The sequence below is a fragment of the Amycolatopsis sp. NPDC050768 genome (assembly GCF_040654155.1).
Lineage (GTDB): Bacteria > Actinomycetota > Actinomycetes > Mycobacteriales > Pseudonocardiaceae > Amycolatopsis.
The window spans coordinates 110,825-168,495 of record NZ_JBFAHL010000018.1 but is presented as its reverse complement, the minus strand read 5'-3'; the positions used below and the strand labels follow the sequence as shown (position 1 = coordinate 168,495).

General features: G+C 70.2%; 47 protein-coding genes, 2 tRNA genes, 1 pseudogene and 1 riboswitch (2 of these 51 running past the window's edge). Of the genes and pseudogenes, 20 read left to right on the top strand and 30 right to left on the bottom strand.

The window, feature by feature from the left end; all coding sequences use genetic code 11:
* The 4 genes in view from AB0H62_RS39385 to AB0H62_RS39370 are tightly spaced (at most 31 nt apart) and all read right to left on the bottom strand, a layout consistent with a single transcriptional unit that may run on beyond the window.
* Positions 1-522, bottom strand: the 5' portion of a protein-coding gene (locus AB0H62_RS39385) for a uracil-DNA glycosylase (RefSeq protein ID WP_360591747.1). It extends 156 nt beyond the left edge of the window; 522 of the gene's 678 nt are visible here — the first part of the coding sequence; the start codon lies at positions 520-522; its stop codon lies beyond the left edge, outside the window.
* A 31-nt stretch (positions 523-553) separates the two neighbouring features.
* Entirely contained in the window at positions 554-1,084 is a 531-nt protein-coding gene (locus tag AB0H62_RS39380) for a gamma carbonic anhydrase family protein (RefSeq protein WP_220237650.1), read from the bottom strand.
* 16 nt (positions 1,085-1,100) lie between these two features.
* Positions 1,101-1,574, bottom strand: coding sequence for a GNAT family N-acetyltransferase (locus tag AB0H62_RS39375; RefSeq protein WP_360591745.1), 474 nt, complete (start codon positions 1,572-1,574; stop codon positions 1,101-1,103).
* Between the two features lie 10 nt (positions 1,575-1,584).
* Complete coding sequence (locus AB0H62_RS39370; protein ID WP_360591743.1) at positions 1,585-2,547, bottom strand: thiamine-phosphate kinase; 963 nt, start codon at positions 2,545-2,547, stop codon at positions 1,585-1,587.
* A 138-nt stretch (positions 2,548-2,685) separates the two neighbouring features.
* On the opposite strand from AB0H62_RS39370, the gene AB0H62_RS39365 reads away from it, so the two are divergent.
* Together AB0H62_RS39365 and AB0H62_RS39360 are read left to right on the top strand one after the other, a co-directional pair.
* Entirely contained in the window at positions 2,686-2,919 is a 234-nt protein-coding gene (locus AB0H62_RS39365; RefSeq protein WP_220237647.1) for an Lrp/AsnC ligand binding domain-containing protein, read from the top strand.
* 19 nt (positions 2,920-2,938) lie between these two features.
* On the top strand, positions 2,939-3,484 hold the full coding sequence (locus AB0H62_RS39360) for a DUF3515 domain-containing protein (protein ID WP_220237646.1): 546 nt from the start codon (positions 2,939-2,941) through the stop codon (positions 3,482-3,484).
* Here AB0H62_RS39360 and AB0H62_RS39355 read toward each other — a convergent pair.
* Positions 3,465-4,814, bottom strand: coding sequence for an MFS transporter (locus AB0H62_RS39355; RefSeq protein ID WP_220237645.1), 1,350 nt, complete (start codon positions 4,812-4,814; stop codon positions 3,465-3,467). The genes AB0H62_RS39360 and AB0H62_RS39355 overlap by 20 nt on opposite strands.
* Before the next feature lie 394 nt (positions 4,815-5,208).
* Here AB0H62_RS39355 and AB0H62_RS39350 point away from each other — a divergent pair, with 394 nt between their 5' ends.
* Complete coding sequence (locus AB0H62_RS39350) at positions 5,209-5,733, top strand: hypothetical protein (RefSeq protein ID WP_360591740.1); 525 nt, start codon at positions 5,209-5,211, stop codon at positions 5,731-5,733.
* A 46-nt stretch (positions 5,734-5,779) separates the two neighbouring features.
* Here AB0H62_RS39350 and AB0H62_RS39345 read toward each other — a convergent pair whose 3' ends face one another.
* Both AB0H62_RS39345 and AB0H62_RS39340 read right to left on the bottom strand, forming a co-directional pair.
* Positions 5,780-6,877 carry a D-alanine--D-alanine ligase family protein gene (locus AB0H62_RS39345; RefSeq protein WP_360591738.1) on the bottom strand — a complete coding sequence of 366 codons (1,098 nt, stop codon included), beginning with the start codon at positions 6,875-6,877 and terminating at the stop codon, positions 5,780-5,782.
* Positions 6,878-7,615: 738 nt separating this feature from the next.
* Positions 7,616-8,986 carry a PLP-dependent aminotransferase family protein gene (locus AB0H62_RS39340; RefSeq protein WP_360591736.1) on the bottom strand — a complete coding sequence of 457 codons (1,371 nt, stop codon included), beginning with the start codon at positions 8,984-8,986 and terminating at the stop codon, positions 7,616-7,618.
* A gap of 94 nt (positions 8,987-9,080) precedes the next feature.
* On the opposite strand from AB0H62_RS39340, the gene AB0H62_RS39335 reads away from it, so the two are divergent.
* A complete protein-coding gene (locus AB0H62_RS39335; protein WP_220237641.1) occupies positions 9,081-9,755 on the top strand; it encodes a pyridoxamine 5'-phosphate oxidase family protein in 675 nt (224 codons plus the stop codon).
* Here the strand turns inward: AB0H62_RS39335 and AB0H62_RS39330 are convergent.
* Together AB0H62_RS39330 and AB0H62_RS39325 are read right to left on the bottom strand one after the other, a co-directional pair.
* The gene (locus tag AB0H62_RS39330) at positions 9,727-11,178 is read right to left on the bottom strand and encodes a HAMP domain-containing sensor histidine kinase (RefSeq protein WP_360591734.1); all 1,452 of its coding nucleotides are present in this window, start codon (positions 11,176-11,178) and stop codon (positions 9,727-9,729) included. The genes AB0H62_RS39335 and AB0H62_RS39330 overlap by 29 nt on opposite strands.
* Positions 11,175-11,876 (bottom strand): response regulator transcription factor, encoded by a 702-nt coding sequence (locus tag AB0H62_RS39325; protein WP_360591732.1) that lies wholly within the window; start codon positions 11,874-11,876, stop codon positions 11,175-11,177. Before AB0H62_RS39325 ends, AB0H62_RS39330 begins: the two co-directional genes overlap by 4 nt.
* A 139-nt stretch (positions 11,877-12,015) precedes the next feature.
* Here AB0H62_RS39325 and AB0H62_RS39320 point away from each other — a divergent pair, with 139 nt between their 5' ends.
* The 7 genes from AB0H62_RS39320 (at position 12,016) to AB0H62_RS39290 (ending at position 18,446) form a co-directional block, all read left to right on the top strand.
* Positions 12,016-13,371, top strand: coding sequence for a ferredoxin reductase family protein (locus AB0H62_RS39320; RefSeq protein ID WP_360591730.1), 1,356 nt, complete (start codon positions 12,016-12,018; stop codon positions 13,369-13,371).
* A gap of 10 nt (positions 13,372-13,381) precedes the next feature.
* On the top strand, positions 13,382-13,792 hold the full coding sequence (locus AB0H62_RS39315) for an FMN-binding protein (RefSeq protein ID WP_360591728.1): 411 nt from the start codon (positions 13,382-13,384) through the stop codon (positions 13,790-13,792).
* A complete protein-coding gene (locus AB0H62_RS39310; protein ID WP_220237636.1) occupies positions 13,792-14,523 on the top strand; it encodes an FAD:protein FMN transferase in 732 nt (243 codons plus the stop codon). Before AB0H62_RS39315 ends, AB0H62_RS39310 begins: the two co-directional genes overlap by 1 nt.
* 77 nt (positions 14,524-14,600) lie before the next feature.
* Positions 14,601-16,166, top strand: coding sequence for a PQQ-binding-like beta-propeller repeat protein (locus tag AB0H62_RS39305; RefSeq protein WP_360591726.1), 1,566 nt, complete (start codon positions 14,601-14,603; stop codon positions 16,164-16,166).
* Positions 16,167-16,242: 76 nt separating this feature from the next.
* Positions 16,243-16,620: a VOC family protein gene (locus tag AB0H62_RS39300; RefSeq protein WP_220237634.1), complete on the top strand. Its 378-nt coding sequence runs from the start codon at positions 16,243-16,245 to the stop codon at positions 16,618-16,620.
* Entirely contained in the window at positions 16,617-17,438 is an 822-nt protein-coding gene (locus AB0H62_RS39295; RefSeq protein WP_220237633.1) for a class I SAM-dependent methyltransferase, read from the top strand. The genes AB0H62_RS39300 and AB0H62_RS39295 overlap by 4 nt, the downstream gene beginning before the upstream one ends.
* Before the next feature lie 9 nt (positions 17,439-17,447).
* Entirely contained in the window at positions 17,448-18,446 is a 999-nt protein-coding gene (locus AB0H62_RS39290) for an asparaginase (protein ID WP_220237632.1), read from the top strand.
* Between the two features lie 4 nt (positions 18,447-18,450).
* On the opposite strand, the gene AB0H62_RS39285 is transcribed toward AB0H62_RS39290, so the two are convergent.
* The 3 genes from AB0H62_RS39285 to AB0H62_RS39275 form a co-directional block, all read right to left on the bottom strand.
* On the bottom strand, positions 18,451-18,930 hold the full coding sequence (locus AB0H62_RS39285) for a cysteine dioxygenase family protein (protein ID WP_220237631.1): 480 nt from the start codon (positions 18,928-18,930) through the stop codon (positions 18,451-18,453).
* A gap of 188 nt (positions 18,931-19,118) precedes the next feature.
* Positions 19,119-20,144, bottom strand: a complete 1,026-nt coding sequence (locus tag AB0H62_RS39280) for an NAD(P)H-dependent glycerol-3-phosphate dehydrogenase (protein ID WP_360591722.1) — start codon at positions 20,142-20,144, stop codon at positions 19,119-19,121.
* Positions 20,144-20,848, bottom strand: coding sequence for a lysophospholipid acyltransferase family protein (locus AB0H62_RS39275; RefSeq protein ID WP_220237629.1), 705 nt, complete (start codon positions 20,846-20,848; stop codon positions 20,144-20,146). The genes AB0H62_RS39280 and AB0H62_RS39275 overlap by 1 nt, the downstream gene beginning before the upstream one ends.
* Positions 20,849-20,960: 112 nt before the next feature.
* On the opposite strand from AB0H62_RS39275, the gene cofC reads away from it, so the two are divergent.
* Genes cofC through AB0H62_RS39260 form a run of 3 tightly spaced genes read left to right on the top strand, consistent with a single transcriptional unit; the run spans position 20,961 to position 25,089 of the window.
* Complete coding sequence (gene cofC, locus AB0H62_RS39270) at positions 20,961-21,593, top strand: 2-phospho-L-lactate guanylyltransferase (protein ID WP_220237628.1); 633 nt, start codon at positions 20,961-20,963, stop codon at positions 21,591-21,593.
* Between the two features lie 56 nt (positions 21,594-21,649).
* Complete coding sequence (locus AB0H62_RS39265) at positions 21,650-24,139, top strand: RNA degradosome polyphosphate kinase (RefSeq protein ID WP_220237627.1); 2,490 nt, start codon at positions 21,650-21,652, stop codon at positions 24,137-24,139.
* Entirely contained in the window at positions 24,136-25,089 is a 954-nt protein-coding gene (locus AB0H62_RS39260) for an NUDIX hydrolase (RefSeq protein ID WP_360591719.1), read from the top strand. Before AB0H62_RS39265 ends, AB0H62_RS39260 begins: the two co-directional genes overlap by 4 nt.
* 2,534 nt (positions 25,090-27,623) lie before the next feature.
* Here the strand turns inward: AB0H62_RS39260 and AB0H62_RS39255 are convergent.
* The 3 genes from AB0H62_RS39255 to AB0H62_RS39245 all read right to left on the bottom strand — a co-directional run bounded on the left by AB0H62_RS39255 (position 27,624) and on the right by AB0H62_RS39245 (position 30,688).
* On the bottom strand, positions 27,624-28,301 hold the full coding sequence (locus AB0H62_RS39255) for an HU family DNA-binding protein (RefSeq protein ID WP_220237625.1): 678 nt from the start codon (positions 28,299-28,301) through the stop codon (positions 27,624-27,626).
* A gap of 901 nt (positions 28,302-29,202) precedes the next feature.
* Complete coding sequence (locus tag AB0H62_RS39250; RefSeq protein WP_220237624.1) at positions 29,203-29,733, bottom strand: hypothetical protein; 531 nt, start codon at positions 29,731-29,733, stop codon at positions 29,203-29,205.
* A 253-nt stretch (positions 29,734-29,986) separates the two neighbouring features.
* The gene (locus AB0H62_RS39245; RefSeq protein ID WP_220237623.1) at positions 29,987-30,688 is read right to left on the bottom strand and encodes an IclR family transcriptional regulator; all 702 of its coding nucleotides are present in this window, start codon (positions 30,686-30,688) and stop codon (positions 29,987-29,989) included.
* Between the two features lie 143 nt (positions 30,689-30,831).
* On the opposite strand from AB0H62_RS39245, the gene leuC reads away from it, so the two are divergent.
* From leuC to AB0H62_RS39230, 3 genes are all read left to right on the top strand, one after another.
* Positions 30,832-32,259, top strand: a complete 1,428-nt coding sequence (gene leuC, locus AB0H62_RS39240) for a 3-isopropylmalate dehydratase large subunit (protein ID WP_220237622.1) — start codon at positions 30,832-30,834, stop codon at positions 32,257-32,259.
* A 26-nt stretch (positions 32,260-32,285) separates the two neighbouring features.
* Positions 32,286-32,888, top strand: a complete 603-nt coding sequence (gene leuD / locus AB0H62_RS39235) for a 3-isopropylmalate dehydratase small subunit (protein ID WP_220237621.1) — start codon at positions 32,286-32,288, stop codon at positions 32,886-32,888.
* Positions 32,889-33,129: 241 nt separating this feature from the next.
* Complete coding sequence (locus tag AB0H62_RS39230) at positions 33,130-33,768, top strand: HU family DNA-binding protein (RefSeq protein ID WP_360591716.1); 639 nt, start codon at positions 33,130-33,132, stop codon at positions 33,766-33,768.
* A 2,676-nt stretch (positions 33,769-36,444) separates the two neighbouring features.
* Here AB0H62_RS39230 and AB0H62_RS39225 read toward each other — a convergent pair.
* The 3 genes from AB0H62_RS39225 to AB0H62_RS39215 form a co-directional block, all read right to left on the bottom strand.
* A tRNA-Glu gene (locus AB0H62_RS39225) sits at positions 36,445-36,517 on the bottom strand.
* Positions 36,518-36,618: 101 nt separating this feature from the next.
* A tRNA-Gln gene (locus tag AB0H62_RS39220) sits at positions 36,619-36,690 on the bottom strand.
* A 50-nt stretch (positions 36,691-36,740) separates the two neighbouring features.
* Positions 36,741-37,577, bottom strand: coding sequence for an HAD family hydrolase (locus AB0H62_RS39215; protein WP_220237619.1), 837 nt, complete (start codon positions 37,575-37,577; stop codon positions 36,741-36,743).
* Positions 37,578-37,921: 344 nt separating this feature from the next.
* Between AB0H62_RS39215 and AB0H62_RS39210 the strand changes: the two genes are divergently transcribed.
* A complete protein-coding gene (locus tag AB0H62_RS39210; RefSeq protein WP_220237618.1) occupies positions 37,922-39,163 on the top strand; it encodes an FAD-dependent oxidoreductase in 1,242 nt (413 codons plus the stop codon).
* Positions 39,164-40,494: 1,331 nt separating this feature from the next.
* Here the strand turns inward: AB0H62_RS39210 and AB0H62_RS39205 are convergent.
* The 8 genes and pseudogenes from AB0H62_RS39205 to serA form a co-directional block, all read right to left on the bottom strand.
* A complete protein-coding gene (locus tag AB0H62_RS39205; protein WP_220237617.1) occupies positions 40,495-41,268 on the bottom strand; it encodes a fumarylacetoacetate hydrolase family protein in 774 nt (257 codons plus the stop codon).
* 255 nt (positions 41,269-41,523) lie between these two features.
* Entirely contained in the window at positions 41,524-43,146 is a 1,623-nt protein-coding gene (gene cimA / locus AB0H62_RS39200; RefSeq protein WP_220237616.1) for a citramalate synthase, read from the bottom strand.
* A gap of 209 nt (positions 43,147-43,355) precedes the next feature.
* Complete coding sequence (locus tag AB0H62_RS39195; protein ID WP_255638798.1) at positions 43,356-43,631, bottom strand: ABC transporter substrate-binding protein; 276 nt, start codon at positions 43,629-43,631, stop codon at positions 43,356-43,358.
* Positions 43,632-43,734: 103 nt separating this feature from the next.
* A pseudogene (locus AB0H62_RS39190) lies at positions 43,735-43,875 on the bottom strand (iron transporter); the annotation flags it as partial.
* A 476-nt stretch (positions 43,876-44,351) separates the two neighbouring features.
* Positions 44,352-44,783, bottom strand: a complete 432-nt coding sequence (locus AB0H62_RS39185) for an ABC transporter ATP-binding protein (protein ID WP_360591710.1) — start codon at positions 44,781-44,783, stop codon at positions 44,352-44,354.
* 972 nt (positions 44,784-45,755) lie between these two features.
* Positions 45,756-45,838: riboswitch (cobalamin riboswitch) on the bottom strand.
* Between the two features lie 23 nt (positions 45,839-45,861).
* Positions 45,862-46,902 (bottom strand): 3-isopropylmalate dehydrogenase, encoded by a 1,041-nt coding sequence (locus AB0H62_RS39180; protein WP_220237615.1) that lies wholly within the window; start codon positions 46,900-46,902, stop codon positions 45,862-45,864.
* Positions 46,903-47,161: 259 nt separating this feature from the next.
* Positions 47,162-50,503: a S8 family serine peptidase gene (locus tag AB0H62_RS39175; protein WP_360591708.1), complete on the bottom strand. Its 3,342-nt coding sequence runs from the start codon at positions 50,501-50,503 to the stop codon at positions 47,162-47,164.
* 270 nt (positions 50,504-50,773) lie between these two features.
* Positions 50,774-52,372: a phosphoglycerate dehydrogenase gene (gene serA / locus AB0H62_RS39170; protein ID WP_220237613.1), complete on the bottom strand. Its 1,599-nt coding sequence runs from the start codon at positions 52,370-52,372 to the stop codon at positions 50,774-50,776.
* A gap of 988 nt (positions 52,373-53,360) precedes the next feature.
* Here serA and AB0H62_RS39165 point away from each other — a divergent pair.
* Positions 53,361-54,701: an ankyrin repeat domain-containing protein gene (locus tag AB0H62_RS39165; RefSeq protein WP_360591706.1), complete on the top strand. Its 1,341-nt coding sequence runs from the start codon at positions 53,361-53,363 to the stop codon at positions 54,699-54,701.
* A 79-nt stretch (positions 54,702-54,780) separates the two neighbouring features.
* Positions 54,781-55,674 carry a nuclear transport factor 2 family protein gene (locus tag AB0H62_RS39160; protein WP_220237611.1) on the top strand — a complete coding sequence of 298 codons (894 nt, stop codon included), beginning with the start codon at positions 54,781-54,783 and terminating at the stop codon, positions 55,672-55,674.
* Here the strand turns inward: AB0H62_RS39160 and AB0H62_RS39155 are convergent.
* The 4 genes from AB0H62_RS39155 to AB0H62_RS39140 all read right to left on the bottom strand — a co-directional run.
* Complete coding sequence (locus AB0H62_RS39155) at positions 55,671-55,946, bottom strand: DUF397 domain-containing protein (RefSeq protein ID WP_360591704.1); 276 nt, start codon at positions 55,944-55,946, stop codon at positions 55,671-55,673. The two genes, AB0H62_RS39160 and AB0H62_RS39155, sit on opposite strands and share 4 nt — an antisense overlap.
* Before the next feature lie 118 nt (positions 55,947-56,064).
* A complete protein-coding gene (gene ilvC, locus AB0H62_RS39150) occupies positions 56,065-57,078 on the bottom strand; it encodes a ketol-acid reductoisomerase (RefSeq protein WP_220237609.1) in 1,014 nt (337 codons plus the stop codon).
* A gap of 51 nt (positions 57,079-57,129) precedes the next feature.
* Positions 57,130-57,636, bottom strand: a complete 507-nt coding sequence (gene ilvN, locus AB0H62_RS39145; protein WP_220237608.1) for an acetolactate synthase small subunit — start codon at positions 57,634-57,636, stop codon at positions 57,130-57,132.
* Positions 57,633-57,671, bottom strand: the end of a protein-coding gene (locus tag AB0H62_RS39140; protein ID WP_220237607.1) for an acetolactate synthase large subunit. 1,866 nt of this gene lie beyond the right edge of the window; the window shows 39 of its 1,905 coding nt (coding positions 1,867-1,905); its start codon lies off the right edge, out of view; its stop codon occupies positions 57,633-57,635. The genes ilvN and AB0H62_RS39140 overlap by 4 nt, the downstream gene beginning before the upstream one ends.

The window sequence follows — 57,671 nt, the reverse complement described above, 5'->3', positions numbered from 1 at the left end:
GTTGCGGGCGTTGCGGCCCCAGAGGATCGCCACCATCGGCTCGTCGCGGGCCGCGAGCGCCTTGATCGCCTGCTCGGTCACCTGCTCCCAGCCCTTGCCCTGGTGGGAGTTCGACTTGCCGGGCTCCACCGTCAGCGCGCGGTTGAGCAGCAGGATGCCCTGGTCGGCCCACGGGGTGAGGTCGCCGTTGGTCGGCAACGGGTGCCCGAGGTCCTCGGCGTACTCCTTGTAGATGTTGACGAGGCTCTTCGGCAGCGGCCGCACGTCGGGCGCCACCGAGAAGCTCAAGCCGACCGCGTGGCCCGGCGTCGGGTACGGGTCCTGGCCGACGATCAGCACCCGCACGTCGTGGAACGGCTGCTTGAACGCCCGCAGCACGTGTTCACCCGCCGGCAGGTACGTGCGGCCCGCCGCGATCTCCGCGCGGAGGAACTCCCCCATCGCGCTGACCTGCGGTGCCACGGGCTCGAGGGCCTGCGCCCACCCGGCTTCGACGATTTCCTGCAGCGGTCGTGCGGTCACGGCCCGCGAGCCTAGCGCGGTGCGAGCGGGGTCACCGTGGCGGGTCGAGGCGCCGCAGCTCTTCGCGGAACCGTGCGCCGCGGCGCACGTACGAGTCGACCACCGTGGCGATCTGCTCGGCGGAGAACGACTTGTTCGGCCGCACCTTCGCCGGCACACCGAGCGCGATCTCGCCCGGGCCTACGTGCGAGTTGTACGACAGCACCGCGCCCGCGCCGACCATTCCGCCGTCCTCGATCACGGTTCCGTTCAGCACCACCGAACCCGACGCGATGAGGCAGCCGGTGCCGATCACCGCGCCCTCGACGTGCACTGCGTGGCCGATCGCCGACGACGGCCCCAGGATCGTCGGGTGCCGCTTGGTGCAGTGGAGCACGCAGCCGTCCTGCACGTTGGAGCGTTCGCCGATCTCGATGTAGCCGTGGTCGCCGCGCAGCACCGTCTGCGGCCATACGGAAGCGCGCGGGCCGATGCGGACGTCGCCGATCACGGTGGCGTCGGGGTGGACGTAGGCGTCCGGGTGGATCGAGGGTTCGAGGTCGCCGAGCGCGTAGATCGCCAAAGCCGTCTCCCGTTGGTCACACGAGGTTCTTGCCGAAGCACCGGTTGTCGGGTTCGTCCTTGTAGACGCCGTAACCCGGGATCCGGGTATAGCCCGACGAACCGTAGAGGGCGATCGCCTCCGGCTGCTCGGTACCCGTCTCCAGCACGGCCCGCAGCCGCCCCGCCGCGACCGCCGTGCGTTCCAGCTCCGCCAGCATCACGCGCGCGAAACCCTTGCCCCGCGCGGATTCCACGACGTACATCCGCTTCAGCTCCACGTCGCCGGGGCTGAACGCGGGCGCCGGCCCGTCGTGCGCGCGCCACGCGCCGGATGCCACGGGCACGCCTTCGAGGTAACCGACGAGGAACAGTCCACGCGGCGGCGCGAACTGCGAAGGGTCCATCGGCGTCGAGTCTTCGCTGCCGTAGCGGCGCACGTACTCGAGCTGCACTTCCGCCATCAGCTTGGTCGCGTCGGGATGGTCGTACGCGACCGCTCGGATCTCCACGACGACGAGGCTAGTGCTGCTGCCAGTGCTCCCAACCGCCTTCGTGACCATAATCCTTGCCGTCCACGGTCACGCCGGATCCCGGCATCGTCACCGCGCCGATCTTGCGCCAGCCCTCCGGCAGCTCGTCGAATGGCGGGAACGTCGCCGCCAGCGCGTGGTCTTCACCACCGGTGAGCACCCAGTGCAGCGGGTCGGCGCCGAGCGCGGAACCCACTTCCTGCAGCCGCGTGGAAATCTCGAGCTCCGCGGTGCTCACGTCGAGCCCGACGTCCGACGCCTTGGCGATGTGCCCCAGGTCGGCGAGCAGCCCGTCGGAGATGTCGATCATCGACGTCGCGCCGGCCAGCGCGGCCTGCGGCCCGGCCGAGTACGGCGGTTCCGGGCAGCGCTGCGCGTTCACGACCCCGACCGGCGAACGGAACCCTCGCCGCAGCACGGCCAATCCCGCCGCCGCCCAGCCGAGTCGCCCGCAGACGGCGAGGACGTCGCCAGGCCGGGCGCCGGAGCGCGTCACGGGTTCACGGTCTTCGAGGTCACCCAACGCGGTGACACTGATCACGATCTGGTCGGCGCTCACCATGTCGCCGCCGGACACCCCGACGCCGCCGCGGGTCGCCTCGGCCCACATGCCGTTCATGATCTCGGTCACGAGCTGGGCGGGAGTGTCCGGTGGACACGCGAAGCCCACGAGGACCGTGGTCGGTTTCGCGCCCATGGCCGCGACGTCCGACAGGTTCACCGCCACGGCCTTGCGCCCCACCTGCTCGGGGCTCGACCAGTCGAGGCGGAAGTGCACGCCCTGGACCAGCACGTCCGTGGTCGCCACTACGCGGCCGTCGGGCGCTGCGACCACGGCCGCGTCGTCGCCCGGGCCGAGCAGCGTTGCCGCCGGCTGGCGACGCCCGTTGGTGACCGCCTGGATCAGCGCGAACTCGCCTGTCCCGGCCACCGAGCCATCGTCCGGTGACACCGGTCACCTCCTGTTTCTCTCCGTGTACGAAGCCTCGACCACCGACAGTCGGATCCCCTAGGTTTTTCCCGGGGCTGGCGATACCTTGCCTACACCGTTCCTACCTCGACTCCATCGCTACCGACGAAAGGGCACGCCGTGGTCCACGCATACATCCTCATCCAGACCGAGGTCGGCAAGGCGGCCGCGGTGGCGGCGGAGATCTCCGGTGTGCCGGGCGTCACCAGCTCGGAGGATGTCACCGGTCCCTACGACGTGATCGTGCGCGCGACCGCGGAGACCGTGGACCAGCTGGGCCAGCTCGTGGTCGCGAAGGTGCAGAACGTGGAAGGCATCACCCGAACCCTGACCTGCCCGGTGGTCCACCTCTGAGACGTGGTGCACTTCGGGGGTGGCAGATTCCGACACCGGCGCACCCCCGCGGGTGGTCCTCGTGGTCGCGGCCGTGCTCGTGGTCGCGCTGGCCGTGGTGGTCGCCGTCTTCGCGGTGACGAAGAAATCGGCGCTCAGCGGCGAGGGCGTCGCGAGTGGACCGCTCCCACTCGTCGCCGTTCCCGCCCCTCAGGCGACCACGCAGGCGTGCACGACGGTCGTCGACGCGCTGCCCTCGACCTTGAAGTCCAACGGCCAGGACCTCGTCCGGCGCACGCTCGCCCAGCCCGCGCCGAAGGCCACCGTCGCCTGGGGTGACGGCGACGCGATCGTGCTGCGGTGCGGGCTCGACCGGCCGCCGGAGCTCACCCCGACCGCGCAGCTGCGCTTGGTCAACGGCGTGCAGTGGCTGCAGGTCACCGAAGACGCCGCGGCCACGTGGTACGTGGTGGACCGCGACGTCTACGTCGCGTTGACCGTCCCCGACTCGGCCGGGACCGGTCCCCTGCAGACGGTGTCGGACACCGTCAACGCGAAGCTGCCGGTCAAACCCTTGAAGTTCTGACCGTCCGGGCGGCGATCTCCTCCAGCGAGTCGCCCGTGGTGCGTGGCCCCAAAACTGCGACGTCGACGATCAGCACCACCATCGCGGCGGCCACGACGGCGAACATCCTGGTGGCGCCCTGCGCCTGCAGCACCGGCAGCAGGATGAACGGCATCGCCGCAGTGGCCAGGCGCGAGAGCGCGTACGCCGAACCGGCAGCCGTGCCGCGCAGCGACGTCGGGAACAGCTCGCCCTGGTAGGTGTGGAACGCGTTGGAGAACACGTTGCTGGCGGCGGTGTAGCAGAAGCCGAACACCGCGATCGCCACACCGGCTGTCGAGTAGCCGAACGCGAGCCCGAACACCGCCATCGCCGCGGCGCTCACGACGATCAGCCACTTGCGCTCGATCCGTTCGATGACGGGGATCGAGAGCGCGGAACCGATCGGGTAGCCGAGGAACGTGATCGCGCTGAACGTCAGCGAGTTCACGAGGCTGAACCCCTTGGCGGCCAGCACGATCGGCACGAGCGAGCCGAAGCCGTAGTAGCCGAACGCTTGCAGCAGCTGGAAGATGTAGAGCATCGACGTGCGCCGCGCCCACGGCTTGCGCAGGAGCGCGGAGAACCGCACGGGTTCCGGCGCGGGCGGTTCGGGCGCGGGTTCCGGGAGCGGTTGCGGCGCCGAGGCTTCGAGCTTGCGCACGATCTCGTCGGCTTCCGCCTCTCGCCCGCGAGCGGCGAGCCAGCGGGGCGACTCCGGCAGCGTGAACCGCAGGCCCCAGACGACGGCGGCGCCGAGCGCGCCGATCACGAACAGCCAGCGCCAGCCGTCGACGCCGAGCGGCGAATGGCCGGCCAGCGCCCGCGCGAGGAACCCGGCGACGGGCACGCCGCAGAAGCCGAGCGTGTACGCCCAGGCTGTCGCGCGGCCGCGGGCGCGGGCGGGCAGCAGGTCGGCGAGGTAGGCGTCGGCGACGGGGAGCTCGGCGCCGATGCCGATGCCGGCGATGAAGCGGCAGACCACGAGCATCCAGACGTCCGTGCTGAAGGCGCCGAGCAGCGTGAAGACCGAGTACAGGCCGAGCGTCAGCAGGAACGCGCGGCGCCGGCCGAGCTGGTCGGCGAGCTTGCCGAGGCAAACCGCGCCCACGAACGCCCCGACGAACGCTGACGCGAGCACGTACTTCAGCGCGTCGGCCGTGACGCCGAACTCGTGCGTGAGCACGGTGCTGATCGTGGACGCGAGGAACAGGTCGTAGAGGTCGAAGAACGTCGCGACCCCCACCACGGCGACGAAGTACCGGTGCCGGCGGGTGACCGGGAGCCGGTCGAGCCGGGATGCGATCTGCACGCGTTGTCTCCTGCCCTGGCTCGGGCTTGCCGCGCGCGGGCCACGTCGGCGTCACCCGGTGCCACCGGATGATCACTGTAGTGGGTGATGCCGTTCGTCGGTTCGGCGGTTGTGGTCCGGTCCTTTCCTGCGGCTGTTCATGATTTCGAAACAACGGAAACACCAAGTTGTTCCGGGCGACATCATCGGGAAATGCGGCGCCGGTGAAATTCTCCGTGATATCGGGCCTGGAATGTCAGGAGGTTTCTTTTCTTCACCGTTTGCACTTTCGCTCGACCCTGATCGCCGCAGCTCCGGGTCGACCGTTTCTCGTTGTACCCCTTGGTCTTTCGACCCCACGGTGCGCCGAGTGGACCTGTCGCGCGCCGAATTCCGCCTCGGAAAGGAATCACCAGTGCCGCCGATAACCGTGATCTTCGTCGTCTCGGGACTCGCCGTTTGGCTCAACGGCTTGGCATTTCTCGGGATCGGCGCCAAACCCGTCGAGGACGGCCCGAATCCACTGACCACGGTCGGCTGGGTGACGCTGCTCGCCGGCGTCGTGGACCTCCTGCAAGCCGCCGTGATCATCGCGACGGCGCCGCCCGCGACGGGCGTCCCGTTGGCCGGAATCGTCACGTTCTACGGCACGTTCTTCACCACGCTGGGCGTGACGCTCGTGCGAGGCCTGGACCTCCGGCCGGTCGGCAACCTGGCCGTGGCGGTGGCCGTCGTGCCGCTGCTGTGGTGGAAATTCTTCGACGGCAGCTGGATGCTGCACTCGATCCTCGTGGTGTGGCTGGTCGCGTTCCTCGCGGTGGCGGCCACGACCTACGGCAAGCTGCCCGGCAAGGTGCTCGGCGGGATCCTGACCGTCACGTCGCTCTACACGTTCCTGACGCCGGCGGCGTTGCTCGCGCTGGGTAAGTCGATCCCCTGATCACGTGACCACACAGGGTCACCCAAGTGGGTGACCCTGTGTGGTGTCAGCGGAGGCCGGTGCCGCGGGCGATGGCGGTGTCGATGAGGGTCGACAGGAGCGTGCTGTAGTCGACGCCCGTGACCTCCCACATCTTCGGGTAGGCGGACTTCGTGGTGAAGCCGGGCATGGTGTTGACCTCGTTGATCACGAGATCGCCGGCTTCGGTGACGAAGAAGTCGACGCGGGCCAGGCCCTGGCAGTCGAGCGCGCGGAACGCCTCGACGGCCATGGCGCGCAGGCGGTCGGTGAAGGCGTCGCCGAGCTTGGCCGGGATGTCCAGCTCGGCGTCTTCGCCGAGGTACTTGGTCTCGAAGTCGTACCAGGCGTCCTCGCCCTCGGCGAGCACGCGGATCTCCGCCGGCAGCGACGCTTCCACGCGGCCGTCGGGGAACTCCAGCACGCCGCACTCGACCTCACGCCCGACCACGGCGGCCTCCACGAGCACCTTCGGGTCGGTGCGACGGGCCAGCTCGATGGCGGCGTCCACATCGGACCAGTCGGTGACGCGCGAGATCCCGACGGACGAGCCCGCGCGCGAGGGCTTCACGAAAACGGGCAGCCCCAAGCGTTCCCGGTCATTCTGGGCCAAAGTGGACTGTCCACGGCGGAGCGCCGCGTACGTGCCCACCGGCAGCCCTTCCGCGGCGAGCAGCTTCTTCGCGTACTCCTTGTCCATGGCGGCGGCGCTGGCCAGCACGCCCGGGCCGACGTAGGGGATGTCGGCCATCTCGAGCAGGCCCTGGATGGTGCCGTCCTCGCCGAACGCGCCGTGCAGCACGGGGAAGACCACGTCGACGGTGCCGAGCACCTCGGTCGCCTGCCCGGGGTCGACGGTGCGCAGCTCGCGGCTGGTCGGGTCGCCCGCCAGCACGAGCGCGCGGCCGGACTCCACAGTCGGCAGCTCGCGGCCCTGGATGCTCAGCTCCTTCGGGTCGCCGGTGCCGAGCACCCAGCCACCCTGCGGGGTGATGCCCACGGGGAGCACCTCGTAGCGCTCCGGATCCAGGTTCGCGATCACGCTGCCCGCCGACAGGCACGAGATGGTGTGCTCGCTGCTGCGCCCGCCGAACACGACCGCCACGCGGATCTTCTCAGCACTCATGGTCGGTCACCGTACCGGGTGACCACGCCCAACGGCGCGCACCCGGCGTTGCGACGGGTCCCCCGGCCCGTCCACCGGCGGGGGTGGTGGGTGCGGGTTGGGCATGATCAGGTGCTTGTTCGGCGCTGGGGTGCGGCCGGGTGCAGGCGCAGTCGGACCGTGACGGACGCCTCCCGCCGGTTGCCCGAGTGGACCGGTCGCGCTGCACACCGGTCACCACGGGACCGCTCGCGCTGGACGCCGGTCACTCACCGAGTCCGCGGGCCCCGGCCGCGGCCGAGCACATCGGCCACGCGGTGCGGCCAGGGTCGGTCGCGCCGCGACGAGGAGCTCGCCGTATCGGCGGGGGGTCGACTGGTCCTTTGACGCCGCAGCCGAGCAGCTATGGCGTCAAAGGACCAGTCCGCTGCACGCCACTCACCGCCGCAGGCGAAGCAGCGTCACCCTTGGGGTCACCCGCCGCCGGCGGCGGCATCGTCACGAGAACCTCGCAAGCGCGCCCCACGGCACCGAAAGTGACGGCTGAGGTGCCACCGGACCGCTCGCGCAGCACGCCACTCGTCACCGCAGGCAAAGAAGCCCCGGACCTCGCGGTCAGCGAAGCGAATCCGCCGGCGGTCGCGCCGCCACAAGAGCCTCGCGAGAAAGGCCCGCAGTGCCGAGAGCGATGACCGCGGTGCCACTGGACCGTTCGCGGCGGTGCGGCGACCGCAGCGGAAGGCGCAGTACATCGGCCAGTCAGCGAAGCAAACCCACCAAAGCCGGCAGCGCACTCACCAACGCCTCCCGCGAACAGCCCGCGTACCCGAGCGCCACCCCGTGCGCCGTCGGCGTCCCGGCGAAGTGGCGAGCCAGCCCGTCCAGGCGGATGCCCTGGCGTTCGGCCTCGGTCAAGCAGCGGGTTTCCTGGGCGGCGGACGCGAAGGGGACCACGAGGTGGGCACCGGCGTCGTCGCCGAGGATGGGGATGGTGGCGGAGGTGAGGGCGGCGGACAGCAGAGAGCGGCGTTCGGCGAGTTCGCGGCGGAGTTTGCGCAGGTGGCGGCCCAGGTCGCCGTGGCGGGCGAGCTCCACCAGCACGCGCTGGCCGGCCGGGGAGGGGCGCGTGCCGGTGAGGTCGCGGTAGGCGAGCACGGCCTCGGTGACCGAGGCGGGCGCGACGAGCCAGCCGGCGCCGAGCGTGGGAGTGAGGATCTTGCTCGTGGTCCCCAAGTGGACGACGACGTCGGGCGCGAGGGCGGCCAGCATGGGCAGCGGGGCGACGTCGAAGCGCAGCTCGCCGTCGTAGTCGTCCTCGATGACGAGCATGCCGTCGGCGCGGGCGCGTTCCACGAGCTCCACGCGGCGCGCCGCGCTCATGCGGCTGCCCATCGGGTACTGGTGCGCGGGCGAACAATAGACCGCCCGCGCGCCGGCGGGGATCGCGTCGGGGCGGAGGCCCTCCTCGTCGACGGGCACGCCCACCACCGTCAGGCCGGCGGACCGGAACGCCTGCACGGCCCGCTGGTAACCCGGTTCCTCGAACGCCACCACCGCGCCGCGCCGCAGCACCGCGGCGGCGAGCTCCACGACGGCGGCCGTGGTCCCGCCCGTCGCCAAGACCGAGCCGGCGGCCAGACCGCGGTGCCGCAACAGGTGTTCCGAAACGGTCGCGCGGTACTCGGGCAGGCCGGCGCGGTGGGCGCGGACCAACGGCTCCGGGTCGGCCGCCGCCCGCCACGCGCGGCGCCAGGCCGCGCGGTCCAGACCGGCCGCCCACGGCGTGCCCGGCGTCAAATCCAGTACGGGCGCCGTCTCGGGTTCCGGCGCGAGCGGTCCCGCCGGGGACACCGACGCGGCCGCGCGCGTCGGCGGTGTCGTCACGTACGTGCCGGAGCCGTGGCGCCCGGCGATCCAGCCTTCGGCGTGCAGCTGCTCGTACGCGGCCGAGGTCACCGTGCGCGAAACCCTGAGCCGCTCGGCCAGCGCGCGCGTGGACGGCAACCGGTCGCCGCCGCGCAGGTGCCCGCTCGCGGCGGCCTCGCGCAGGGCGTCGGCCAGCTGCACGGCCAGCGGCGTGCTCGCCTCACGGTCGAGGCTCACCGGCAGCGCGGTGTCGGCGTACGACACGAATCCTCCTCGAACCGAACTGAAAAAGTGGACTTCCCAAGTGTAGAAGAAGTGGTCGTTCAACACGTCCACTCATCCGCGCGACACTGCGGACATGACGAGCCTCTCGCCGACCCCCCGCACGACCCTCGGCCGCAAGAAGAACCGCGCGGCCACCGACCGCGCGACACTGCACGCCGTGCTCGACGAGGCCCTGATCTGTCACCTCGGCCTCGTCCGCGACGGTGCGCCGCTCGTGCTGCCCACCGGCTACGGCCGCGACGGCGACACGCTCTACCTGCATGGTTCCACGGGCGCGGCCAGTCTGCGCACCGCCGCACTGGACCTTGACGTCTGCGTCACCGTCACGCTGCTCGACGGCATCGTCTACGCCCGCTCGGTCAACAACCACTCCATGAACTACCGCAGCGCCGTCATCCTCGGCCGCGCGCGCCTCATCACCGACCGGGACGAGAAGCTCCACGCCCTGCGCGTGCTCACCGACCACCTCTCCCCCGGCTCGTGGGACCACGCGCGCGGCGTCAACGCGAAGGAGTTCGCCGCCGTCTCCGTCCTGGCGCTCGACCTCGCGGAAGCCTCGGTGAAACTGCGCGCCGAAGGCCCCGATGACGAGCCGGAAGACGTGAGCGCCAACGAAGCCTGGGCCGGCGTCCTCCCGGTGACAACTGTCTTCGGCGAACCCGAACCCTCCGCCGACCTGCCCGCCGGCTGGAGCGTGCCCGAGCACGTCACCGGACGCGTCACCCAGCCAGAGGCAGCCGCACGGTGAACACGGTCTGGCCCGGCCGGCTCGTCACTTCGACCGTGCCACCGTGTTCCACGACCAGCGAGTGCACCACGGACAGGCCCAGACCGGTGCCACCGGCCGACCGCGTGCGCGAGTTGTCAACGCGGAAGAACCGGTCGAAGATCCGCTGCTGATCCTCCGGCGAGATCCCCGGCCCGGCGTTCTCCACGCGGATCACCGCGACGGAATCCAGAACGCTGACCGACAAACCCACCCGCGTCCCGGAAGGTGTGTGCACGGCCGCATTCGCCAGCAGGTTGTCGAAAATCTGCCGCAGCCGCACAGGATCCGCGTCGACGAAAACCGCCGAAGTACCCAGCGAAACCCCCAGCGGATGCGCCGGCCGCCCCACCCGGAACGCGTCCGCGGCGGCCTCGGCAATCGGGACAACGTCCACCCGTTCGGGCCGCACCGGCGGCTCCGCGTCGTGGGCGTCGAGGCGCGCGAGCAGCAGCAGATCGTCGACGAGCACGCTCATCCGCGCCGTCTCCTCGCGGATCTTCGCCAGGTGCGCCTCACGTTCCTCGGGTTCGTTCGCCGCCGCGTACCGGAAAAGGTCGGCGTAGCCCCGGATCGACGTGAGCGGCGTACGCAGCTCGTGCGACGCATCGGCCACGAAACGGCGAAGGCGCTCGTTGGCGGCCGTCCGCGCGGCGAGCGACGACTCGATGTGCGTGAGCATCACGTTGAACGCCGTGCGCAGCTCTGCTACCTCCGCGCCGCCGCCTTCGCCCGTCGCGCGCACGGGCAGGTTCGCCGTCCCCGTGAGGTCGTGCGACGCGATGTCGTGCGCCGTGCCCGCCATGTCCGACAACGGCTGCAGGCCGCGGCGCAGCACGAGCCGCCCCACCACGACCAGGATCGCCAGCGCGATGAGGAACGCGATCACCTCGACCAGCACCAGCTGCCGCACCGTGCTGTCCAGATCCGCCTGCGGCGCCGCGCTCAGCAACACCGTTCCGCTGCCGGCGGAATCCGTCGCGACCGGGCACGCGCGTACGCGATAAGGCCCGCCGCCGTGGATGTACACCGTGCGGAACACGTCTCCATCCGTGGCGTCGGACGCGACGTCGGCGAGCGGCGTGATGTCGGTCGGCAGGTTGCTGCCGGGCCGCGGCGTCGCCACTCCGCGGTCGACCTCGAACACCGCCGAGAACCACGAGTAGACGATTTCCGGGTTGCCGTGCGAACTGCGCAGCCCCGGCACCTGCGCGACCTGGCTCGTCTTGAGCTGCTCGTCGAGACGACGGCCGAGGTAGCCGTGCATGAACCCGACCGTGACGGTCCCCACGATCGCGAACACCACCAGCGCCAGCGCGCCGAGCCCGAACGCCAGCCGGGTGCCGAGCCGCGACGCGCGCCACGCGGCGTACCAGCGGCGAGCCCAGCGCCGCAGCCGCTTCACCGGCCCGCCCGCACGACGTAGCCGACGCCGCGCACGGTGTGGATCAGCGGTTCGGCGCCGTCGTCGAGCTTGCGGCGCAGGTGCGAGATCACCAGCTCGACGACATTGGACCGGCCGCCGAAGTCGTACTCCCACACGTGGTCGAGGATCTGCGCCTTCGTGAGCACGGCCGGCGAGCGGCGCATGAGGTAACGCAGGAGCTCGTACTCGGTCGGCGTCAGTTCCGCGAGCCGATCGCCGCGACGGACCTCGCGCGTGTCCTCGTCGAGAGTCAGGTCCTCCACGCGCAACACGGCGGTGCGCGGCGCGGGCGGCGCGGCCGCGCTCCGGCGAAGCACCGCCCGCAGCCGCGCCATCAACTCCTCGACGGAAAACGGCTTCACGAGGTAGTCGTCGCCACCTCGGGTCAGGCCGGCGATGCGGTCGGCCGTCGCGTCCTTTGCCGTCAGGAAGACCACGGGCACGGCGTTGCCGTGTTCGCGCAGGCGGTCGAGCACGGTGAAGCCGTCGAGGTCGGGCAGCATCAGGTCGAGCACCACGATGTCGGGTCCGAACTCCGCCACGCGGCTGAGCGCCGCCGCGCCCGAGCCCGCGGTCACGGCCTGCCAACCCTCGTAGCGGGCGACGGTCGCGACGAGATCGGCGATGTGCGGTTCGTCGTCGACGACGAGCAGCCGCACCGGGTTCGGGTTGTCCACTCCACCATCCTCCGTGACCACCGCGCGGGCGCGCGAGCGGAGCGCGCGGCCGACAGCCAGTCGACAGGTTCCGCCCAGATCCGCCACAGGTTCCGCGGCGACGCTGGCGTTCGTGACACCCGAGCCGAAGGGATTCCCCGTGAGTGTCCTGACCCCGATCGCCGTCCCGCCCCGCCCGGCGGTGGCGCCCCGTGTGGTCGCCAAGGCGTGGATCTTCGTGTTCCTGGCGGCCAACGTGGTGCTCGCCACGGTGTTCTTCGCCGTCGGCGACCTGTCGGACGACCCGCTGATCAGCGCCGGGCGCCTCGCCGGCATTTACGCGGCACAGGCCATGGCCGCGCAGCTGCTGCTCGTCGCGCGCCTGCCGTGGCTCGACCGCCGGCTCGGCATGGACCGGCTCACGTCGTGGCACCGCTGGACGGGCTTCAGCCTGCTGTGGCTGCTGGTCGCGCACGTGGTGCTGGTGGTCGTCGGCTACTCCGCCATCGAGCGCACGAACGCGGCCGACGAGCTGGTGCAGCTGGCCAACACCACCGAGGGGATCCTGCGCGCGATCGTCGCGTTCGTGCTCATCCTGGTGGTCGGCGCGGCTTCCGCCCGCTTCGCGCGCAAACGGATGGCCTACGAGACGTGGCACTTCGTGCACCTCTACACCTACGCCGCGGTGGTGCTGGCCTTCACGCACCAGATCACCGTCGGGCAGTCGTTCGCGAGCCACCCGGCCGCCCGTGTGTACTGGTGGACGCTGTGGCTGGGCGCGGGTCTGGCCGTGCTGGCCGGGCGCGTGCTCTTGCCGTTGCGACGCAACCTGCGGCACCGGTTGCGGGTGGTCGCCGTGGTGCCCGAGTCGCCCGACACCGTGTCCGTGTACATGACCGGCCGCGACCTCGACCGGCTACCGGCTCGCGCGGGGCAGTTCTTCCTGTGGCGCTTCCTCACGCGTGACCGCTGGTGGCAGGCCAACCCGTTCTCCCTCTCGGCCGCGCCCGACGGCCGCACACTGCGGCTGACCGCCAAAGCCGTCGGCAGCTCCAGCGCGAGCCTTCGGTCGCTGCGCGTCGGCACGCGTGTTTTCGCCGAAGGCCCGTACGGCGCCTTCACCACCATCCACCAGCAACGGCCCAACGCGCTGCTGGTCGCCGGCGGCGTCGGCATCACGCCGATCCGTGCCCTGTTCGAAGACGTGAGCGGCCACGTCGTGCTGCTCTACCGCGTGCGGACACCGGCCGACGCCGTGCTTCTGCCCGAGCTGCACGCGCTGGCCAAGGCCCGCGGCGCGGTCGTGCACGTCCTCAGTGGACCGTCGGATCTGCACGGTCCCCACGGCCCCGTGCTCGGTCCCGCCGCGCTCCACGCGCTGGTGCCGGACATCGGCGACCGCGACGTGTTCGTCTGCGGTCCGCCCGGGATGACGTCGGCCGTGCTGCGCAGCCTGCGGGAGCTGCGCGTGCCCGGCACCCAGGTCCACGCCGAACGCTTCAGCCTGGCCGCGTGAGGAGCTTCCGATGAAGAAGACCATTTTCGTGGTCGCGCTGTCGATCGCCGGGTTCGTGGCCGTGTGGCGGTTTGACCCGACGCCGGCGACGAGCAGCACCACCACGAGCGCCCCTGCTCCGACAGCCGGCGCCGCACCGTCCACTTCGGCCGGTTCCGGCTCCGTGACCACGCGGGGCAGCGCCGAGCCGACCGAGTTCGGCACCGTGCAGGTGCAGGTGTCCTTCTCCGGCAGCCGGATCACTGACGTCACCCTCGTGCAGCAGCCGGACAGCGGCCGCGGCGTCGACGCGATCCCGCTGCTGCGCGAGGAAGCCCTGCAGGCGCAGAGCGCGGACATCGACACCGTCTCGGGCGCGACGCAGACCAGCGAGTCGTACATCAAGTCGCTGCAGGCGGCGCTCGACGCGAAGGGCTCGTGATGGCCACGCACGTCGAGCAGGTGATGGGGCTGCCCGTGTCGCTCGACCTGCGCGACGAAGGAGACTTCACCGGCGCCGTCGCCGACACGTTCCGGTGGCTGCGCGAGGTCGACGCCCGCTTCAGTCCGTTCCGCTCCGGCAGCGAAGTATGCCGCTACGACCGCGGCGAAACCACCGAACTCAGTGCGGACCTCGACGAGGTGCTCGGCCTCTGCGCGTACTACGAAGACCTCTCCGGCGGCGCCTTCTCCGCCCGGCTGCCGGGCCGAGGCCTGGACCCGTGCGCCGTCGTCAAAGGCTGGGCCGTGCAGCGCGCGGCCGATCGCCTCCACGCGGCCGGCGCACGCCGGTTCTGCCTCAACGCCGGCGGCGACGTCGTCACCGCGGGCGAGCCGGAGTCCGGACGGCCGTGGCGCGTCGGCATCCGCCACCCCGAACAGCCCGAAGCGGTGTGCGCCGTGGTCGCCTCGCGCGACGGCGCCGTCGCCACCTCGGCCGCGTACGAACGCGGCGCCCACGTGCTCGACGGCCGCACCGGTCTGCCCGCCACCGGATTGTTGAGCGTCACCGTCGTCGCCGAAGACCTCACGCACGCCGACGCGCTGGCCACCGCCGCGTTCGCCCTCGGCGCCGACGGCATCAGCTGGGTCGCCGAACAACCCGGCTGCGACGTGCTGATCGTCGACGCCCGGCGGCGCGTCCACCGCTCCCCCGGCCTCGCGCTCGCCTGACCCGAGTGTCCACAGTGCACTCGGTGAGATTCCGACCAGTGCCGACGTGATGTCGTTGTCACCGGATGTTCACGGTGGTGGTGAAACGCGGACCGGCGAGCTGCGTCGTACTGAGCGTGCTGCGGTTGACGACGGTTGCCGGTGCGGTGTGCGTGGTGGTCGCGTCGTTCTTGTCGGGAGGCGCGACGAGAGCGAGCGGCGTGGGGCTGCTGTGGTTCGTCGCCGGGGCGCTCGTCGCCGCGGCGCTGGGGCCGGCGCGGTCGCGCAAGGTGCGGGTCGCGGCGGCGGTTCTCGGGATCGCCACCGCCGCGGCCGCCGTGGTGCGGCTGGTGCTCGACGTGCGTGGCGGTGTGCCGGGCCTGGACACCCCGGTGCTCGCCGTGGGCGCGGTGGGAGTGGCGGTCGGGCTGCTCGACAGCACGTCGTGGCGGATCCGTCCCGTCGGCTTGCTGGTGGCCGTCGCCATGCTGGCCACAGCGATGGGGGCGCCGTTCGCCGCCGACCGGGTCGCCACGGCGAGCACGACCCGCGGCGTGCCGGACCTGACCCCCGAACCGGTGGCCGAAAAGCCCGGTGGCCGACAGTGGTCCTGGCAGCCACCGGCCGACGTGAGCGCGATGGTGGCCGCGGGGCACGGGGTCGTCGTCGCGGCCGCCGACGGTTCGGTGACGGCGCTCGACGGGCTCGACGGCAGCCGCGACTGGTCCTACGCCCGGGCCGGCGCTCACGTCCACGCGCTGCTCGCGTCCGCCGACCGGCGCACGGTCGTCGCCGCTTTCGCGTCGAAAACCGACAGCAGCAACGACCTGGTGGTCGTCCTCGACGCCGACACCGGCACTGCACGCTTCGACCGCGTGGTGCCGTCGGTTCTCGTCGAGACAGGGGAGATCCTGGTGGGCACCAAGACCTTGACCATCCGCGATGACGCGTACGCCGGCTACGACATCCAGACCGGCGACGAACTCTGGCACTGGTCCGCGCCGGCCGGGTGCGTGAACCCGTACACCTTGCCCGCGCAAGCCCGGACGGTGGTGCTCGCCGCGCTGGAGTGCGGGCGTTCCGCGGGACTCGTCGCGCTCGACGAGGTGACCGGGCACGAACGCTGGCGCCATGTGGTCGAGACCACTGGACCCGACGATGAACGGCTCGCCATCTCCCCCGCCACCACCACCGACGGTGCCGTCGTGTGGCTGCGGCTCGTCGGCCGCGCCGCCGCTCCCGGCTCGGTCCTCAACGGCCTGTACGACACCGAGACGGGCCGGCTGCTGGCCCAGCCGGACGCGTCGCGGTGGGTGCGGATGGACGTGGGACCGATTCCCGTGACCGAAGAGGAAAAGACGTCCGCCGAGGCCCTCGACCCCGGCACCGGCACCACGCACCCGATCGACCTCGGCGCATGCCCCGTGCGCTCGGCCGACGCCACCACCCGGCACACGTATCTCCGCGCGTGCCAGGACACCGGCCGCGACCTGACCCTGTTCGTGCAGAGCTTCGACGGCAGCGCGCCGACCAGCCGGGTGGTGCGGATGGACGGCTCGGGCCCGCTGTCGGACCTGCGGCTCGTGCCGGCGCCGGGCGCGATCGTCTTGGCGCGCAGCACGTACGGCGGCACGCCCGCGCCGGTCGTCGGCTTCCCCGGCTGAGGTCGGCGAAACCGCCTCGCGTGAGACCGTTCTTTTCGGGCAGACTGCGATCACCGCGACCGAACAGGGGAGACCGATGCCGTCCATCGTCGAGAACACCACCTTCGACTGCGCCGATCCGTATGCGCTGGCCCAGTTCTGGAGCGGCGTCCTCGGCCGGCCCGTCGCCGAGGAGGACGAGCCGGGTGACCCGGAGGTCGGCATCGAGCTCGACCACGGCGGCACGCTGCTGTTCATCCGCGTGCCAGAGACCAAGACCGTGAAGAACCGCATCCACCTGTGCCTCACGCCCGAAGGCCCGCGCGACGACGAGGTCGAGCGCCTGCTCGCCGCCGGCGCCACGATGTTCGACGACCAGCGCAACGCCGACGGCACCGGCTGGGCCGTGCTCCACGACCCGGAAGGCAACGAATTCTGCGTACTCCGCAGCAAGGCCGAAAAGGCAGCGAAGTGACCGAGTCGTTCGACCTCAACCGCGCCAATTGGGACGAGCGCGCGGCCGTGCACGCGAAGTCCGAGTACTACGGCTTCGAGCGCTTCCGCACGGACCCCGGGTACCTCAGCGACGTCGTGCGGTTCGACCTCCCGCGCCTCGGTGACGTCTCGGGCCTGCGCGGCGTGCACCTGCAGTGCCACATCGGCACGGACACGCTTTCCTTGTCCCGCCTGGGCGCGCGGATGTCCGGCCTCGACCTCTCCCCCGGCTCGCTGGCGGAAGCGCGCAAGCTCGCGGACAGCGTCGGCGCGGAGATCGACTACCACGAGGCCAACACGTACGACGCTGTCGACGTGTTCGGCGACGGCGCGTTCGACCTCGTCTACACCGGCATCGGTGCGCTGTGCTGGCTGCCGCGGATCGCCCAGTGGGCCACGGTCGTGGCGCGGCTGCTGAAGCCGGGCGGACGGTTGTTCCTGCGCGAGGGCCACCCGATGTTGTGGACCCTCGACGACGAATCCGAGCACGGCTGGCCGAAGTACGAGTATTTCGAGCACACCGAACCGCTCGTCTTCGCCGAGGAAACCACCTACGTCGAGTCCGACGGTCCCATCGTGAACAGCACCACGCACTCGTGGAACCATTCGCTGGGCGAAATCATCACAGCGCTGCTGGACAACGGCCTCACGCTCACCGCGTTCACCGAGCACGACACCGTGCCGTGGAACGCGTTGCCGAACGAAATGCGCCAAGTCGACGGCGGCGAATGGCGGCTGCGGGAGAACCCGCGGCGCCTCGCGGCGAGCTACACCCTGCAGGCGGCGAAGATTTCCTAGAGTGCGGGCATGACTCGTGCTCTTGTCGCCGTCGCCGCACTGGGCGGCACCATTTCCATGGCCCCCGGCCGCTCGATCGAAGACGGGGTGGTGCCGCGGCTGACCGCCGAGGACCTGCTCGGCGACCTCGGCACCGACCTGCCGATGGACCTCACGGCGGCCACGCTCGCCGGCATCTCCAGCGCGTCGATGGACTACGAGACGCTGCTGCGGACCCGCGATTGGGGTCTGAAGCAGGTGGCGGCGGGCGCGGCGGGACTCGTCGTGGTGCAGGGCACGGACACCCTCGAGGAGACGGCGTACTTCTTCGAGCTGACCTGGCCCCACGATGTGCCGGTGGTCGTCACCGGGGCGATGCGCAACCCGAGCCTGCCCAGCGCCGACGGCGCCGCCAACCTTCTTGCGGCGCTGACCGTCGCGGCCGAACCCCGCAGCCGCGGGCGCGGTGCGCTCGTGGCGTTCAACGACGACGTGCACTCGGCGCGCTGGGTGCGCAAGGCACACGCGAGCCACCTCGAAGCGTTTTCCTCGAACCCGGCGGGACCGCTCGGGCTCGTCGCGGAACGCAACGTGCACTACTTCCACCCGGCCGGCGGACGTCCGTCAGCGCTTCAGGTGGAAAGCGCCGACTTCTCGGGGCTGGTTCCGTTGCTGGAAGCGGGCATCGCGGATTCCGGCGAACTGCTCAAGCTCGTCCTCGACGGCGGCGCCGGCGGGGTGGTCGTGGCGGCCAGCGGCGTCGGCCACGTTTCGCGTGGGACCGCCGACGTGATCGCCGGCGCGAAGGTGCCGATCGTCGTCGCCTCACGCACCGGCGCGGGCACGACGTTCCGCGGCACCTACGGTTTCCACGGCTCCGAGTCGAGCCTGATCCGCCTCGGCGCGACGATGGCCGGCTGGCTCGACCCCCGCAAAGCCCGCGTCCTGCTTCAGGTCCTGCTCGCCACCGGCGCCTCGCGGGAACGCGTCGAGCAGGAGTTCCGCCTGCGTGGCGACCTGGACCGCTGAGGCGTCAGTCCCGGACCGGACCACCGAGCGGATCCATGTGGTACAGCCGCATCGCGCGCGGCCCGTCGCGGTAGACGTGCACGCTGATCGCCGGGTCGGGCCCGTCGTTGCGCATCTCGTGCACATACCCGGGTCCGAACACGCGCGACTGCCCGGCGGCCAGCGCGTGCACCTCGGTGACCGCGCGGCCGTCGGGTGAGCGGCGCGCGACGGTCTCGGTCAGCCGCCCCGAGACGACCGTGAACGCGCCGGTCGAGAACTCGTGGTCGTGCAGGTCGGTGTGCTGGCCGGGCAGCCAGCTCAGCAGCCAGACCTCCTGGCCGTCGCCGCGTTCCACGAGGGCGGAGAAGCGCTCGTCGGGGTCGTAGCGCAGGAGGTTCGCCCAGCGTTCGCGGTCTGCGGCCACCTGAAGGGCGACACGCACCGGGTGGCGCAGGGCGGGATTCTCGGGACGCAGCAGGGTGTTGTCCGGGACGGCGAACATGGTCGTTCCTCGCAGGAGAAAAGGGGGAGAAAGCTGGGCCGGGGCTGGGTTCACCGACAACAGCGACACGACGGCATGACCGGGCGGAGGTCACAGGACCCCGGCCGCGCGGTCATCAGGCACATCGTCACGCCGACAGCGAACCAGCGCCGGCCCCGGCGGTCAACCGCTTCCCAGCCCCTGGGAGATCAGCTCCACTCGTGCTTCTGCGAGCGCCCCAGCAGCTCCGCGCCGGCCCGGCGCGGGTCCACGCCCTCGTGGCACACGCGGTGCATCGCGTCGGTGATCGGCATGTCCACGCCCAGGCTGCGCGCCAGCTCGCGGATCGACGAGCACGACGTGACGCCCTCCGCGACCTGCCCGCCGGTGGCGGCCTGCGCCTGCTCCAGCGTGTCGCCGCGGCCCAGCCGTTCGCCGAAGGTGCGGTTGCGCGACAGCGGCGAGGAGCACGTGGCCACCAGGTCGCCGACGCCCGCGAGGCCCGCGAACGTGAGCGGGTCGGCGCCGAGCTTCGTGCCCAGGCGCGCTATCTCCGCGAGGCCGCGGGTGATCAGCGTCGCCATCGTGTTGGCGCCGAGACCGAGGCCCGCGGCCATGCCGCAGCTGAGCGCGATCACGTTCTTGCACGCGCCGCCGAGCTCGCAGCCGACGACGTCGGTGTTGGTGTACGGGCGGTAGTACTGGTTCGAGCTCGCCCGCTGGATCGCCACCGCGCGCTCGTGGTCCGCACAGGCCAGCACCGCCGCGGCCGGTTGCGCCGCGGCGATCTCGCGGGCCAGGTTCGGCCCGGAAACGACCACGATCTCGCCCGCGTCGACCTTCGCCAGCTCGGCGATCACCTCGCTCATCCGCTTGAGCGTGCCCAGCTCCACGCCCTTGGCCAGGCTCACGAGGATGGCCTCGGGCGGCAGCAGCGGCTGCCACGCGGTGAGGTTCTGCCGCAGGCTCTGGCTCGGCACGCCGAGCACCACGGCCTGCGCGCCGTCGAGCGCCGCGGCCGGATCGGCCGTCGCCGTGATGCGCTCGGGCAGCCGGGTGCCGGGCAGGTACGACTCGTTCGAATGCCGCGTCGTGATCTCCTCGGCGACCGACTCGCGGCGCGCCCACACGGTCACGTCGCGGCCGGCGTCGCCGAGGACCTTGGCGAACGCCGTGCCCCACGAGCCGGCGCCGAGCACCGTCACCCGCTGGACGTCGGTGGCGAAGGCGGCCATCAGGCGCCGTCCTCCGGCTTCTTCACGGGCGGCTCCTCGCGGCGGATCTCGGCGAGCAGCCGGGTGACCTCGTCCATCATCAGCTTGGTCACCTCACGCAGCGTCGAGGCGCTGCGGGGGTTGGCGTTCGCGTAGGCCGACAGGTCGAGCGGGTCGCCGACGAGGTGCGTGACGGTCTTACGCGGGAACGGCGTGAACTTCTTCGTGTAGCCGTTGTAGATCTGGTTGGTACCCCAGCGTGCGATCGGGATCACCGGCGCGTCGTTCTGCAGCGCCAGCCGCGCGACACCTGTGAACGACTCCTTGGGCCAGCCGGCCGGATCCTTCGTGATCGTGCCCTCGGGGTAGATCACGACGATCTTGCCCTCGGCCAGTGCCTCGTGCGCGGCCCGGAGGCTGTCGCCCGCCGCGCTGGAGTTGCGCGACACCGGGATCTGCCCCGACGCGGTCGCGATCTTCCCGAGGACCGGGACCTTGAGCAGGCTGTCCTTGAGGAAGAACCGCGGCACGCGCTTCTGGCGGTGCACGAACACCGCATCCACCACCGGGTCGAGGTGGGAGATGTGGTTCAGCACGAGCACCGCCGGGCCCTGGCGCGGAATCTTCTCCGCGCCGAGGTACGACCGCTTCCCGATCCGGGTCAGCGGGTAGAACACGAACGCGGCCAACCCCACCCAGAAGCCGCCCTTCTCACGCCGTGCCAAGTCTCCTCCTCCGAACGATCCACTCCGGCAGATCCTGCCGCGCCGGGGTTCACGCAGTCCAGGGAGGGTGCGCTCACCACGCACCACGGAGCTTTCGGGTAAAGATGGACACGTGGACGTGGACCTGGTCGTGCCGTTGAAACACCCCCGCGTGGGCAAGTCGCGCCTGCGTGGCGCGGTCGTCGAAGCGGAGCACGCCGAGCTGGTGCTGGCGCTGGCGTACGACACCCTGGCGGCGGTCACGTCGGTGGCCGGCGTGCGGCGCGTGCTGGTCGTGGCCGCGGACCCGGCGGCGGTGTCCGAACTGGCCGGGCTCGGCGTGGAGCTGGTGACCGAACCGGGCGACGGCGGGCTGAACGAAGCCCTGCGTCACGGAGCGGCTCTGCTGCGCGACGACGAACCGGACGGAATCGTCGGCGCCCTGCAGGCCGACCTGCCGGCCCTGCGCGCGGGCGATTTCGCCGACGCGCTGGCCGAGGCAGCCGGGCGGCGCGCGTTCGTCGCGGACCTCCAGGGCACCGGCACCACGCTGCTGCTGTCGGCTCCCGGCGCGCTGCTCGACCCGCGGTTCGGCGCCGATTCCGCCCAGCGGCACACCGATTCCGGAGCCGTCCGGCTGGCCGGGGCGGTGGTGTCGTTGCGCAGCGACGTGGACACTTCGGACGATCTCGAGCACGTGCGCGCGCTCGGCGTCGGCAAACGCACTGCGGCACTGCTGCCCGACGAATCCGTCCCATTGGGCTGAAGGTGTTCATTTGACCTTCACCGCGGTCTGCGCAAACTGCTGCTTCGTAGTGAACAATGGGCGTCGTGAGCACAGACGACGCCAGCACATCCGCCCGGAACGGACAGCCCGCCCGGCGGCGCAGGGCCAGCGCGGCGAAAGCTGAGGCGCCTGGAAGCCCCGCACGACACACCAGCGCAGCGAAGAAGACGCCTCCGAGCAAGAGCGTCGCTTCCGCCGACGCGGTGACCACGGCCGCCCGCGCGACCGCCGCCAAGGCGGGCACCAACGCCGCCGGCAAGGCCAAGACCGCCAAGAGCGAGCCGAAAACCGCGCCGGTGAAAACCTCGCGGGCCCGCAAGACCACCGCGGCCACGGCCGTGGCCACCACGGAGACCGCCCGGCCCGCGGCCCGGCGCACCACGGCCGCGGTCGACGCGTCGGGTGACGATTTCCGCGGCGTGCCCTCGGCTCCGCCTGCTGTCACCTCGAGCGCGCCGACCGCCGTCGAGACGCTGCCCGACGACCGGTACTTCAACCGCGAGCTGTCCTGGCTCGACTTCAACGCGCGGGTGCTCGCCCTCGCCGAGGACGAGTCGCAGCCGCTGCTGGAGCGGGCGAAGTTCCTCGCCATCTTCGCGTCCAATTTGGACGAGTTCTACATGGTCCGCGTGGCCGGCCTGAAGCGCCGCGACGACACCGGCCTGTCCGTGCGCAGCGCCGACGGCCTCACGCCGCGCGAGCAGCTGGACTACATCGCCAAGCGCAACCAGGACCTGGTGGAGCGCCACATCGGCGCGTTCGAAAATCACCTGCGCCCGGAGCTCGCGAAGCAGGACATCCAGCTCGTCGGGTGGGCGGACCTCGCCGGCGCCGACCAGCTGCGCCTGTCGAGCTACTTCTCGGAGCAGATCTTCCCGGTGCTCACGCCGCTGGCCGTCGACCCGGCGCACCCGTTCCCGTACATCTCGGGCCTGTCGCTCAACCTCGCGGTGACGGTGCGTGACCCGCAGGGCGGCACGGAGCGCTTCGCCCGTGTGAAGGTGCCGAGCAACGTGCCGCGCCTCATGCGCGTGGAGCCCGAACGCACCAGCCGCACGGCCACGTTCCTGCCGCTGGAGGAGCTGATCGCCGCGCACCTGGGCGAGCTGTTCACCGGCATGGAGGTGACGGAGCACCACGTGTTCCGCGTCACCCGCAACGCCGACTTCGAGGTCGAGGAAGACCGCGACGAGGACCTCCTGCAGGCACTCGAACGCGAGCTCGCGCAGCGGCGCTTCGGCCCGCCCGTGCGGCTCGAGGTCGCGGAGGACATGAGCGAGCACATGCTCGAGCTGTTGCTGCGCGAGCTCGAGGTGGACCCGGCCGACGTCGTCGAGGTGCCGGGTCTGCTCGACCTGACCTGCCTGCACCAGCTGTCCGGTGTGGACCGCAAGGAGCTCAAGGACCGGTCGTTCGTGCCGGCGACGCACCCGGCTTTCGGCGAGCGCGAGACGCCCAAGAGCGTGTTCGCGACGCTGCGCGAGGGCGACGTGCTGGTGCACCATCCGTACGACTCGTTCTCCACAAGCGTGCAGCGCTTCATCGAGCAGGCCGCGGCCGACTCGAAGGTGCTGGCGATCAAGCAGACGCTCTACCGCACATCGGGCGACTCCCCGATCGTCGACGCGCTGATCGACGCCGCCGAGGCCGGCAAGCAGGTCGTGGCATTGGTCGAGATCAAGGCGCGCTTCGATGAGCAGGCCAACATCACGTGGGCGCGCACGCTGGAGCGCGCGGGCGTGCACGTGGTCTACGGCCTCGTCGGGCTCAAGACCCACTGCAAGGTGTCGATGATCGTGCGCCAGGAAGGCTCGACCATCCGGCGCTACTGCCACATCGGCACCGGCAACTACAACCCGAAGACCGCGCGCCTGTACGAGGACATCGGCCTGTTCACCGCCGACCCGAGCATCGGCGCCGACGTGACCGACCTGTTCAACGTGCTCACGGGCTACTCGCGGCAGGACACCTACCGCACGATCCTCACGTCGCCCCACGGCATCCGCCGCGGCATCGTGCGCGCGATCGGCGAGGAGATCGAGCTCGCGCGCGCCGGGCAGGACGCCGGGATCCGGATCAAGTGCAACTCGCTCGTCGACGAGCAGGTGATCGACGCGCTGTACCACGCTTCGCAGGCCGGGGTGCCCGTCGACGTGGTGGTGCGCGGGATCTGCGCGCTGAAGCCGGGTGTCGAGGGGCTGTCGGAGAACATCCGCGTCCGCTCGATCCTGGGCCGGTTCCTGGAGCACTCGCGGGTGTTCCACTTCCGCGCCGGCGGCACGCACTGGATCGGCAGCGCCGACATGATGCACCGCAACCTCGATCGTCGTATCGAAGCGCTGGTGCGCGTGAAGGACACGAAGCTCACGCAGCAGCTCGACGCCGTGCTCGACTCGGCGCTCGACCCGACCACGCGGTGCTGGGTCCTCACGGCCACCGGCGAGTGGCAGCCCTCACCCGCCGCCGGTTCTCAGGTGCGCGACCACCAGGTGGAGCTCGCGAAGCTGCACGGGGCCGCCGGATGAGCGTGGACGTCCGCGCAGCCGGTGCGGTGCTGTGGCGCCGCGCCGGTGACGGGTTCGAAGTCGCCCTGGTGCACCGGCCTCGTTACGACGACTGGTCATTGCCGAAGGGCAAGGTCGATTCGGGTGAGACCCTCGCCGCCACCGCGGTGCGGGAGGTGTGGGAGGAAACCGGCTACCGCGTCGTGCTGGGGCGCCACGTCGCGCAGAGCGCGTACGACGTGCCCGCCCGCAGCGGCGGTGGCATGCTGAAGAAGACCGTCGACTACTTCAGCGGCGAAGCGGTGTCGGGAACTTTCCTGGCCAACCACGAGGTCGACGAGCTGCGCTGGCTCGACGCGGTCGCGGCCGAGCGCCTCCTCACGCGCGACACGGACGTGCGCGTGCTGCGCGAGTTCTGCGCGCTGCCGGTGTCGCTGATTACCGTGCTGCTCGTCCGCCACGCCAAGGCAGGCAAACGCGACGACTGGACCGGCGACGACGACCTGCGCCCCCTGTCCGACGCCGGCCAGCGCCAAGCCGAAGCCCTGCGCATCCTGTTGCCTTGTTTCGGGCCGGACCGGGTTTTTTCGGCCCCGCGCCTGCGGTGCGTGCAGACCGTGCGAGGCGTCGCGGAGGACCTGGGCGTCGACGTGCGCCACGAGAACCTCCTCTCGGAAGAGGGCTACTGGCCCGACCCGGTCCTCGGGATCGCCCGCCTCCTCGCCATCGCCGGCGGCGGGGGTACCCCCTTGATCGCCAGTCAGGGCGGCGTGATCCCGGACCTGATCAGCGCCCTGGCCGACCGCGACGGCACCGAGCTCGCCGCCGCCCGCGGGGGCGTCGTGCCCAGCAAGAAGGGCTCCCTCTGGGTCCTTTCCTTCCTCCCGCCGTCCGGCGACATCGGCCCGCGCCTCGCCGGCGCGGACTACTACCCGACGCCGTTGCCCGCACCCGCCCCTTCGCAACACTGACGCAGTTCTTCTGTTCGGGCCTCCCCGCCGGCTGTTGTCGCCGCGGGGAGGCCTTCCGCGTTTCGGGGAATGGCGGTGTTCGAATGGGCTCGAAAAGTGGGCGGGTCGCTATTCGCGGGGTGGCTTGGCGGGGATTCTATAGAGAGGGCTATTCCCGCCGAGGTTGGCCGGCTATGGGTACACAAGTCCGCCCGAACGGCGGATCGAGCGCTCGGGCTGGGGGCGAAATTTCATCCCGCCTTGCGTCGTGGGACCGTCGGCAGGGGCGCTCAGGCTCGCCGTGGGCTGTCCGTCTCGCCTCCGCAGAACCCTCGGCCGCGCTGTGGCCCTCGTCGCCCCAGCGACGCCCCCAGCCCACGACTCCCCGGTGGGGCAACGATCTCGGCTGAGCCTTCCTCGCTCTGCGTTGGGGGGTGAATCCGCAGCTCCAGGCCATATCTGCCAGCCGGACCTCGGATGTGTTGCCCCGCAGCCGATCCACCCGACGGTCCCGCCGCTCCCGCGTCCTTCCCCGTGGGATCCCGGTAACCACAGCCTCGAACGTCGGTTCCGCCGCGCTCCTCCCGAGCACCGCAGGCACACGACAACGTGCGGCAAGGTCCGCGCGGCACGCCCCCGCTTCCCCGGCCCTCCCAGCCACGTTGCAAGCTCAGCCCCGGGAAGAACACCAAGCTGCGCGCCACTTCCCAACGCCGCAGCAGCCCTCCTGCGGCCGAGGAAACCGCACCCCGCGCGGTGCCACTACCTTCACCCAGCAGACCAAACCCCGGCGTCACGCACGCCGCGAGCCCGACCACTCCAGCCATTCCGGTTGAGCACCACGGCCGATCTCCGGAGAGATGATCGAGGAGCGCCTGAGCCTCGCCGCCCGACCACGGCTTACCCAACCTCGCGTGGACCGAGAGCGCGAACATGCAGGTAGCGCGCCATTCCCAGCGCTTCGCACCACGCCCACCCCGGTCATCCCGATGGGGATCGCAGCCACTCCCTGCAGGCAAGGGGAAGACCGCGGCAGCACCCCACCGCTCCGCCGCGCAGCGCCCGACCTGACTCGAGCCGAGCGCGCGAACAAGGAGGTAGCGCGCCATTCCCAGCGCACTGCATCGCATCCATCCCGGTCATTCCAGGACCGCCGCCAGCAGAGAGACCAGGGACGTCCGCGGCAGCACCCCGTCGACCACAACCCCCGTGCAGATCGAGCGCGCAAGCATGCAGGCGGCGCTCCATTCCCAGCGCACCGCACCCATCCCGGCCGTTCCAGCACAGGAGCCCAGCCACCAGAGAGAGACACAAGCGACGTCCGCAGCAGCACCCCGCCAACCACAACCCCGCGCAGGCCGAGCGCGCGAACATGTGGGCGGCCCTCCATTCCCAGCGCATTTGCACCGCACCCATTCCGACCGCTCCGGCACAGGACCGCAGCCACCCCCGAGAGACAGGGGAAGTCCGCGGCAGCACGCCGCCGACCACAACCCCGCGCGGATCGAGCGCGCGAGCATGCAGGCGGCGCACTATTCCCAGCGCACCGCACCCGTCCCAGCCGTTCCGGCACAACCTCGACGCCCCGACAAATACGAGAGGACAGCTGCGGCACCCCACCCCGCCACCACGCCGCACGCAACCTCGCGCGGCCCGCGAGCCGATCATGCAGGTAGCGCACCACTTCCAGCTCACCGCACCACAGCCATCCCGGCTAGTTCGGGCACAGCCGCTCTCCCAACAGATGCGAGAAGACGGCGGCGGAACCCGCCGCGCGACCACGCCGTTCGCACCCTTACCTGGGCCGGAGAGCGCGAACACGCAGGTAGCACACCATTTCCGGCGCGTCGCACCTTAGCCGTCCTGCGGATCAAGAGCGCGAGGAATGCGCGATAGCGCCCTCATTTCCCAGGCCACGTTCGCGTCCTGACATCCGCCGCGTGGCAGAGCTGCCGGCCCGAGGCCGAGGCCGCACCGTGAGCTGGGCGGCGATTCCGCTGATAGGAAGCTGGGAGTTGATTGCGCGTCCCCGCATTCCACCGTGCCGCAGTCGGGCGGTAAGTGAGTGCCACAGTGATCTATCGCAGGCGTGCCTGGCGATTGCCGGCCTCGGCATTGCGATGCTCGCGGGAGCCGGCCTGCAGAAGTACACCGGACAGACCCGATGGCTGGACCGCGCCCAACCCGTTACGCCAGAGCGTCGGGCCGCGTTGTTCGTGGCGGGCTCTCGGCTTATGCAGCAGCGTGTTCTCGTCCGCCGTTCTATGCTGCGCGAGCCACGAGTGCGCAGGCCCCGTCATTCCTGTGCGGTGCCGTGATCCTGCAGGCCAGAGCATGCGCACCGGCGCCGTCGGGCAATACCGGGCGACCGAGCCAGGGCGCATCGTTCCCCTGCCAGCCCCAGCATTCCCACGGCCCCAAGCTGGCCAGACCCGATGTCCAACACCGCACCCAACTTGGCCAGAACCACCCCACACATGCGGCAGGGCCCCCTCCCGAGATGGGAGGGGGCCCTGCCGTGAAGTGCACGTCCCGGCGTAAACGCCGGGGTGGTGCTACTTCTTCTTCGCAGCGCTGGTGCGCTTGGCGGCCGGCTTGGCGGCGGCGGCCTTCTTCGCAGCAGGCTTGGCAGCGGCCGGCTTCGCGGCAGCGGCCTTGGTCGCCGTGGCCTTGGCGGCCGGCTTCGCAGCGGCAGCCTTGGTGGTCGTGGTGGCGGCCTTCGCGCGCGTCGCGGCGGGCTTGGCGGCGGCGGTCTTCGTCGCAGCGGCCGGCTTCGCAGCGGTGGCGCGGGTACGCGTCGTGGTGGAGCGCGTGGTGGCCGGGCGGGTCGCCGCGGTGCGCGAGGCAGCCGCACGCGTGCCGGTCGCCGCGGTCGCGCGCGTGGTGGTCGCGCGGGAGGCGGTGGCAGCCGTGGCGGTGGTGGTGCGCTTGACGGCGGTGGCCTTCGGCAACTTCTTCGTGCCGGAGATGACGTCCTTGAACGTCGTGCCCGCACGGAAGGCCGGCACGTTGGTCTTCTTCACCCGCACCGTCTCACCCGTGCGCGGGTTACGCGCGGTCCGAGCGGCACGGGCACGCTTCTCGAACACACCGAACCCGGTGATGTTCACCTTCTCGCCCTTGTTGACCGTCCGGATGATGATGTCGACGAGACCGTCGACGGCCTCCGAAGCAACCTTTTTGTCGCCCAGACGCTCCGACAGCGCCTCGATCAGCTGGGCCTTGTTGGCCATTCCAGTCCTCCAAGAAGAACTCTTCGTCCACGGCCACGTCGGCCGAACTCTTCAATAGTATTACCCATAAGGCGAAGAAGTCCAAACGGGACCCTTGGTTTTTCCGTTGGCGTGTCTGCGGTCCGCCCTTTCGAAGGGCTCGAGAACGGTCGAAATAACCGACACCTTATTCGCTCTTGTGTTCGATTGTTCGCGCAGAGTGGGGCTCTACCAGCGGTTTTGGCCCAGCCACCACCGCGGCCCCGTGCTTCTCCAGTGGCGGAAGGCGATCTTGCCCCGGGCCCGGGAGTGTCCTTTGCGGACTGACGAACGACGGCCCGACGATCGTCGGAAATCCGGTGCGCGGCGGCCCGGCGGGGCGGGCAGGGCGTCCCCGGGGAGGGTCGGAACCCCTGCCGCGGCGGGGGTTCGGCGGCCCGGCGGCGACGCCCGTTGGGCGGCAAAGGAGTCGGCCGGCGGACCGGAGCCGGCCACGAAACCCGACAAAGCAGAACCCCCAAGAGCGGCAACGGGTGCGCACCCCGGACCTCCGGCACGGGTCCGGTCGCGTGAAGACTCGGCCAAGCGTGTGACCGGCGAAGGCCCCGGACCGGCGTTCCGTGTGACGCAAGGGCAGGCGGCGCTCGGCCGAGCGGGTGGCACCGCGGTGAACGACGGTTCGGCCGTCCGAAGCCGTGCCAGGGACAGGTATCGGGCCCGCACCGGATGCCCGCGAGTGACCTGAAGCACCCGGCTCACTCAGCGAGGGAACGGCCCCTCGGCACGGAACACGAGACCTCGGACAGGGTCCGCGAGCACAGAAAAAAAGCGCTCCGGCCAGAACCGCGGGCTAGCCGCGCCGGCCGGGGCGCCGTCATGGATCAGCAGGTCAGGGGTAAGATGATATGTCTACTCAGGACTGTCAGGCGGGCGCCGTGGTCCGGGCGAGCGCGAAGTACCGCTCATCGCTGTAGGGCCCGGGCGCGCCGGTGGCCGGGTCCCAGATCGTCCGCGACAGCTGGAAGAGGTCCCCCAAGTACACGTGCAGCGCCACGGACCGGTCGGCGGTCCGGTTGGCCACCGAATGGATCACGCGCTCGTCCATCGGCAGCACCGACCCCGCCGCTGTGTCGGTCTCCCCCACGCCCGTGAGGCCCGAGCCGTCCGCGCGATAGAAGGTGTTGGTCTCCCGGCCCTCGAGCACGGCGATGCACGCCGGGATGAGATGGTCGTGCGGCGGGTACTCCGTCCGGGGCCCGATCTCGACCCGCAGCAACGTCAGCGTCGGCTCGGCGTGGAGCACGTGCTCGTCGACGCCGGCGCCGGGCAGCCAGCCGAGGACCTCGGCGGCGGACGCGGCGACCTCCCGCTGCAGCCGCACCAGCGCGGCCGCCGGGTCCGGGGCGCCGCCGGCGCGTCGGGCGGCGAGGATCAGGTCGGTGAGTTCGGTCATGGGGGCTCCGTCCACCTGGGAGGGTCGCGGCCGGTCGGGCCGCGAAGTGGGGCCAGGTTCCATCGAGGGGTGTCGCGCGCTCGTGAAGGCGGCTGCCGGATTCTCAGCCGGCTCAGATGATCGGCACAGGTTCGGGCGCCGAACAGCCGTTTGGTGAACGGCCGTTCGGCGCCCACCGAAAAAAGAAGGCCGCCTCCCCCGAAGGAGAGGCGGCCTGAGGTGGAGAGTGGTGGGAGTCAGCGGGAGTGGAGCGTCAAAGCCGTTCCTGGAGAGCGTCCGCCGCGGCGAGCAGATCGGCGGCCCAACGCGCGCCCGGTTTGCGGCCGATGCGTTCGATGGGCCCGGAAACCGACACCGCCGCGACGACCGTGCCCGACGAATCCCGCACAGGCGCTGAGACGCTCGCCACGCCGGGTTCGCGTTCGGCGACGCTCTGCGCCCAGCCGCGGCGGCGCACTTCCAGCAAAGTGCGTTCGCCGTACACGGCTTCGGCGAGGATGGTGCGCTGCGTGTGCGGATCCGACCACGCGGCGAGGACCTTCGCACCCGAGCCGGCCGTCATCGGCAGGCGCGAGCCGATCGGCACGGTGTCGCGCAGGCCACTCGGCGGTTCGGCCGTCGAGACGCACACGCGCTGCACGCCGTCCCTCCGGTACAGCTGCACGCTTTCGCCCGTGATGTCGCGCAGCTTCGGCAGCACCGAGCTCGCCGCGTCGAGCAACGGGTCGGTCGAGCCGCCCGCCAGCTCGGCGAGCGCGGTGCCAGGGCGCCAGCGGCCGTCCGGTCCCCGGCGCAGCAACCGATGCACTTCGAGACCGACGGCGAGACGGTGCGCCGTCGCCCTCGGTAGTCCCGTGCGTGTGCAGAGTTCCGCCAGCCCACAGGGGTCTTCGGCGACGGCCTGCAGCACCGCCACGGCTTTGTCCAGTACTCCGATACCGCTATGCTGTCCCACGACGCGATACTAACTTCCCGAAGTTTGGGAAGTCCAGAATCTGGGAAAAACGAACTCGAGCTGCGCACGTGACGTGGCTCGCCCCGCCTGAGGACGTCGCCCGAGTTCCTTGCTCCCGGCCAACCCCTTGGAAGGAGCCGGAGATGACCAGCCCGACCGGCAAGGCTCGCACGCTGGCGGAGAAGGTGTGGGACAGCCACCTCGTGCGCCGAGGCGAAGGTGCCGAACCGGACCTGCTCTACATCGACCTCCACCTGGTGCACGAAGTCACGAGCCCGCAGGCGTTCGACGGCCTCCGGCTGGCCGGGCGGCCCGTGCGCCGTCCCGACCTCACCATCGCGACCGAGGACCACAACGTTCCCACCGTCGACATCGACCTCCCGATCGCGGACCCGGTGTCGCGCACGCAGGTCGACACCCTTCGCCGCAATTGCAAGGAGTTCGGTGTCCGGCTGCACCCGATGGGTGACGTCGAGCAGGGCATCGTGCACGTCATCGGCCCGCAGCTGGGGCTCACGCAGCCCGGCACGACCGTGGTGTGCGGCGACAGTCACACCTCCACCCACGGTGCGTTCGGCGCGATGGCCTTCGGCATCGGCACTTCGGAGGTCGAGCACGTGCTCGCCACCCAGACGCTGCCGCTGCGCAAGTTCAAGACGATGGCGATCACCGTCGACGGCGAACTGAAGCCGGGCGTCACGGCGAAGGACATCATCCTCGCCGTCATCGCCAAGATCGGCACCGGCGGCGGGCAGGGCTACGTGCTCGAGTACCGCGGCAAGGCCATCGAGGCGCTGTCGATGGAAGCGCGCATGACGGTGTGCAACATGTCGATCGAGGCAGGCGCGCGCGCCGGCCTGATCGCGCCGGACGAGACGACGTTCGAGTATCTGAAGGGCCGTCCGCACGCACCGCAGGGCGCCGACTGGGACGCCGCCGTGGCCGCGTGGCGCGAGCTGAGCACCGACGAGGGTGCCGAGTTCGACGCCGAGGTGCACCTCGACGCCGACGAGCTCACCCCGTTCGTGACCTGGGGCACCAACCCGGGCCAGGGTCTGCCGCTGGGCGCCTCGGTGCCCGACCCGGCCACGATCCCCGACGAGAACGAGCGCGTCTCGGCCGAGAAGGCCCTGTCCTATATGGACCTGACGCCGGGCACGCCGCTGCGCGAGATCGCGGTGGACACCGTCTTCCTCGGTTCGTGCACCAACGGCCGGATCGAGGACCTGCGCGCGGCCGCCGAGGTGCTGCGCGGGCGCAAGGTGGCCGAGTCCGTGCGGATGCTCGTGGTCCCCGGGTCGATGCGCGTGCGCCAGGCGGCCATCGACGAGGGCCTGGACAAGGTCTTCACCGAGGCCGGCGCCGAGTGGCGGCAGGCGGGCTGCTCGATGTGCCTGGGCATGAACCCGGACCAGCTCGCCCCCGGCGAGCGCAGCGCGTCGACCTCCAACCGCAACTTCGAGGGCCGGCAGGGCAAGGGCGGGCGCACACACCTGGTGTCGCCGCTCGTGGCCGCCGCCACGGCCGTGCGGGGGACGCTCTCGTCCCCGGCCGACCTGGCCACCGTCTGACCCTTCCCGAGACAGGAGCTCCCACCATGGAACCGTTCACCCAGCACACCGGCGTCGGGGTGCCGCTGCGCAGGTCCAACGTGGACACTGACCAGATCATCCCGGCCGTCTACCTCAAGCGCGTGACCCGCACCGGCTTCGAGGACGGCCTGTTCGCCGCCTGGCGCACCCAGGACGACTTCATCCTCAACCAGGAGCCCTTCGACCGCGGCAGCGTCCTGGTCGCCGGCCCCGACTTCGGCACCGGCTCCTCCCGCGAGCACGCGGTGTGGGCGCTCATGGACTACGGCTTCCGCGCCGTGATCGCCTCCCGCTTCGGCGACATCTTCCGCGGCAACTCCGGCAAGGGCGGCCTCGTCGCCGCCCAGTGCGAGCAGTCGGACGTCGAACTGCTGTGGAAGCTGCTCGAGAACGAGCCCGGCACGGAGGTCACGGTCGACCTCGAGACCAAGACCGTGCGGGCCAAGGACTTCACCGCCCCGTTCCAGATCGACGACTACGTGCGCTGGCGCCTGCTCGAAGGGCTCGACGACATCGGCCTGACCCTGCGCCACGCCGAAGAGATCACCGAGTTCGAATCGACCCGGCCCTCCTGGAAGCCCGTGACCACCCCGATCACGGCCTCCTAGCCCCGTCCGGGGGCACGGATTCCCTGCTCGGAAAGGGAATCCGTGCCCCCGCGAGAGGCTGCTTCGCCCACACCAAACGGCACCTCCCCTGGCCCCGGAAGGGTCCCTCGGGAGGCGGAACCACTCCCCGTGCAAGGGAAAATTCCGCGTGCCGTTTGGAATTTGTGCTGCGTTGGTAATACCGTGTGCGCTAAGTCGGCCGACGTGGCCGTGGACGAAGAGTTCTTCTTGGAGGACTGGAATGGCCAACAAGGCCCAGCTGATCGAGGCGCTGTCGGAGCGTCTGGGCGACAAAAAGGTTGCTTCGGAGGCCGTCGACGGTCTCGTCGACATCATCATCCGGACGGTCAACAAGGGCGAGAAGGTGAACATCACCGGGTTCGGTGTGTTCGAGAAGCGTGCCCGTGCCGCTCGGACCGCGCGTAACCCGCGCACGGGTGAGACGGTGCGGGTGAAGAAGACCAACGTGCCGGCCTTCCGTGCGGGCACGACGTTCAAGGACGTCATCTCCGGCACGAAGAAGCTGCCGAAGGCCACCGCCGTCAAGCGCACCACCACGGCGACCGCGTCGCGCGCCACCACGACGACGCGTGCGACCGCCTCGCGCACGACGGCCACCCGCCCCGCAGCGACGCGCTCCACCACCACCCGCACCCGCGCGACGACCGCGAAGCCCGCCGCCGCCACGAAGACCGCCGCCGCCAAGCCGGCCGCGACGCGCGCGAAGGCCACGACCACCAAGGCCGCCGCCGCGAAGCCCGCCACCAAGGCCACGGCAACGAAGGCCGCTGCCGCGAAGCCGGCCGCTGCCAAGCCGGCTGCGAAGAAGGCCGCTGCCAAGCCGGCCGCCAAGCGCACCAGCGCTGCGAAGAAGAAGTAACACCACCCCGACGTTTACACGTCGGGACGTGCACTTCACGGCAGGGCCCCCTCCCACTCCCGGGACGGGGCCCTGCCGCATGTCCGGGGTCTTTTGCTCGCCGGTGATTTCGGCTGGAACCGTCTGTCCGCCAACGGACCCAGCCACCGAACTGACCTGAAGTCACTCCAGTTCCCGACAACGCGGTCCTGGACGGAGCTCCCCTCTCGCCGCCGGCGTCGGTCGCGCCATGGCTGACAACAGCCTGCCGCAACGCAGCCGGGGCCGGGACTCCCTCTCGCCACTGACGTCGGTCCCACGTTGCCTGACATCGGCATGTGCGCAGCAACCCCGCCCCGGACAGGATCCTCTCCCCGCCGCCAGCATCGGCCCCTCCATCGCTGACTTCGGCCCGCCGCACGGCATCGCGGCCGCGGGTTGCCCCGCCTCACCGCCGGCGTCGGCCCCGTCCAGCCTCACATCGGCCTGCACAGGACGGCGTTACAGGCCCCAACCCCAGTGCCCCGCCGGTGAAGCCCCAGACCTCACCAACCTGTCGACATCCCTGCCTCCGCGACAAATCCTCGCCCACCGCGAGCCCCATCCATCCGGTCCACGGCGCATTCCTTACACGCGTCTCTCAGTCCCTCAACAGCGATCCGACTCGGGCTCCCCCATCGCCACAATCACTCCGCACTCAATACCCCGCCCCGATCCAGTTCTCTCCCGCCGCCGTCATATCAGCCGATCCAATTCGACTTCCCTCGCAATGGTTCGATACGCCAATCAGTTCCACTGAGCGAGGCATCACCATTACCCGAAGGCTCGTCCAACGCCATCCGCCAACCACCAGCGAAACGATCTCCGCAGCCCCTCACGCCCATCACCATTCACCGGTAGGGCCGCCTCCTCAAAGCTCTTTCCCTGCAGCCGAGCGGCGTCGACCGGTCTCTCCCAGTTGGCTTCGCACCCAGACACCCGACCGGCCACCATCACCACCGCCGGCAGCACCACCCCTCCCCGTGCCTTCGACCGCAACGACGGCCCCGCCCAGGAGACGTCGCGCGCAACACGCCCGGGTCGCCCTCATCGCCACTCACCGGCGACACCACCACACCAGGGACCGACCCGTTCGGCACATCACCGACCAGCCCCATCGGCCCGCGTCGCACAAGACATCCTCAACACCACGCTCACCGCTCCCCGCGCCACGCCTCCCAGAAGCCATCTCCCACGCGTCATCGCGCAGCATCAGCCGCTCCCGCCCAGCCCGCTTCCCACACAGATCACCCGAACCGCCGTCACTCCAGCAGCGCCGCCTCCCCGGGCCCCTCCCGCCCCCAGCTTCGACCGGTCCCACCGGCACGCCTCGCGTGCAGGTCATCCACGCCAAACACCGGAAGCAACGCCTATCCCGGCTCCGCGCCCCACGCACCGAGACACAGCATCAGCCGGCCTACAGACCCACTTCGCGCCCAAGACACCCACGCCACTCGCCAGTGACACCCACTCACCCCAGTCCCCGCCCCACACGCCGGCCCACCGCTCGCCTGGCACGCAAGACACCCAATGCCACTCACCGGCGACACCACCTATCCCGAGTCCCCGCCCCACACGCCAGCACAGCATCAACCGACCCACCAACCCACCGGGCCACCTCGCGCCCAAGACACCCTTGCCACTCACCGGCGACACCATCTATCCCGGGTCCCTGCCTACACGCTGGCACTCGGCATCGGCTGTTCCCACCGGCACGCTTCCGTCCGAAGGCTCCGGCAGCGCCATCACCTCGCACCCACAGCACCACCCGACCGTCGCCGTCCTAAAGCATCGACCGACTCCGCGGACACGCTGCTCACACAAGACAGCCGCAACACCACCATCGCCGTTGTGCAGGCAACACCGCCTCGTCGCGTCCGCACCCACCTGCCCGCGCACAACGTCCACCAGCCCCGCACAGCAAGAACCGGTCCACCACCATCGCTGCCGTGAAGGTCGCGCACGCGGCCGAGATCGTCGCCGCGCCGAGCAGGAGCCGTCGCCACCCACCAACCTCGAGAGACGGGCGCCAGATCGCCCCCAGTCCCAGCGATCAGCCCCCAACCAACCCCGCACTCCGCCTGCACTCGCGCCCCTCCGGTCGACCAGCGCAAGGAAATCCACCCTCAGCCGACCGGCCCGCCCTCCAGCCGAACAGCCACAGCCCCAGCCACAGTTGCCGGCTCCGGCTCCGGCTCCGGCTCCGGCTCCGGCTCCGGCTCCGGCTCCGGCTCCGGCTCCGGCTCCGGCTCCGGCTCCGGCTCCGGCGAAAACCAACCAGTACCCCTCACCAGAAACAAAGGCGGCCCCAAAGCCCGCCACTCCCCCACATCAAGAACCTGATGCTCCGGCCGCCCACCGCCGCTCCCCAAGCCGGCAGCCGCGTCCCTACCGAGAACAAGCTCCGGCGGTCCCGCCCGGCATGCGTAACCCGACCCGCTCACGAACCACCGCACACATGAGCAACACCCCCGCCGCCCCGCCCCCGACAGCCCTTCCGGACCAAAACCCGAGCCACCACCCCACCGCCACAAACAGTCCCGTGTAGACACCCACCAACACAGACCAGCGGCCCCTACTCAGCCCCCGAAATCAACCAACCCCAGAAATGCCAAAAACCCAGGTCCGCAACTGCGGAACCTGGGTGGCGACTAACTGTACCCCCGATGGGATTCGAACCCACGCTACCGGCGTGAGAGGCCGGCGTCCTAGGCCGCTAGACGACGGGGGCTTAGGATCTTTCCCCGTTTCCGGGGAGCTATTCTGTTTTTCTTGCTGGAGAGAACTTACCAGAGGCGATTTCTCGCTCAGCAGGGGGGTCACTCTCCGCAGCTGGGGTACCAGGACTCGAACCTAGACTAACTGGACCAGAACCAGTCGTGCTGCCAATTACACCATACCCCAGTGAGGCGCTTTCCCGGCTCGGCCGGTTCAGTACCGCACGGAGAGAAATACTAGAGCACGCTGCCGCGCAGCTGCGCAGCGGGGGTCCCCGCCGCACGCTGGACGGGGACGCCGACGGTCGCGTACTCGGAAACCAGCAGCTCAGGCAGCTCGTCGAGGGTTGTGACCGTGTGTACACCGGCGGGTGCGCGTTCGCCGGTGCGACCGGTCCCGTCGCGGTCGAGCCAGACGGCGCCGAGGCCGGCGTCGTACGCGCCGATGGCGTCGGTGTCGAGCTTGTCGCCGACGTGCACGGTCTGCGCCGGGTCGCAGCCCAGGCCCAGGCACACCGAGTGGAACATCACAGGGTCGGGCTTGGCGACGCCGATCTCGCCGGCGATGGCCACGTGGTCGAAGAACGGCGCCAGCCCGAGGTCCGCGATCTTGCGGCGCTGGTGCGCGCCAGAGGCGTTCGTCACGGCCGCGAGCAGCAGACCTGCCGCGCGCAGCCACTCGAGGCAGGGCAGCACGTCGTCGAACAGTTGCCACGACGTTGCGAGGATGTCCCGCCGGCGCGCCTCGAACGCGGTCACCTGCGCCGAATCCGCGGAGATGCCGAGCTCGGCGAGGAAGCATTCGGTGCGGCGGTGGTGCATCACGTCGTACCCGAGTTTTCCGGCGACGACCAGCGCCACGTGCTCCTCGGTGATCAAGTCCCACAACGGCCAGAGATCGCTGCGGCCAGTGAGCGCGTGGAGGCTGACGCGGATCGCGGCGGTGCAGTCGATCAAGGTGTCATCGATGTCGAGGCAGACCAGACGCAGTTCCGGAGGCGCCCAAGGTTCGGGTCCGACAGGTGCCGGAGGGGCGGTTCGCGAAGGGGTCGGGGGTGCCACGGCGAAATCCACCCAGTGAGGCTAGGGCACTCGCCGCGTTCGCAACGCGGCCAAAAAGGTGATTGCCGCTCCGCTGATGCGGCGCACCACGTCTACTCCCAGTGCGTGGAAAGCGTTGATCCGGTTACGACACAGGAATCCGGCCAACCGGGTGAGTGAACCGATTCGTGCGATGCCAGTGAAACGGTTCAAGCGGCCACCTTGCCACGAACCGCGCGCGAAAGAACAACTTCCCCACAGGCGCAAGTCCTCAGTGGACAGTCGGCGCTGTGACGCACCGACCACTTGACGTGAGACCCACCCCGGGTGCATCCTGAGGTTATTCAACGGGTGATGAAAAGAGGGAGATGAGTCAGATGACCGAGCACACGCGTTGCGTCGTCGTCGGCGGCGGACCTGCGGGCATGGTCGCCGGCCTGATCCTGGCGAGGGCGGGCGTCGAGGTGACCGTGCTGGAGAAGCACGCCGATTTCCTGCGCGACTTCCGCGGCGACACGGTCCACCCGTCCACCCTCACGCTGCTCGACGAGCTCGGCCTCGGCGAGAAATTCCACGCGATCCCGCACAGCGAGTTGCGGGAAGCCGGCTTCCCCACTCAGGACGGCGGCCTCATGAAGCTCGCCGATCTGTCGCTGTTGAACGTTCCACACCCCTACATCGCGATGGTTCCGCAGTGGGACCTGCTCAACCTGCTCGCCGAATCGGCTCAGAAGGAACCGACGTTCACCCTCCGCCTCGAGACGGAGATGACCGGTCTGCTCCGCTCGCGCGGCCGAGTCACGGGCGTGCGTTACCGCACGGCCGACGGCACCGAAGGCGAACTCGAGTCCGACCTCGTCATCGCCGCCGACGGGCGCTGGTCGCTCGCGCGCCGCTCGACCGGCCTGGAGCCACGGGAGTTCGACTGCCCCTTCGACGTCTGGTGGTTCCGCCTTTCCCGCCACGACGACGAAGTCGGCTCGATGCTCATGCCGCGCATGAGCCACCGACGGTTCGCGGTGCCGCTGCCCCGCGACGGCTACCACCAAATCGCCTACCTCGCACCGAAGGGCGAAGACCTGCGCGCCGCCGGCATCGAGGCCTTCCGCCGCAACGTCGTCGAGGTCTGCCCCGAGTTCGCCGACCGCGTCGACGAGCTGGAGACGATGGACGACATCAAGTTCCTCGACGTCCGCCTCAACCGCCTGCACCGCTGGCACGCCGACGGCCTCCTCTGCATCGGCGACGCGGCCCACGCGATGTCGCCCGTCGGCGGCGTCGGCATCAACCTCGCCGTCCAGGACGCGGTCGCCGCCGCGACCCTCCTGGCCGACCCCCTCCTCCGCGGCCCCGCCTCGGAAGACGATTTGGCGAAGGTCCGCACCCGCCGCCTACTCCCGACGATCGCCGTCCAAACCCTGCAACGGCTCCTCCACCGCGCCGTGATGCGCCCCGTCATGTCCGGCCGCCGCGACGGCCCGCCTCCCCAGCTCATCGCCCTGTTCGCGCGCTTCCCCAAACTCGCCTACATCCCCGCGCGCATACTGGGCCTGGGTTTCCGCCCCGAGCACGCCCCGGCCTTCGCCCGCCGCGCGATGGAACCCGCCGGGAAGAAATAGCCCATCGGGGCCAACCCGCCTCGCGGCGTCCACCAACCCACACAACAAGTCCGCGCCCAACCGACTGGTCCGAGGGACGCAACGCCTGGCCCCTGATAGCCCACAACCGCAACCCCGAGTGCCGCCGCGCAGCACGAGCGTGGCGGCACTCCCGTCCATACCCCCGCCGGCTCCGCGGCACCCCACTCCGGATCGCTGCGGCACCACACGACAGCTAAATCGATCCACTCCGCACGACGTCGCCACCCAACGACGACGTGTACCCCCGCGGATGCCAACTCCCGTGTCGCCACCAAACGGCGACACCGATCCAGCCCCTACTTCCCTTCACCAGCGGAGCCCTCGCCACTGCGCGGCAACCGTTGGCCCGACCATGCCGCGAAGCTCAATCGCGTAGCCGACACCAAACTCGGCGACGCTTCCCATCGCCGACCAGGGTGTCGCCACCGAGTGGCAACGCCCAGCCACACCGCGCATCGCGACGCGAACGCCGGTCGACTCCGAGCGAGGAACCCGCTTGCCGCCGACCAAAGTGTCGCCGCGGAACGGCAACGCCCACCCGACGGCGCCGCGAGCCCCGGTCACCGGGCGATTCCCAGCTCAGCGACGAGTTCCCACCGCCGGCCGAGGTGTCGCCGTTGAGCGGCAACGCCCAACCCGAGCCCGCCGCAAAGCTTTGCGACCCAGCGACCCCCAGTTCCAGCGACCACGTTCCTGCCAGCCAAGCCGTCGCCGCTGAGCGCAACCCCGACCCGACCGTGCCACGAGGCTGGTTCGGCCGGCGACACCCAGCTCGGCGGCCAGTTTCCCAGCCGATCAACGTGTCGCCGCTGAGCGGCAACGCCTACCCGCCGGCACCTCGAGCCTCGGTCGCCGGGCAACTCCGAGCTCAGCGACCACCTTTTCCCACTGGGCAAGCTGTCGCCACTGAGCGGCAACACCCACCCTGACCGCGCCGAGAACCCTCGCGGCCCGGCGACTTCCAGCTCAGCGACCAATCCCCCGTCGGCCAAGGCGTCGCCATTCAGTGGCAACACCCGCCAGACCGGGCCGCAGGGCTCGATCGCCGAGCCTCGCCACTGAGTGGCGACACCCGCCGTTGCCGTGGTCAGCAGCAGGAAACCCACAGCCAACCTGCCGATCCAGCCATTCGCCACTCAGCGGCAACCGCCCCATCCCCACGGCGAAGGCCAAGGCCGCCCCGCCACCAAACGGCGAAATCCGAACCGAACACGAGCCGGTGACCTCAGTCACCACCCCGGAAATACGGAGGCCCGCCGACCGTCGCCATTATGAGGCGAACGGCCTGCGGGCCTCGGGTCGAACCGAAGTCAGATGTCCTGGACCGGGTTGGTCAGGGTGCCGATGCCTTCGATGGTGATCGAGACCGACTCGCCGTCGACGATCGGGCCGACGCCCTCGGGCGTGCCGGTCAGGATGATGTCGCCGGGCAGCAACGTCATGACGCCCGAGATGAACTCGACCAGCTCCGGCACCTTGTGCACGAGGTCGGACGTGCGGCCGTCCTGCTTGACGTCGCCGTTGACCTCGCTGCGCAGGGCCAGGTCCGACGGATCGATCGACGTCTCGATCCACGGGCCGAGCGGGCAGAACGTGTCGAAGCCCTTCGCGCGGCCCCACTGGCCGTCGGACTTCTGGAGTTCGCGGGCGCTCACGTCGTTCGCCACCGTGTAGCCGAGGATCGCGCTCGCCGCTCGGTCGGCGGACACGTTCTTCACCGGCTGGCCGATGACGATCGCCAGCTCGCCCTCGAAGTCGATGCGACCGACGTCATGCGGGCGACGGATCGGCACATTCGGGCCGATGACCGTGGTCGACGGCTTGATGAACAGCATCGGGGCCGACGGCACCTCGTTGCCGAACTCGGCCGCGTGCTTCGCGTAGTTCCGGCCGACGGCGATGACCTTCGACGGCAGGATCGGCGCGAGCAGGCGGACGTCGGCGAGCGGCCACCGCTTGCCGGTGAAGTTCGGCTGGCCGAACGGGTGCTCGGCGATCTCCAGGACTTGGGCGTCGTCGCCCTCGCCCTCGATCGAAGCGAACGCGACACCACCACTGGGATGAGCAATACGGGCTAGACGCACTCGGCCAGTCTACGTACGCCGCCGCCGGGGCGCTCGCCCCCGGCGGCGCGAACGGTCCCCTCGCGCCGTCTCGGACCGAATGGACCCCTCGCGTCGCCCACGACCTGCGGATCGATCGCCGCGAGGTGCACGAGAGGTCCGTTCGCCCGCTTTCTCACCGGAAATCCTCGACGACCACGCCGGCCATGCGTCAACCTGACCGCACAGCCATCGACGCAGCCCACCGACGAACCCGGCAGAAAGGAGCCGCCGATCTCAGACGCGAGCCGCGAGGCTCTTGTGGACGAGCGCGTCGCACATCGCCATCCAGCTCGCCTCGACGATGTTCCCGTGCACACCGACAGTGGTCCATTCCCGCTCACCGTCGCTGGATTCGAGCAGGACACGGGTCACCGCGTGAGTGCCCGGGTTGGACGGCAGGATGCGCACCTTGTAGTCGGACAGTTCCACGGCGTCCAACCAGGACAGGTGGGGGCTGAGCGCTTCCCGCAGGGCGGCGTCCATCGCGTGCACGGGCCCGTTGCCCTCGGCCGTCGCGATGACGCGTTGCCCGTTCACGTGGACCTTTACCGTCGCCTCCGAAACGACCTCGCCGCCGGACCGGTGATCGAGGACGACACGGTAGGACTCCAGGTGGAACGGCGGCGTCACCGGCTCCTCACCAGACACGTCCTCGACTTCGCGGCGCAGCAACAACTCCAGCGAAGCGTCGGCGGCCTCGAACGACCAGCCCTCCGCTTCGAGGTCCTTCACCTTGCGCACGGCGTTCGTCAGCGCTTCGGGCCGGCCGGCAAGGTCGACCCCGAGTTCACGTCCCTTGAGCTCGAGGCTGGCCCTGCCGGCCATCTCCGTGACCAGTACCCGCATGCCGTTGCCGACTGAAGATGGATCGATGTGGTTGTACAGCAACGGATCCACTTTGATCGCGCTCGCGTGCAGCCCCGCCTTGTGGGCGAAGGCCGACGACCCGACGTAAGCCTGGTGGGTGTCGGGTGCGAGGTTCGCGATTTCGGCAAGCGCATGGGAGACCCGGGTGAGCTCGGCGGCACCTCCGATCGGGAGGACCTCCATTCCGAGCTTGGTCACGAGGTTTCCCGTCACGGCGAACAGGTCGGCGTTGCCGGCCCGCTCCCCGTAACCGTTCGCGGTGCACTGGACGTGCGTCGCGCCGGCCTGCACCGCGGCGACGGAGTTCGCCACGGCGCAGGAAGTGTCGTCCTGGCAATGGATTCCCAAGCGGAACCCGGTCTTGTCCTTGACCTCGCGCACGGTCTCCGCGAGGCCGAGCGGCAGCTGGCCGCCGTTGGTGTCGCAGAGCACGAGGACGTCCGCGCCGGCATTGGCGCCGGCGTCGAGTACTCGCAGCGCGGTGTCGCGCGAGAAGGCGTACCCGTCGAAAAAGTGCTCGGCGTCGAGGAACACGCGCCGGCCCTCGCCGGTCAGGAACGCGACGGTGTCGCGGACCATGGCGCACGCCTCGTCGACGTCGACGCGCAGCGCGCGTTCGATGTGCCGGAGGTCGGATTTCGCCACCAAGGTGACCACGGGCGCTTCGGAGTCCAACAGCGCGCGGACCTGCGGATCCTCGGACGCGCGGGTGCCAGCCTTGCGCGTCGACCCGAAGGCGACGAGCGCTGCGTGCTTCAGCTCCAACTCGCCCTTCGCAGCCCGCGCGAAGAACTCCGTGTCCTTCGGCAATGCGCCCGGCCAGCCACCCTCGATGAAGCCCACGCCGAGTTCGTCGAGCAGCCTGGCGACTGCCAGCTTGTCGGTGACGGAGTACGTGATGCCTTCGCGCTGGGCGCCGTCGCGCAGGGTCGTGTCGTAGAGGTGGAAGGCGTCACCGAGGGGCGTTTCGGCGGGCTCCGTGCGGGTCACGGTGTCTCCTTGGGCGGGGCGGAACCTGTTTCTGGCAACAAAAAAACCTCCCGCATGGGTGCGAGAGGTTGCGCGCCGGAAGCTCTTGTGGAGCGTCTATCCGGCGCGCTCGGCGATAATGATCGAGATGGCGGTCATGGCTTGCATGATGCCACAGCTCCGCCCGGCATCCAAGTGCCGGGCGGAGCTTCCCACCTCCTGGGAGCCCATCAACGGGACAGACCAGCCAGGTACGCGCCGAACGCCTGCACTGCCGAAGCGTTGCGTGGGCCCTCCACGAGAGCTGCGTAGGGCAAGGCGAAGAAGCGGCCCTGCTTCACGGCCGGGATGTCACGCAGGCCGGACTGCGACCGGAGGAAGTTCTCCTTGTCGGCGACAGTGCCGACCTCGCCGCCGTAGTCGTTGATGAGGATGACGTCGGGCGCGCGTTGGACCACGGCCTCCCAGCTGACCGTAGTCCAGCTGTCGTCGACGTCGGAGAAGATGTTGGTGCCGCTCGCTTTGGTGATGATCTCGTCGGGGGCCGGCGTTGCGGGCGGCCGTGAACGGCTGGTCGCGGCCGTCGTCGTAGAGGAACATTTTCGGCCGTTGCCCCTGAGTGGCGACGGCCTTCGTGACGGCTGCGGCCTGGTCGCTGTACTGCTTCACCAATTTCTCCGCGCGGTCGCTCACGCCGAAGATCTTGCCGAGATTGCGCAGGTCGGTGTACAGCGCGTCGAGCGGGGGCATGATGCCACGCTGCTTGCCGACGCCGTTGCGGCAGGCTTCGGTCAGCTGATAGCTGGATGCCGAGCTGCGTGAGCGTGTCGGGGGTGAAGCCTGTGCTCTCGGAGAAGCCGTAGTTCCAGCCCGCGAACACCAGGTCGGCGCCGGCGCTCTGCACGACTTCGCGGTTGATCTTCTCGGCGAGCTTGGGCACCTTCGTGAAATCGGCTTTCCACGGCGAAGACGCGACGCCACCCGACTGTCCTTTGTCGACGACGTAGCCGGCCATCCGGTCGTCGAGACCGAGGGCGAACATCAGCTCGGTGATGCCGATGTCGTTGGTGACCACTCGCGACGGTGGCTTTCGGACGCTGAGCGGCTGACCGCAGTTGGTCACCGTCACCGGATACCCCGCCGGCGCGACACCACTGTCCCCCTCGGACACCTGGGCACCACAGCCCGTCACGGAGAGCGCGGCCACCAGGACCATCGCGACCGTCTTACGCATGACTGTCCTCCTCGGACTCGAGCCGGTCGAACAACAGCTGGGGCCGGCCGGTCGCCGAGTGCGTCACCACGTGGGCGCGCACGCCGAACACCCCGGCCAGCAGATCAGGGGTCAGCACCTGCGCGGGCGTTCCGCTCGCGACGAGGCGGCCGCCGTCGAGGACGTGCACGTGTCGCACGTCGCAGCGGCGAGGTGAGGTCGTGGAGCGCGGCCAGCACGGTCGGGCCACTTCGCCGCACGAGAGCGAGGATCTCCAGCTGGTGGCGGATGTCGAGGTGTTGGTGGGCTCGTCCAGCACGAGGATCCACGGCTCCTGCGCGGGGGCGCGCGCGATGAGCACGCGTTGCCGTTCGCCGCCCGAAAGCCTCAGGACGCCGCGGTCGGCGAACTCCGCCAGGCCGACCTGCTCGAGTGCGCCGCGCACACTTGCCGATCCGTGGCGGTCATGCGGTCGAGCAGGCCGTGGTGCGGCAGGCGGCCCATGGCGACGACCTCGGCGACCGTGAAGTCGAACTCCGTGTGCGACTCCTGAGTGACAGCCGCGATCGCCCGCGCCCGGTCACGCGGCTGAAATCCTCGAGGGGCCGGTTGTCGAGCAGAACGGCGCCTTTTGAAGGCTTGAGCACGTGGTAGACCAAGCGCAGAGTGGTGGTGTCGAGCTCCCGCTGGCGGCGACCTAGTTGCGGCTTCGTCGCCACGCTCGGACTCGCCGCTGAACGGCGACGCCCGGGATGACCCCGTCGGAGGCGAGCCGATTGGGCCGGCGTCACCGCGCGAGGATTCGCCACCAGCCGGCAACGGCCGGAGCCGGCGGTCCGGAACGTAGGATGGCCGGGGCGAACCGACGATGTCGGATCCGGCCGACGGCGAATCGTCGGAGGCTCGGCCGACATGCTCGGATTCGCCGCTGATCGACGACAGCGGTGGCGTTCCCGTCAGACCCGGGTTGGCGTCGGCAGGGTCGTCGCGGGAGGGTTCGCCGCTTTTCGGCGACAACCTGAGCGACGGGTCGGGGCCTCCGATGGGCAGATCAGAGCCGCGCGAACCGGGTCCGGCCGGCGCGGAGGAGTCAGCGGATGTGTCGCCGGCTTGGATTCGCCGCTGAACGGCAACGCCGGTGACGGGCGGGCCGTGGCAGAGTCGGCAAGGCCAGAGTCGCTGCGCGAGGATTCGCCGTTGGCCGGCGACACCGGAGGCGACCCGTCGGAAGCCGCTGGGAAAGACGGCGAGGAGTCCGGACCGTCAGACGACGAGAACTTCGGAGGTGGCACCGGCAGGCCACGATCTGCTCAAGGGTCCACACAACAAAGACGGCAGCCACGCCAAAGAGAGCAGGGGGTGTCGTCTCCCGTAGACCGCGACGGGAGGGACGAGGGTGGTGCGAAAACCACCGCCCGTGTCGGGCTCGCCCGCGGTCTGCGAAGAACACAGACCGCGGGCCTACCGTTGCGGGTCAGCGCCGGATTTCGACCGGCTTCCGCGGCGGGGTTCCTACAAGAACGTCAGCTGACGTTGCGCACGTTCGACGAGACGAGCGCGGCCAGCCGGTCGCCGATCGCCTGGGTGGTGCCGGGCGACGCCTGGTCGCGCGTCGCCAGGTCGAAGGCCACGGACGCCTCGATGCGGCGCGCGGCCTCCCTGTGGCCCAGGTGGTCGAGCAGGAGCGACACCGAGAGCACGGCGGCCGTCGGGTCGGCGAGACCCTGGCCGGCGATGTCGGGGGCGCTGCCGTGGACCGGCTCGAACATGCTCGGGTTGCGGCGCGTGATGTCGAGGTTGCCGCTGGCCGCGAGGCCGATGCCACCGGTGACGGCGGCCGCCAGGTCGGTGATGATGTCGCCGAACAGGTTGTCGGTGACGATCACGTCGAAGCGCGACGGGTCCGTGACCAGGTGGATCGTGGCGGCGTCGACGTGGGAGTACGCGACTGTGACGTCGGGGTGCTCCAGCGAGACCTCCTCGACGATCCGCGACCACAGCGACCCGGCGTACTCGAGCACGTTGGTCTTGTGCACGAGCGTGAGGTGCTTGCGCGGCCGCTCTTCGGCGCGGTTGAACGCGTCGACGACGACGCGTCGGACGCCGAACGCCGTGTTGACGCTGACCTCCGTGGCGACCTCGTGCTCGGTGTCCTTGCGCAGCAAGCCACCGTTATTGGTATACGGGCCTTCGGTGCCTTCGCGCACCACGACCATGTCGACCTCGCCGGCGTCGGCCAGCGGGCCGCGCACGCCCGGGTACAGGCGCGCCGGGCGCAGGTTCACGTGGTGGTCGAGCTCGAAGCGCAGGCGCAGCAGCAGCCCGCGCTCGAGGATGCCGCTGGGCACCGTCGGGTCGCCGACCGCGCCGAGCAGGATCGCGTCGTGCTGACGCAGCTCGCCGAGCACCGACTCGGGAAGCAACTCCCCGGTCGTGTGCCACCTCGCGGCACCGAGGTCGTAGTTCGTGATCTCCGCCGTCGGTGCTACTTCACCGAGCACCTTGAGCGCCTCGGAGACCACCTCGGGCCCGATCCCGTCACCTGGGATCACCGCGAGCCGCATCCACACACCTCCGTAGACCAGGCCACCGAACGCACCGATGGCCCATCCGCAAGAAAACGCCAGCAGCGGAAGGTTACCGGCCGTAGACAAGACGCCGTAGCCGCACCACCCTTATGCCGCATCCTCCCGCAGGGTGAGACACCTGAACGGGTGAAAGGCAAAGGGGCCTCCCGGGTCCCAACGACCCGGAAAGCCCCCTATCGCCGCTATTCGGGAAACCTGACCAGCGAGACAAGCCTTCCCCGATCGGGGCCTTACCTCACGGCCGTGTCACCGTCGACTCGATCCGCACGACACCCGCGCGCGAGCCGGCCGCGTTGTGGTGCTCGATCGCCAGCAGGCCCTTCGGCTTGTCACCGGCGATGGCCGCCGCGTTACGGTTGACCACCAGCTGGGTGCCGGGCTTGGCGACGTAGCCGAGGGCCGCGTCACCGCCACCCTGCACCGAGAACGCCGGCGCCAGCGCGTCGAACGAGAGCGGCGTGCCGACGAAGTCGATCAGCCCGTCGGTGGTGCCCGGCGCGACGTAGTACCCCGCTGTGCCGACCGTGTAGCTGATCCGGTGCGACGCCTCGTTCGGGTCGATGCCCAGCGCGGCGATGCTGACCGGCAGCACGATCACGTTGGTGTCGAACACGTTGGTGTCCACGTCGCCGAGCTGACCGTTGACGGCCTGCACGTCCACCGTCGGGTTGCCCGCCTGCGTCAACGACACAGTGGCGGCCAGGAGCACGTCGGTGCCCGTCGCCTTCGTCACGAAGGTCTCGAAGTCCGGCTGGCCGTCGCCCGTCGTGTCGAAGTCGACGAACGGGATCGTGTTGCTGCCGAGGTTCGCGAAGTCACCCCAGGTCGTGAGGCCGAACGCGAGCATGGCGTTCTCCGGTTCGCCCTGTGCCTTGGCGAGCGGAGCCGTCGACGCCGCGCCGATGTAGCGCAGGTCGCCGCCCTTCGCGGTGCCGTTGAGCGTGCAGTCGGACGAGACGCCCGCGCCGCACTCCGGCAGCTGCGCCGATTCGGCCTGCAGCTCCAGCACGCTGACCAGCGAGCGGTAGCGCTGCGCGCCGGTGCCCTGGTCGATGCCCTTGCCGCCGAGGTTCAGCACGGCCTGGTTCTGGCTCCCGCCGAAGCGCAAGCCGGCCGGCGTCGTGATGGCCGAGACCGGTTTCGGCGCCGAGTACACGGCCACCCGCAGCGGCACCGTGGCGCCGTTCGTCGGGGTGAACGCGACGCGGCCCGAAGCGTCGGCCACGAACTGGCGGGCGAGCCCGGCCTGCGCGGCCTCCATGGTCGGGTCCATGACCTTGCGCAGCGCCTTCGGGTCGGTGATCTTCAACGTCACCTTCACCGTCGCGACCCCGCGCGGGTTCAGCTTCACCGAGCTCTTGTCCACTGTGTACTGCACGCCGGGCAGCGAGTTCACAGCCTCGTACGCCACCGAGTACTCGACCGGCGCGGTGCCCTTGTTGACGACCTTGATCGTCTTCGAGAGCGTGACCGGTCCCGCCGCCTCGACGGTGCCGAACGTGACGCTCACGGCACCCGGGTCGTCCTGCACGTAGGCGAGCACCTGGTTGTCCAGCGCGGCCTTGGCGTCGATGCGGCCGGTGCCCACGCGCTGCGGCGCGTAGGTGTGGCCGGCGCCGTCGGTGATGTCGTGCAAGGCCGAGCCCACGACGTCGGCCTTGACCTCCTCGACGTTCCAGTCGGGGTGCGTCTGGCGGACCAGCGCGGTGATGCCCGCGGTGTGCGGGGTGGCCATCGACGTGCCCGAGATGGAGAGCCGGCCGTTGCCGCTGCCGCGGAACGCCGACGTGATCGTGTCACCGGGCGCCGTGACGTCCGGCTTCACCGACGGGCCACGGCCACCACGCGAGGTGAACGAGCTCGGGGTGTCCACGATGGTCTTGTCCGTGGTCTGCAGGCTCGCCCGCCCGGCGCCGAAGAAGTGCACCGTCAGCGTGCCGGCGGTCAGGCCAGGGCGCACGGCCGTGGTGGCCTTGCCGGTGAGCTGGAACATCGGCACACCCGCGTTGCCCGCGATCCCGGCAGCGGGGTGCTCCAAAGTGGACGACAGCAGCACGCCCTTGGCTCCGGCGGCCTGCGCGTTGTTGGCGCGCGCCGCGGAACCACAGGCGCGGGTGGAGTCGTTGTCGTCCCACTCCAGCCACGCGATCTTGCCCGCGACCTTGGCCTTGTCCTCAGCGGAGAAGGCATTGCAGCCCGCGTTGTTGGCGGCTGAGATCGGCACGACGGGCGCGGTGAGGTCGAGCGTGTCGTAGCCCGTGTAGTCCTGGCTGTACTGGCCCGGCTGCTGTCCCTTGATCGGAGCCGTGACCTCGAGGGCGTCCTTCAGCTCGCCGGCGTCGCGGCTGCTGGCGACGGTGAGCGCCTCGGGCGTGTTGCCCGGCGAGCCCGCGACGTCGTTGAGGTCGCCGCCGTTGCCCGCCGCGAGGACCGGCAGGACGCCGTTCTGGGCGAGCTTGCGCACGAACAGCGAGTCGGGGTCGTCCGGCGCGCCGAAGTCGCTGCCCAGCGACAGGTTGACGATGTCGAGGTGGTCGGTGAAGTCACCGTCGCCGTCGGGGTCGAGCGCCCAGTCGAGCGCCTGCGACGTGACGTTCGTCGAACCGGTGCAGCCGAACACCTTGAGCGCGTAGAGCAACGCCTTGGGCGCGGTGCCCGGGCCGATGCGCATGGCGTCGAGCTGCTTCTTGTTCAGCTTCTTGTAGTTGCCGGTGAACGTGGTGCCGTCGGCGTTCACACCGAAGCCCGCGATGGTGCCGGCCACGTGCGTGCCGTGCTCGCCGCACGCGATGGGGTTGGGATCCGGCTTCGGCGTGGGCGAGCCGGTCTTGCCCTCGGCGTCGTAGTCGTCGCCGACGAGGTCCGTGCCGCCCACGACCTTGGCGCTCGGGAACAGCGGCGACGGCTTGGTCCGGTCCACTGCCTGGTAGGCCGCAGGCGTGCCGGGGCCACCGAAGTCGGCGTGGGTGTAGTCGATGCCGTCGTCGATCACGCCGACGCGGATGCCGTCACCGAACTTGCCGGTCTGCTGCCAGCTGGCGAGCGTGTTGGTGAGCTGCTCGGCGCTGGCGTTGTTCTTGGTCTTCGGCACGACCGTGCGCACCGAAACGACGTCGGGACGCTTCGCGAGCTCACGGATCTTCGCCGCGTCTGCGGTCACCACGGCGCCCGCGACGGCGTTCGACGTCTGCGTGACCAGCTGCGTGCCCGCGTCGGCCTTCTTGAGCTGCCCGACGACGGAGTTCACCGCGGCGGCGACGTCCGCCTTCGCGGCGCGCGCAGCCTGCTTGGCCTTCTCCTTGCCGGCGCCCTTGCCCTGCTCGGCGTTGAACGCGTCGACGGCCGGCTTCTTCGCCAGCTCCACGAACGCGGTGATCTTGCCCCGCGCGGCGTCGAGCCGCGGCGAGATCTTGCCCTGCAACCCCGCGGCGGCGACCTTGGCCGGCGCGACCGGGTCGGCGAGCGGCGCACCCTGCGCCGACGCGCCAGACGCGGCGGAGACGGCTGCGGCCAGGACCACCGCGGACACGGCAGCCGTCGAACGCGCAGCCCACCCGGGCAACCGGGATCTGCTCATGAGTACCCAACCCCTTTACTCGAGGCCTGGATCGCGAACCTGCCTGGCGCTCCCCGATCACCACCCCCGACAGGTGAGCACCGGCGCCGCACCGTGCTCTCACGGCGCGTGGTTCTGCCTCGCGGCACAGAACCTAGCTGCCCGATACACCTACTTTCGTGGCGAAAATGCTCCGTTATACGAATGTTGCCCGTCTGGGTGGACTCCACAAAGAAAGCCCCTTCCCCCGCCACTCGGACGGGGAAAGGGGCTTTCGAAAAACGGGCGGAGCTAGTTGAAGTCCACCGCGCGGATCGTGTGCGCACCCACGGTGGCGCCGATCGGCTCGAGGACGTTGCTGTCCACGTGGCGGTCGACGCGCAGCAGCATCACGGCGTCGGAGCCGTCGGTGGTCTGGCTGATCTGCGCGGCCTCGATGTTGATGCCGGCCTCGCCGAGCAGCGTGCCGACGCGGCCCATCACGCCCGGGCGGTCCGGGTAGTCCAGCAGCAGCACGTTGCCCTCGGCGCGCAGGTCGAAGTGACGACCGTTGACCTCGACGATCTTCTCGACCTCGTCCTTGCCGGTCACCGAACCCGACACCGTCAGCACGGCGCCGTCCGCGTGGACCGCACGCACCGTGACGAGGCTGCGGAACTTCGGGCTCTCGGTCTCGGTGACGAGATCCACCTGCACGCCCAGCTCCTCGGCGAGCCGCGGCGCGTTGACGAAGGTGACCTGGTCGTCGACGACAGCGGCGAACACCCCGCGCAGCGCCGCGAGCTGCAGCACCGACGTGTCCTCGCTGGACAGCTCGCCCTTGACCTCGACAGTCACCGACGTCGGCGCCTTCGGGCTCAGCGCCGTGAGCACCGTGCCCAGCTTCTGCGTGAGCGACAGGTACGGCCGCACGTGCTCGCCGACGGCGCCGCCGCCCGAGACGTTCACCGCGTCCGGCACGAAATCGCCGCGCAGCGCCAGCAGCACGGAACGGGCGACGTCGGTGCCCGCGCGGTCCTGCGCCTCCGAGGTGGACGCGCCCAGGTGCGGGGTGACGACCACGTTGGGCAGCTCGAACAGCGGGCTGGCGGTGGTGGGCTCGGTGACGAACACGTCGATGCCCGCGCCGCCGACGTGGCCGCTGCGGATCGAGTCGGCCAGGGCCTCCTCGACGATCAGGCCACCGCGCGCGGCGTTGACGATGATCACGCCCGGCTTGGTCTTCTTGAGCGCCTCGGCGTCGATGAGGCCCTTGGTCTCCGGCGTCTTCGGCAGGTGGATGGAGATCGCGTCAGCGCGCTCGAGCAGCTCGTCGAGCGGCACGAGCTCGATGCCGAGCTGCGCGGCGCGGGCGGCCGAGACGTAGGGGTCGTACGCGATCAGCTTCGTGCCGAACGCGGCGAGGCGCTGGCTGAACAGCTGGCCGATCTTGCCGAGGCCGACGACACCGATGGTCTTGCCGTTGAGCTCGACGCCCGAGAACGAGCTGCGCTTCCACTCGCCACCGCGCAGGCTCTGGTCGGCGGCCGGCACGCGACGGGCGACAGAAAGCAGCAGCGCCACGGCGTGCTCGGCGGCAGACACGATGTTCGACGTCGGGGCGTTGACCACCAGCACGCCACGCTCGGTGGCGGCGGGCACCTCGACGTTGTCCAGCCCGACACCGGCGCGGGCCACGACCTTGAGCTGCGTGGTCGCGCCGAGCACCTCGGCGTCGACCTTCGTGGCGGATCGCACCAGGAGCGCGTCGGCGCTCTTCACCGCCTCGAGCAGCGCGGGACGGTCCGTGCCGTCCACATGCCGGACCTCTACCTCGTCACCGAACACACTCAGCACGGAAGGCGCGAGCTTCTCCGCGATGAGGACGACGGGTTTGCTGGGCTTGGTCACGATGCGGCTCCCACTATCTGGTCACGAAATCGAGGACGCTCTCCTACGGCGCACGCCGTTGTGCCCGGATGGGCGGGAGTTTAGCCCGGTTGGGGGCCCCGGTGCTGCCCGCGTTGTTAACTCGCTCGTAATCCGGTGAAAACTCGGTCGCGGGGCCGGTCAGGGTGGTCGGCGGTCGGGGTGGGTCGCTTGGGCGGGGATTGGGTTTGCGGCAAGGAAAACGGCGCCGGGGTGTCGACAGTCGGGGTGCGGCGGGTGGGGTGTTTTGTGCGTTCCACCTGGTGGGATGAGGTGGCGTGGTGAGGTTGGGGCGATTGGGGTGAAAGGGATTTATTACGTCGTGGTACTCGGGTGAACGATGGGAATGTTCATTCGTTCGGGGGTCTATGGCGTGGGCGCGGGCTAGGGGTGAAGGGGACCTTCATCCCTTCGTGCGCAGCGCGATCCGGTGCACGGGTGCGTGGAGGGGACTTTGACACGTTCTCGGCCGGATGAAGGGAACCTTCACGCTGTCCCGAACATCCACCGCGGTCCAGCGCCGGATGAAGGGCCCCTTCACCGCTGCAACGGCCGCGAAGCCGCCCGCAATGGGTGAAGGGTCCCTCCGCCCCTTCGCCGTCACCCATCGCCATTCGCCTGCGCGTGAAGGGGACCTTCACCCCTTTGCGGCGCGACCCCGGCCCGTCCGCGGATGAAGGGGACCTTCACCCGCGGTTCGGCACCCACAGTGACCCGGCAATGCATGAAGGGGACCTTCATCCTTCCCCGCCCCAGAGCCCACTACGGCCACACCCGGCGACCACCGGCGTTGCCGTTGAGGGGCGAAACCGGGACAGGCGGGCGGTACAGTGGCGAGGCGCGGTGAGGGCCGCGTCCCGTCCGCGGAAAGGGCTGAGCCCACCCCCGAAGTGAAGTGCGGTGCGTGCGCCTTCTTCCCTGCCCGGTGCCGGCGGACCACGGGCGAACCGAGGGAAGGAAGGACTCCCCCATGGCCGCGTTGCCCGCAAAACCCGATCTCGCCCAGCTGCGCAAGCGCGCGAAAGAGCTGGCACGCGCGGAGTCGATCAAGTTGTCCGAGGCGCAGTTCCGCGTCGCGCGCGGGCACGGGTTTCCAAGTTGGCCGAAGTTGCAGGCGTACGTCCGGCGCGTCGCCGAGGGCGGGCCGAATCTGCAGCACGCCTACCACGCCGACACCGAGTACTACGGCGAGCGCGCCCTCGGACTGCTCGCGTCCGCCGAGGACGGGACGGCCGGGGCGCGCGAGGCGTTCGAGCGCCACGACCAGCCGTTGACGCGCGAGGGCGCGCGGACGGTCGTCGCCAAGGAGCACGGGTTCGGGTCGTGGCGCGGGTTGCGCCAGCACGTCGCGGCGTTGTCGGACAGTGGCGAGCCGTTCGCGCGGGCGTTTCGCCTCCTGGAGGCGAGGGACGTCGACGGGCTGGCGGCGATGGTCGCCGAGTTCCCCGAGCTCGTCCACGCGCGCGGCACCAACGGCAACGACCTCCTCGGCATGGCCGGCGCCACCTGCGACGAGCGGCTCACGCGCGTCCTGCTCGAACGCGGCGCCGATCCCGCGCGGGGCAACGCCCACGGCTGGACCCCGTTGCACCAGGCCGCGTACAGCGATCTGCCCCTGCTCGCCGATCTGCTCCTCGACGCCGGCGCACCACTCGATGTGTCGGCGCGCGGCGACGGCGGGACGCCTCTCGTCGTCGCGTTGTTCTGGGGAAACCGGACTGTGGCCGAAAAACTGGCAACGCGCGACCGGTCCCCTCGCAATCTTCGCGTCGCAGCGAGCATCGGGGACGCCGAGCTGCTGGACGAGCTCGTCCGTCCGAACGGGACACTCACGCCGGCGGCGGGTGCGCACCGCGAGTTCTACCGGCCCCACAGTGGTTTCCCGTTGTGGCGCCCCAGCGACGATCCCCGGGAGATCCGCGACGAAGCCCTCAGCTGGGCAGCGCGCAACGATCGCACCGACACCCTGCGCACCCTCGCCGAGCGCGGCGCGGACCTCGACGCCGACGTCTACCGCGGCACCGCGCTCACCTGGGCCGCCGCGCAGGGCAAAATCGCCGCCGTGCGGACCTTGCTGGAGCTGGGCGCCGACGTGAACCGCGTTGGGACTTTCGGCGGCCCGAAGCACGGCGTCGGGATCACCGCTCTGCACCTCGCCGCGCAGAACAACCGGCTCGACGTCATCGAGGTCCTCGTCCGGGCCGGCGCCGACCTCGACGCGCGCGACGGCCTCTGGAACTCCACACCCGAAGGCTGGGCCGACGCGTGCGACAGCCCCGCCGCGCGCGCCCTGCTGGCGAAAGCCCGGTAGACAAGCGGAGTCCGTAGTCCGTATCGTCGACCCGAAGAGGCGGACTACGGACTCCGTTTCATCCACTGGGAGGACAACCATGACCACACCCCGAGAGGTCTTCGAGCGGCTTTCCGAGGGCATCACCGCGGGCCGGTTCAACGAGCTTTCCCAGCTCTACGCGGAGAACACCGTCGTCGAGCACCCCACCGCGATCCCCGTCCCCGGCCGAATCGAGGGTCGAAAAGCGGTGCACGAGCGGTTTGTGGGCGGACTGGGGGCGACGCTCCGGCTGTCGACCAGCGACGTCGTCGTCCACGAGATGACGGACCCCGAGGTGATCGTCGCCGAGTTCCGGTACACGGCGGAATCGTCGCTCAGCGGCGAAAAGACCGAAACCGAGAACATCCAGATGCTGAGGGTGCGCGACGGGCTGATCGTCCACAGCCGCGACTACCACGACTACCTGCGGATGGCGGCGGTCCAGGGAGCGGCGGCCGGGCTCGCCGAGGCGTACGCCCAAGTCCCGCCCCACGAACCCGGCCCGGTCCAGCCGCGGCCGGCGCGGCTCGCCGACCGCAAGAGCCCGCTGGGTGTGTTCCAACGGCTCTGTTACGGCGTTTCCGACCAGCGCTGGTCCGAGCTGCCCGACCTCTATGCCGAGCAAACCGACGTCCGCCACCCGTTCCTGCCGGGCGCGCCCATGCTGAAGTCCCGCGAAGACCTGCGCACGCACTTCGCGCTGGCCGGGGAAATCGGCATCCGCATGCAGGCCACCGACCTCGTCACCTACCAGAGCACCGACCCCGAGGTGCTGATCGGCGAATTCGCCTACGAGGGGCAACTCGGCGCAACGCCGTTCCGCGTCAACAACATCTTCGCGCTGCGCGTGCGCGACGGGGAGATCGTCGAGTCGCGCGACTACGGCGACCACCCGGCGCTCGCGGCCGCGACCGGCCGGCTCCAGGAGCTGGTCGACCGCGTAATCGCCTAGGCCTCGAGGTCCTCAGGCAGGTCGAACTCGCCGTCACGGACGCCCTTCGCGAACGCGTCCCACTCCGACGGCGTGAACACGAGCACCACGCCGTCCGGTTTCGACGACTGGCGCATCGCGACGTACGTGACGCCGTCGGTGTGCGGCACGAAGGCGTACTCCACGCAGTCCTCGAGCGTGACGCCTTCGGGCTCGGCCCTGATCCAAGGGGCGTCGGTGAGGTCCAGCTCGTGCCGGATGTGCGCCTTGTCGTCGACGGGCTGATCACTCATGGCACCAGCGTATCGACCCACCGCGACAGGTCTCGCCGCTGAACGGCGAAACCACCGAAAAGGCCCCCTCACCTGCGGGTGAGGGGGCCTTTCGAACGATCAAGCCATCACAAGACGATCAGGCGGTCTCGGTGATCGGCCGGTCCACCCACGACATGAGGGCACGCAGCTTCTTGCCGGTCTCCTCGATCGGGTGCTGGTTGCCCTGCTCCTCGAGCTTGATGAAGTTCGGGCGCCCGGCCTCGTCCTCGGCGACCCACTCGCGCGCGAAGGTGCCGTCCTGGATCTCGCCCAGGATCTTCTGCATCTCCTGCTTCACCGCCGGCGAGATCACGCGCGGGCCGCGGGTGAGGTCGCCGTACTCGGCCGTGTCGGAGATCGAGTAACGCTGACGCGCGATGCCACCCTCGTACATGAGGTCGACGATCAGCTTGAGCTCGTGCAGCACCTCGAAGTAGGCGATCTCCGGGGCGTAACCGGCCTCGGTCAGCACCTCGAAGCCCGTCTGCACCAGCGCCGACGCGCCACCGCAGAGCACGGCCTGCTCGCCGAAGAGGTCGGTCTCGGTCTCCTCGGTGAACGTCGTCTTGATGACGCCCGCGCGCGCACCGCCGATGGCGGCCGCGTACGACAGGGCCAGCGCCTGGGCGCCACCGGTCGCGTCCTGCTCCACCGCGATCAGGCAGGGCACGCCCTTGCCGTCCACGAACTGGCGGCGCACGAGGTGACCCGGGCCCTTCGGGGCGACCATGGCGACGTCGACGTTGCCCGGCGGCTTGATCAGGTCGTAGCGAATGTTGAAGCCGTGGCCGAAGAAGATCGCGTCGCCGTCCTTCAGGTTCGGCGCGATGTCCTCGGAGTAGATGAAGCGCTGCTTCGTGTCCGGCGCGAGGATCATGATCAGATCGGCCTCGGCCGCGGCCTCGGCGACGTTCAGCACGCGCAGGCCCTGCTCCTCGGCCTTCGCCCGCGACTTCGACCCCTCCGGCAGGCCGATGCGGACGTCGACACCGGAGTCACGCAGGCTCAGAGAGTGGGCGTGGCCCTGGCTGCCGTAGCCGATCACGGCGACCTTGCGACCCTGGATGATCGAAAGGTCCGCGTCGTCGTCGTAGAAGATTTCCACTGCCATGGGGGTACTGCTTCCTTTCGGGTTACTGCTGAAGAATCGACTTCTCAAGAATCAGCGGGGCGAGGTGGCGGTGATCGAGCGGGCCCCGCGACCCACCGCGACCATGCCGGACTGCACGAGCTCACGGATGCCGTACGGCTCGAGCATGCGCAAAAGTGCGCCGATCTTGTCCGATGTCCCGGTCGCCTCGACGGTGAGCGCCTCCGGGGACACGTCCACCACCTTGGCACGGAAGAGCTGGACGGTCTCGAGGACCTGGCTGCGCACGGTCGCGTCGGCCCGGACCTTCACGAGCAGCAGTTCACGCTGCACCGCGCTGGACTGTTCCAGCTCCACGATCTTGATCACGTTGACCAGCTTGTTGAGCTGTTTGGTCACCTGTTCGAGCGGTAGCTCTTCAACGGCGACCACGATCGTCATGCGGGACACCTCGGGGTTTTCCGTAGGGCCCACGGCAAGAGACTCGATGTTGAAACCGCGGCGGGAGAACAGGCCGGACACCCGGGCTAGCACGCCGGGCTTGTTCTCGACCAGCACGCTCAACGTGTGGACGGTCATCGGTTTTCTCCTTCCGCGGCAGCTTCGGCGGCTTC

What these genes read in the sequence shown, in the direction of transcription:
- AB0H62_RS39345 (WP_360591738.1), bottom strand. Translation starts at nt 6,877, where the DNA reads ATGAGTGCTGAGAAGATCCGCGTGGCGGTCGTGTTCGGCGGGCGCAGC.
- AB0H62_RS39335 (WP_220237641.1), top strand. Translation starts at nt 9,081, where the DNA reads ATGACGAGCCTCTCGCCGACCCCCCGCACGACCCTCGGCCGCAAGAAG.
- AB0H62_RS39315 (WP_360591728.1), top strand. Translation starts at nt 13,382, where the DNA reads ATGAAGAAGACCATTTTCGTGGTCGCGCTGTCGATCGCCGGGTTCGTG.
- AB0H62_RS39310 (WP_220237636.1), top strand. Translation starts at nt 13,792, where the DNA reads ATGGCCACGCACGTCGAGCAGGTGATGGGGCTGCCCGTGTCGCTCGAC.
- AB0H62_RS39300 (WP_220237634.1), top strand. Translation starts at nt 16,243, where the DNA reads ATGCCGTCCATCGTCGAGAACACCACCTTCGACTGCGCCGATCCGTAT.
- AB0H62_RS39290 (WP_220237632.1), top strand. Translation starts at nt 17,448, where the DNA reads ATGACTCGTGCTCTTGTCGCCGTCGCCGCACTGGGCGGCACCATTTCC.
- AB0H62_RS39285 (WP_220237631.1), bottom strand. Translation starts at nt 18,930, where the DNA reads ATGTTCGCCGTCCCGGACAACACCCTGCTGCGTCCCGAGAATCCCGCC.
- AB0H62_RS39280 (WP_360591722.1), bottom strand. Translation starts at nt 20,144, where the DNA reads ATGGCCGCCTTCGCCACCGACGTCCAGCGGGTGACGGTGCTCGGCGCC.
- AB0H62_RS39265 (WP_220237627.1), top strand. Translation starts at nt 21,650, where the DNA reads ATGGGCGTCGTGAGCACAGACGACGCCAGCACATCCGCCCGGAACGGA.
- AB0H62_RS39260 (WP_360591719.1), top strand. Translation starts at nt 24,136, where the DNA reads ATGAGCGTGGACGTCCGCGCAGCCGGTGCGGTGCTGTGGCGCCGCGCC.
- AB0H62_RS39255 (WP_220237625.1), bottom strand. Translation starts at nt 28,301, where the DNA reads ATGGCCAACAAGGCCCAGCTGATCGAGGCGCTGTCGGAGCGTCTGGGC.
- AB0H62_RS39250 (WP_220237624.1), bottom strand. Translation starts at nt 29,733, where the DNA reads ATGACCGAACTCACCGACCTGATCCTCGCCGCCCGACGCGCCGGCGGC.
- leuC (WP_220237622.1), top strand. Translation starts at nt 30,832, where the DNA reads ATGACCAGCCCGACCGGCAAGGCTCGCACGCTGGCGGAGAAGGTGTGG.
- leuD (WP_220237621.1), top strand. Translation starts at nt 32,286, where the DNA reads ATGGAACCGTTCACCCAGCACACCGGCGTCGGGGTGCCGCTGCGCAGG.
- AB0H62_RS39230 (WP_360591716.1), top strand. Translation starts at nt 33,130, where the DNA reads ATGGCCAACAAGGCCCAGCTGATCGAGGCGCTGTCGGAGCGTCTGGGC.
- AB0H62_RS39210 (WP_220237618.1), top strand. Translation starts at nt 37,922, where the DNA reads ATGACCGAGCACACGCGTTGCGTCGTCGTCGGCGGCGGACCTGCGGGC.
- AB0H62_RS39180 (WP_220237615.1), bottom strand. Translation starts at nt 46,902, where the DNA reads ATGCGGCTCGCGGTGATCCCAGGTGACGGGATCGGGCCCGAGGTGGTC.
- AB0H62_RS39175 (WP_360591708.1), bottom strand. Translation starts at nt 50,503, where the DNA reads ATGAGCAGATCCCGGTTGCCCGGGTGGGCTGCGCGTTCGACGGCTGCC.
- AB0H62_RS39165 (WP_360591706.1), top strand. Translation starts at nt 53,361, where the DNA reads ATGGCCGCGTTGCCCGCAAAACCCGATCTCGCCCAGCTGCGCAAGCGC.
- AB0H62_RS39160 (WP_220237611.1), top strand. Translation starts at nt 54,781, where the DNA reads ATGACCACACCCCGAGAGGTCTTCGAGCGGCTTTCCGAGGGCATCACC.
- AB0H62_RS39155 (WP_360591704.1), bottom strand. Translation starts at nt 55,946, where the DNA reads ATGAGTGATCAGCCCGTCGACGACAAGGCGCACATCCGGCACGAGCTG.
- ilvC (WP_220237609.1), bottom strand. Translation starts at nt 57,078, where the DNA reads ATGGCAGTGGAAATCTTCTACGACGACGACGCGGACCTTTCGATCATC.
- ilvN (WP_220237608.1), bottom strand. Translation starts at nt 57,636, where the DNA reads ATGACCGTCCACACGTTGAGCGTGCTGGTCGAGAACAAGCCCGGCGTG.